Source organism: Massilia sp. 01N410, from assembly GCF_056399665.1.
In genome coordinates, this window is record NZ_JBFTRV010000004.1 from 1 (window position 1) to 54,943 (window position 54,943).

Sequence of the window (54,943 nt, forward strand, 5' to 3'; positions counted from 1 at the left end):
GGCCCAGGCCGCCCGTCCGGCGGCGGCCGCCGCCGCGGCCGCGCCTGCCCGTGCGTCCGGCGCCGCACCGGCTGCCGCCGCACCGCAGGCACCGCAGACACCGCAGCAGGCAGCTCCGGCGCAGCAGGCAGCTCCAGCGCAGCCGGCGCCCGCATCCGCCGCCGGCGCAGCCCTGAGCCCGGCCCGCGCCGCCATCAATGCCGCGCTGGAAGCGGCCCGCGCCGCCGCCCGCATGACCACCGGCGGTGGCGGACGCCGTCCGCCGCCAGCCACTGAAGCCCCGGCGGCGGCGGCGCAGGCACCCGCTCCCGTCCCGGCACCTGCGCCCGGACCGGCGCCGATGGCCAGCGCCGCGCCCGCGCCAGCCGCGCGTCCTTCCGCACCGGCCCCATGGGACCAGCCGGCCGCGCGCCCGCAGCCGCAAGCCGTCGCCCAGCCACAGCCGGCCATGCGCCAGGCCCAGCCTCAGCCGGCCGCTCAGGCGCCCGCACAGGCACCCCGGGGCTATGAACAGGCAGTGGCCGACGACGAGCCGCCGTCCTGGGTCACCGAATTTTCCGACGACACCGCGGTCGCCGCCGAGGCCCCGGCCGCGGTCAGCGCGCCGCCGGCCGCGCGGGTCCAGGCGCCGAGCGCGCCGCCGCATCCTTACGTGGTCACGCCGGTGCCGGAGATCGGCTGGGATGGCAACTGGCCGGCGCTGGCCGCCTCGCTGTCGCTGCGCGGCGTGGCCCAGCAGCTGGCCTTCCAGACCGAGCTGGTCAGCTGTACCTCGGACGGCTCGTCGGCCAATTTCCGCCTGCGCGTGCCGGTCGATACCCTGCGCGCCAGCGGCAACAGCGAGAAGCTGTGCGCGGCCCTGCAGGAATGCTTCCCGGCGGTGCGCGTGAACATCGATACCGAGATCGGCCCGGTCTGGTACACCGCCAGCGTCGAAGCCAGGGTCCGCCGCGAGCAGTTGCAGCGCGAGGCCGAGGAAACCGTCGGCGCCGATCCCTTCATCCAGGCCCTCGAGCAGACTTTCGACGCCTTCGTGGTGCCGGGCTCGGTACGTCCGATCGGTACTTGACCGGGTCTTCACCACTTTTTCGTTTCACCCGACTTTTTTGGAGAACACCACCATGATGAAAAACCAGCTCGCAGGCATGATGAAGCAGGTCCAGGCCATGCAGGACAATATGAAGAAGGCGCAGGACCAGCTGGCTCTGGTCGAAGTCGAAGGCCAGTCGGGCGCCGGCATGGTCAAGGTGGTCATGACCTGCAAGAACGACGTCAAGCGCGTCACGATCGATCCTTCGCTGCTGGGCGACGACCGCGACATGCTGGAAGACCTGGTCGCGGCCGCCTTCAACGACGCGATCCGCAAGGCCGAAGCGACGACCCAGGAAAAGATGAGCGGCCTGACCGCCGGCCTGCCGATCCCGCCGGGCTTCAAGATGCCGTTCTGATGTTCATCGTCTCCCTGCACTATACGGCGCCGCTGGCGCGCATCGACGAACTCCTGGCGGCGCACTGCGCCTTCCTCGACAAGCAGTATGCGCGCGGCCTGTTCCTGATGTCGGGCCGCAAGGTGCCGCGCGACGGCGGCGTGATCGTGGCCCAGGCCGCCAGCCGCGCCGAGCTCGAGGACGTGCTGCGCGAGGATCCCTTCCAGCAGGCCGGGGTGGCGCACTACGAGATCACCGAATTCGTTCCCGTCATGACGGCGGAGCCGCTGGCCGCCTACCGCGCTGCCTGAGCGCGGGCACATCCGGATCACCATCATGTCCAAATCGCTCGACTTCTTGACCGAGGCCCTGCGCCGCCTGCCGGGCGTCGGGCCGAAGTCGGCGCAGCGCATGGCCTTCCACCTGCTGCAGCACGACCGCGAAGGCGCCGCCATGCTGTCGCGCGCCCTTTACCAGGCGGTCGAGGCGGTGCACCACTGCGCCATGTGCAATACCTTTTCCGAGCTCGAGGTCTGCGAGCTGTGCGCCGACCCCGAGCGCGACCATGCGCTGCTGTGCGTGGTCGAGACCCCGGCCGACCAGCTGATGATCGAGCAGACCCTGACCTACAAGGGACTGTACTTCGTGCTGATGGGCCGGCTGTCGCCGCTGGACGGGATCGGCCCGCGCGACCTGCACCTGGAAAAGCTGGTCGGCCGCGCCACCGACGGCATCGTCAACGAAGTCGTGCTGGCCACCAATTTCACCAACGAGGGCGAGGCCACCGCCCATTACATCAGCGAAATGCTGAAAGCGCGTGGGCTGAAGGTCAGCCGCCTGGCGCGCGGGGTTCCCGTAGGAGGCGAACTCGAGTATGTGGACGCGGGCACGATTGCGCGCGCCATGCTCGACAGGCGAAGTGCATAATGAGCCTCCCACAAGGGACCGCCAGGGCCGATGCATGAGGCCGCCGGCGCCCTTGGGCTAGCGGGCCAAGGCCTCATTTGACCGGAGTTTGACCGGAATCGAGCATGCACCTCGTCGACATCACGATGTTTTACGCGGCCGAAGGAGGCGGCGTCAGCACCTACCTGAATGCCAAGGCGCGCTGGCTGGCGCGCCGCGGCCGCGTCCAGCACACCATCCTCAGTTCCAACGTCGAAACCTGCGACGATTCGCTGCCGCCGCTGGTGCGCATTCCCGCCGCCAACGTGCCGGGCTTCCACGGTTTCCGCATGCCGCTGTCGGTATCGCGCGCGGCGCGCCTGCTGGAATCGGTCAAGCCCGACCTGGTCGAGGCGGGCGATGCCGGCCACTGCGCCTGGGCCGCGCTGCGCATGCGCAAACGCCATGACGTGCCCGCGGTCGCCTTCTACCACTCGGACCTGCCGCGCCTGGTGCGTCCGCGCCTGGGCCGCTGGATCGCGCACGGCACCTGCCGCTACCTCGCCAATCTCTACCGCCAGTTCGACCTGGTGCTGGCGCCCAGCCGGGTGATGGTCGAGCATCTGGAGTCCATCGGCGTGCACGGTGCCGTCCAGCAGCCGCTGGGCATCGATTCGCGCGTCTTCCAACCGCTGCGCGAGGACGAGGCCCAGCAAGAGACCCTGCGCGAACAGCTCGGCCTGGATCCCGACACCCGCCTGCTGGTCTACGCCGGCCGCTTCACGCCGGAAAAGAAGCTGCACGTGCTGATCGAGGCGGCACGCAAACTGGGCGGGCGCTACCACCTGGTACTGGTCGGCAGCGGTGACGAGTTGCCGCGCGCGAACAACCTCACCATCATTCCTTTCCAGCGCGACCAGCGCCAGCTCGCCCGCCTGCTGGCCAGCTGCGACGTGCTGGCCCATCCGGGCGACTGCGAGACCTTCGGCCTGATCGTGCTCGAAGCCATGGCCTGCGGCCTGCCGGTCGTCGGCACCAACCGCGGCGGCGTGGCCGAGCTGGTCGACCGGGAAACAGGCATCCTGGCCAAGCCGGACAGCGTCGCCAGCCTGGCCGAAGCGATCGAAGCCATCTACTGGCGTGACATGGTCCGCATGGGGCAGGCGGCGCGCCGCAAGGCGGTCGAGCGCTACGACTGGGACCAGATCCTGCCCCAGGTGCTGGGTCGCTACGACGTGCTGCTGGGCGGCTACCAGCCCGTCCAGCGCGAACCGGAGCGTATCTGTGTTACCGACTGAAGCGCCGGACAATACCAAACCGGGCATGCTGTGCGTGTCGATCCACGACGTCGCGCCCGCCACCTGGCCCGACTGCCTGCGCCTGGTGCAGGCGATCCGCGCGGTGGCCGACATCCCGCTGACCTGGCTGGTGGTGCCGCACTATCACTTCCGCCCCGAGCGCTCGCCCGCGATGGAGGCGGCCCTGGATGCGGCGCTGGCGCGCGGCGACGAGCTGGCGCTGCACGGCTACAGCCACCTCGACACCGAAGCCAGGCGCGGCGGCCTGCGCGCGCGTTTCCTGCGCAACGTGTACACGCGGCGCGAAGGCGAATTCGCGGCGCTCGACTACGACGAGGCGCGCCGCCGGCTCGAACTCGGCCTGGACTGGTTCCGCCAGCGCGGCTGGACCCCGGCCGGCTTCGTGCCGCCGGCCTGGCTGCTGGGCGAGGGCGCCTGGCAGGCGCTGCGCGAATCGCCGTTCGCCTATACCACCACCTTCAGCCACTTCCACTGCCTGCGGAATGGCCCGGTCGTGAAATCGCCGTCGATGGTGTACGCGGCGCGCAACCGCAGCGGCCGCTGGCTGTCGCCGCGGGTGGCCGACGCCACCGCCGCGCTGCTGGCGGACGGGCCGCTGGTGCGCTTCAGCCTGCATCCGCCGGACGCGCGCTATCCCGAGCTGGTGCGGCATACCCAGCGTGCACTGGAACGCCTGCTGGCGCGGCGCAGCGCCGTCACCAAGGCCGAGTGCGCGAAGCGCCTGGCCGGCGAGCTGCCGCTTACCAGTACGGACCCCAATAGCCGCCTCCACGCCAGTAGCCGGGACCCCAGCCCGCGTAATAGCCCGGGGACGGTCCATAGCGCTGCAGATCGTCCTTCGTGCTGAGGTTCACGATGCAGTTGCGCCAGGGATCGGAATCGGGCGCATAGCCCAGCCGCGCGCAAGCGGGGCCGTAGACGGTGATCATGTTTGCGGCCTCGGCCTGTTTCTGCGCGGCCCGTTCCTGCGGCGTCGTGCAGCCTGAGGCGGCGATGGCGAGACAAAGCACGCCAGCAACTGAAAATGATGACATAGGACCTCCATGTCGACGGCGCCATGCGCCTTGCATCAGAATAGCGCAGGCTGGCGGACAGCGCCAATGCACGTCGAATGCCTGCTTCACGCGCAGCGGTAGTGGTTTTCTGGCAAGATGCTCGTTTTGCGAGGGAGACGGGGATGGCACGACGGGCATGGCTGATCTGGACGCGGCGGCTTGGGCTGCTGCTCGTGGCGCTGCTGGCACTGGCCGTGCTCGGGGGCTGGCTGTTCCTGCGCGCCAGCCTCGCCCAGCTCGACGGCAAGCGCACCTCGCCGCTCCTGTCCGGCTCGGTAACAGTGGCGCGCGACGCCAACGGCGTGCCGACCATCAGCGGCGCCAACCGCCTCGACCTGGCCTATGCGACCGGTTTCGTGCACGCCCAGGAACGCTTCTTCCAGATGGACCTGCTGCGCCGCAGCGCCGCCGGCGAACTGGCCGAGCTGTTCGGACCGAAAGCCCTGCCGCTCGACCGTTCCCACCGCCTGCACCGCTTCCGCGCCCGCGCCGCCGAGGTGCTGGCGCGCCTGGGGCCGCAGGAGCGCGCCTTCCTCGAGCGCTACGCGGCGGGCGTCAACGACGGCGTGAACGCGCTCGGCGCACGGCCCTTCGAATATGCGCTGACCGGCGCCGCGCCGCGGCCGTGGACGGCGGCCGATTCCCTGCTGGTGGTGTGGGCCATGTACTTCGACCTGCAGGGCAACCAGGAAGCGCGCGAGCTGGCGCGCGGCTGGCTGGCCCGCAATCTCGACCCGGCCCAGCGCGCCTTCCTGCTGCCCGAGGCCAGCCAGTGGGATGCGCCGCTGGATGCGCCTGCGCTATCGCTGGCGCCGGCCGCGATTCCCGCCACCGCGGCGGCCTGGTGGGGCCGCAAGGAGGCGGTGCCGCCGCGCCAGCTGGCCGGCGTCGGCTTCGTCGATTCGGTCGGCAGCAATAACTACGCGCTGGCCGGCTCGCGCAGCAGCAGCGGCGCGGCGATCGTCTCCGACGACATGCACCTCGGCCTGCAGCTGCCGAACATCTGGTACCGGCTGGCGCTGCGCTTCCCCGATGCGCAAGGAGCACAGCGGCGCGTGGTCGGCGTCAGCCTGCCGGGCGCGCCGCCGCTGGTCATCGTCGGCAGCAACGGCCACGTGGCCTGGTCCTTCACCAACAGCTATGCCGACACGCTCGACCTGGTCCGCCTCGACACCGACGGCGACCATGCCGGCCAGGTGCGCCTGCCTTCCGGCTGGGAGACGCCGGCCGAGCACGCCGAAACCATTCTCGTCAAAGGCCAGGCGCCGGAACGCCTGAGCGTGCGCGAGACCAGCCTGGGCCCGATCCGAGAAGCCGGCGGCACGCTGTACGCCGTCCACTGGGTCGCGCATTCGCCGCAGGCGCTGAACCTGGAACACCTGAAGCTGGAATCGTCGACCACGCTGGACGAAGCCCTGGCCGCCGGCGCCGCCGACGGCATCCCGGCCCAGAACATCGTCGCCGGCGATGACCACGGCAACATCGGCTGGACCGTGGCCGGCGCGCTGCCGCGCCGGGACGAGGCGGGCCGCGGGCTGGCGGTGTCGTTCCCGTTGGCAGGAGAGGGCGCCGCGCCGACCTGGCGCGAGCTGCTGGCGCCGGCCGCGCATCCGCGCGTGGTGAACCCGCCCGGCGGCCAGCTGGTGACGGCCAACAGCCGCCAGCTGTCCGGCCCGGACGCCCAGCTGCTCGGCGACGGTGGTTTCGACCTCGGCGCCCGCGCGAGCCAGTTGCGCGACGGCGTGCGCCGGCTCGGCGACAAGACCGACGTCCCGGCCGTCTTCCGCGCCGCGCTCGACGACCGCGCCCTGTACGTGGCCGGCTGGCGCGACCGCCTGCTGAGGGCACTCGACGACCGTGCCGTCGCCGGTCATGCCGGCCGTGCCGAGTTCCGCCGCCTGCTGAAGGACAGCTGGGACGGGCATGCCAGCACGGCATCCGTCGGCTACCGCCTGGCGCAGCAGTTCCGCTGGTCGCTGTATGAGCTGCTGTTCGCCGGCGCCAACGCCGAGATGGAAAAGCTCGACCCGAAGGCCAGCATGGTGGTCGCCACCTCACGCTGGCCGGCGGTGCTGGAGCGCCTGCTGGACGAGCGTCCGGCGGCCTGGCTGCCGCCGGGCTACGCCAGCTGGCAGGACCTGCAGCTGGCCGCCGTCGACCGCGCCATTCTCGAAATGACGAAGGACGGCACGCCGCTGGCGCAGGCCACCTGGGGCCAGCGCAATACGGCCGCGATCGCGCATCCGATCAGCATGGCCCTGCCTTTCCTGAAGCGCTGGCTGGCCGTGCCGCCCGACCAGCTGCCGGGCGACGCCAACATGCCGCGCGTGGCGGGACCGAAGTTCGGCCAGTCGGAGCGGCTGACGGTGTCGCCGGGACGCGAGGAAGAGGGCCTGTACGACATGCCGGGCGGGCAGAGCGGGCATCCGCTGTCGCCCTGGTTCCTGCGCGGGCATGAGGATTGGGTGAAGGGGACGCCGACGCCGCTGTTGCCGGGGCCTGCTGTGCATACCCTGCTGTTTTCGAGGTAGGGTGGACACTCCGAGCCCACGCGTGGGCAGGGAGCGCCCACCCTACGCTATTTGGCACCCACCGGCACCCAAAGCGACTGCAGCATCCCGGTAACGGTATCCGCCGGCGCCGGCCGCCCCAGGTAGAAGCCCTGCACCAGGTCGCAGCCGTATTCCTCCAGCAGCACCAGCTGCTCGCCGGTCTCGACGCCCTCGGCCACCACCACCATCTTGAGCCCGTGCGCCATCGCGATGATGGCGCGGGTGATGGCCGCGTTCTCGGAATCCTGGGGCAGGCCGCTGATGAAGCTGCGGTCGATCTTCAGCGCCCGCACGTCGAAGCGCTTCAGGTAGTTCATCGACGAATAGCCGGTGCCGAAGTCGTCGATCGACAGGTAGACGCCGATGCCGCGCAGCTGCTCCAAGGTGGCCATGGTCGCCTTGGCGTCGTCCATCAGCGTGCCCTCGGTCAGTTCGAGTTCCAGCAGGCGCGGATCGAGGCCGGTGTCGTGCAGGGCCGACAGCACGATCTGGCTCAGGTTCTCGTCCTTGAACTGCTTGGCCGACAGGTTCACCGCCATGCGCACCGAGCGCCGGGTCAGCTTCTGCCAGGCGCGCGCCTGGCTGCAGGCGGTGCGCAGCACCCATTCGCCGATCGGGACGATCAGGCCGGTCTCCTCGGCCAGCGGAATGAACTCGGTGGGCGAGACCACGCCGCGCTCGGCATGGCGCCAGCGCACCAGGGCCTCGACGCCGACGATCTCGGACGAGCGCACGTCCAGCTGCGGCTGGTAGAGCAGATACAGCTCGTCGTTCTGCAGCGCCTTGCGCAAGCCGACTTCCAGCTTCACGTGGCTCATGATCTGCATGGTCAGCGAGGACGAGTACAGCTTGGCGTTGTTCTTGCCGCAGTTCTTGGCGTGGTACATCGCGGTGTCGGCGTACTTCAGCAGCGAATTGCAGTCGTCGCCGTCCTCGGGGAAGAGCGAGATGCCGATCGAAGCGGTCACGAAGATCTCGTTGCCCTCGATGATGAAGGGGCGGCGCATCGCATCCTTCACGCGGTGGGCCACGTTCAGCGCGTGCTCGACGCGGTCGAGGTCCGGGATCAGGATCGTGAATTCGTCGCCGCCCAGGCGGGCCAGGTTGGTGCTCTGGCGCGGCTCGCCGTCGCGGGTGAGGGAATCGCCGCGCGACAGCAGGTCGCTCGGGCGGATGGTCTCGCGCAGGCGGTCCGAGACCTGCTGCAGCAGCTGGTCGCCGACATTGTGACCGAGGGTGTCGTTGATGCGCTTGAAGGCGTCCAGGTCCATGAAGAGCACGGCGAACTTCTTGTTGCCGATCTTCGAGCGCTGCAGCTCGCGCTCCAGCATTTCCAGGAAAGCCTGGCGGTTCGGGATGCCGGTCAGGCTGTCGCAATAGGCCAGGCGGCGAATCTGCTCTTCGGCGCGCTTGCGTTCGCTGATGTCGCGCACCAGTCCCAGCACCTCGTTGGGCCCGGTGGCGACCAGGCGCGCCTCGAAGTGCTGGGCCTGGCCGAAGCGGATCAGCTCATACTCGACCGAGCGCACCTGCTGGATCCGCAGCGCGACCTCGACCTGCTCCAGCATGCGTTCGGCGATCTCGCGCGGCAGCACCTCGCTGATGTGCTTTCCCACGCATTCGTCGGCCGCGACGGCCTCGCTCTCGCCTGGCCGCTCGCGGCCCGGATTCTCCCGCCGGCTGCCCGTACGCCCCGGTTCATAGTCGAGGTAGATGCCGCCGCCGTTCATGCGGAAGAAGGTGTCCGGGATCGCCGCCAGCACCGCGCGGTTCTGGGCATCGGCGATGCGCAGGCGGACGATGGCGTCGCTGGCGCGTAGCACGTACAGCACCCGGTGGCCGAGGATGGGCCAGTTGATCGGCTTGGAGACGAAGTCGGTGGCGCCGGCCTCGTAGGCGTTGGTGACGGCATCCAGGTCGTCGCCGCCGGTGACCATCACGATCGGCACGCTGGCGCCGTTTTCGAGGTCGCGGATCGCGCGGCAGGCGGCGAAGCCGTCCATGCGCGGCATCTCGACGTCCATCAGGATCAGGTCGGGCGAGCAGTCGCGCGCGACCTTCACGGCCTGGGCGCCGTCCTCGGCCTCGATGGCGTCGAGGTTGACGCCCTCCAGCATCTCGAGCATCAGGAGGCGCATCACCGGATCGTCGTCGGCGACCAGCACGACGCCGCGGCTGTTCGCGCGTTGTTTGGAGCAGGGGGCTGCCATGTCAGGTTTCCTTCTCAAGGATGGCGTTGAGCGAGTCGCGGACGGCCTGGAACTCCTGTTCCATGTTATTCAGGAGGGAATCCGCGCCTTCGGTGGTGTCGGCGCGGCCGAGATGTTCCATCTCCTTGCACAGGGCGGCGAGGGCTTCGGCGCCGACGTTCGCGCTGGCGGATTTGAGGGTGTGGGCGATGCGCCGCACGTTGCCGGTGTCCATGCCGTCGATCGCGCGGCGCAGGGTACTCAGCTGCTGCGGGGTGTCGTCGACGTAGGCGTTGATGACCTTCTGCACCAGGGCGTCGCCGCGCTCGCGCGACAGCATGCGGATCTTTTCCAGCGCCACGCGGTTGATGACGTCGCGCTGGATCACCTCGATCGAGGCGCGCGGCAGGCGCGGCGGCTCGTCGTCGTGGTGCACGGTGGCGGCCAGCGGCAGCGCCATCCAGCGGCCGATCACGGCGGCCAGTTCCTGCTGGGCGAAGGGCTTGGACAGGTAATCGTCCATGCCGGCGGCCAGGCAGGCTTCGCGGTCGCCCTGCAGCGCGTTGGCGGTGATCGCGATGATGGGCAGCACCCGTCCGCGCCCGGCTTCGCGCTCCTCGCGGCGCATCGCGGCGGTGGCGGCAAAACCGTCCATCACCGGCATCTGGCAATCCATCAGCACGCAGTCGTACTTGCCCTCGCGGAGCATGTGCAGGGCCTCCTGTCCGTTGCGCGCGCAGTCGACGTTCAGCTCCAGGCTCTCCAGCATGGCGCGCGCCACTTCGACGTTGACCGGGTTGTCCTCGGCCACCAGCACGCGGCGGGCGCGCGGCCGCTCGCTGTCCTGGCGCAGCGGCCGCGAAGGCACGAAGCGCGCCGCCGGCGCCACCTGGCCGCGCGGACGCGTCGCCAGGCAGGCGAACAGGTCGGCGGCGCGCGCCGGCTTGATCAGCTGGTAGGCCACCCCGGCCTCGCGCCGCTGGACCGGATCGGCCGCCAGCTTTTCCGGAGACAGCAGGATCACGCGCGTGGCGCGGGTCATGGGATCAAGCTTGACGCCGGCCGCCAGCAGCAGGCCGCTGGCCTGTTCGAGTTCCATGTCGAGGATGGCGGCGTCGTAGGGCTGGCCGGCGCGCGCCGCGTCGTGCAGGCGCTCGAGCGCTTCGTCGGCGCTGTCGGCGCCGTCGCATTCGACGCGCCAGGCGGCCAGGTGGCGCTCCAGGCCCACGCGGCTGCTCTCGCTCTCGTCGACCACCAGCACGCGCAGACCGTCGATGGTGTGCTGGTGGTCGCCCGGCGCATCCGGATCGACGCGGCGCTTGTCGAAGGCCACCGTGAACCAGAACACCGAGCCTTGCGGGCGCGCGTGCTCGACCCCGATCGAGCCGCCCATCAGCTCGACCAGCTGCTTCGAGATCGCCAGCCCGAGCCCGGTGCCGCCGAACTTGCGGGTGGTCGAATCGTCGGCCTGGGAGAAGGCCTCGAACAGGCGCCCGCGGGCTTCGCGCGAGATGCCGATGCCGGTGTCGTGCACCTCGAAGCGCAGCATCACGGCCTGGTTGTCCTCGCTGGCGATGCGCACCCTGGCCAGGATCAGCCCTTCATTGGTGAACTTGATCGCATTGCCCAGCAGGTTGGCCATGATCTGGCGCAGGCGGTTCGGGTCGCCGCAGATCGCCACCGGGATGTCGTTGGCGATGTCGAAGTGCATGGCGATGCCCTTGCCCTCGGCCTGCGGCGTATAGACCGTGTGGATGTCGTCCAGCAAGTCCCACAGGTTGAAGTTGATGTACTCGACGGTGAGCTTGCCGGCCTCGATCTTCGAGAAGTCGAGGATGTCGTTGATGATCACCAGCAGGTGCTCGCCCGACTGCTTGACCAGCTGGGTGTAGTTGCGCTGGGTCTCGGTCAGCTCGGTGCCGAGCAGCATTTCGGCCATCCCCAGCACGCCGTTCATCGGGGTGCGGATCTCGTGGCTCATGGTGGCCAGGAAGGCACTCTTCGCGCGGCTGGCCGCCTCGGCCGCGTTCTTGGCCTTTTCCAGCTGCTCGGTGCGCACCGAGACCTGGCGCTCGAGCTCGTCGCGGTGGTGGGTCAGGGCCTGGCCGCGGCCCTCCACCTGGGCCAGCATATTGTTGAAGCTGTCGATCAGCGTGCCCAGTTCGTCGTTGCGCTGGTGGGCGATGCGCAGCGTGTAGTTCTGGCTGGCGGCGACCTTCTGCGCCGTGCTGATCAGCTTGGCGATCGGGTCGGCGATGCTGCGCCGGATCCGCCGCGCCAGCACCCAGGCCACCAGCATGGCGCTGGCCAGCGCCGCCGCCATCACGCCCATCCCGCGCGCCATGCCCAGCCATACCGGCAGCTGGTCGGCCTCGACCATGACGGCCCCGGCCGCCTCGCCGCCGGGGCCCGCGGGTACCTGGCGGTAGACGCGCATGCTCGGCAGCCAGGGGCGGCTGGCGGCGCGCGTGGCTTCCTCCAGCGCGTCGCGGCCAAGCTCGGGCAGGCTGTCCAGCTGGGCGCCGCGGCTGCCGTCCGCACGCCAGGAGGCGAAGGGACGGCCGTTGCGGTCGTACAGCACGGCGGCCTCGAGGGCAGGCCTTTCCTGGGCCGCGGACAGGATCTGGGCCGCCAGCTTGCGGTCGTTGAACTGCAGGGCATCCTGGCTGCTGCGCGCCAGCACCTGGGCCAGGGCGCTCAGTTCCGCGGCTTCGTTGCGGCGATGCTCGGTCACCGTGGTCGTCGCGAAGGCGGCGTAGGCGACCAGCAATGCACAGCCGGCCGACAGCAGGCACATGGTCGTCAGTTTCTGGCTCAGGCTGGAACGCTCGAATGTCGGCATAGTCGGGCCTAGTCTTCAGGGAAAGAGCTTTCCCGCAAGAAGGGACTATAGGGGAGCGGGTGTGCGCCGCATTTGTCGCGTATCAAGACCGCGGGGCAGGGCAGAGGGAGAGGAATAAAAAAGGGACGCACAGTGGCGTCCCTTCCTTGGCATTACACGGGCGTCAGCAAGGACGTCAGCAACAGCCGCCGCGCTTGCCGTTGCCGTAGCGGGCCTGCTGGCGCTCGCGGAAAAACTCTTCGTAGCTCATGATGGGCTGACCGGGATGGGTCTTTTCCATGTGGGCCACATAGGTATCGTATTCCGGCAGGCCGACCATCAGGCGCATGCTTTGCCCGAGGTAGCGGCCCGCCTGTGCGAGCGTGCTGAACATGATTAAGCCTCGACCGCCGGCTCGACCGGCACAAACGGGGTTTCCTTGACCGTCGGACGCGCTTCCCTGTTCGCGCGCAGGGCGGTACGGATGCCGAACACCAGCACGGCGATCACCACGAACATGAAGAAGCCGCACAGGGTGGCGTCGACATAGTCGTTGAAGATCACGCGGCTCATCTGGTCCAGGCTCTTGGCCGGCGCCAGCACCTGGCCCTGGTCGAGGGCGGCCTGGAATTTCTTCGCATGCGAGACGAAACCGATCTTGACGTTCTCATGGAAGATCTTCTGCCAGCCGGCGGTCAGGGTGCAGATCAGCAGCCAGATGGTCGGCACGATGGTGACCCAGGCGTACTGGGCGCGCTTCATCTTGAACAGCACGACGGTGCCCAGGGTCAGCGCGATACCGGCCAGCATCTGGTTGGCGATGCCGAACAGCGGCCACAGGGTGTTGATGCCGCCCAGCGGATCGACCACGCCCTGGTACAGGAAATAGCCCCAGGCAGCCACGCACAGGCCGGTGGCGATCAGGTTGGCCGGCAGCGACTCGGTCTTCTTGAAGGCCGGGGCGAAGGCGCCCAGCAGGTCCTGCAGCATGAAGCGGCCGGCGCGCGTGCCCGCATCCACCGCGGTCAGGATGAACAGGGCCTCGAACAGGATCGCGAAGTGGTACCAGAAGGCCATCATGGCCTTGCCGCCAACCACGTTCGACAGGATGTGGGCCATGCCGACCGCCAGGGTCGGGGCGCCGCCGGCGCGCGAGATGATGGTGTTCTCGCCGACGTCCTTGGCGAGCTGGGTCAGCTGGTCGGGGGTGATCACGAAGCCCCAGTTGGACACGGCCGCGGCGGCGCTCTGCGCGGTGGTGCCGAGCACGGCGGCCGGGCTGTTCATCGCGAAGTAGACGCCCGGATCGATGGTCGATGCCGCGACGAGCGCCATGATGGCGACGAAGGATTCCATCAGCATGCCGCCATAGCCGATGAAGCGGGCATGGCTTTCGTTCTCGATCATCTTCGGCGTGGTGCCGGACGAGATCAGCGCGTGGAAGCCGGACACGGCGCCGCAGGCGATGGTGATGAACAGGAAGGGGAACAGGCTGCCCGACCAGGCCGGGCCGGTGCCGTCGATGAAGCGGGTGATCGACGGCATCTGCATGTGCGGCGCCACGAACACGATGCCCAGCGCCAGCGCGGCGATGGTACCGATCTTCAGGAAGGTCGACAGGTAGTCGCGCGGCGCCAGCAGCAGCCACACGGGGATCACGGAGGCGACGAAGCCGTAGCCGATCAGCATCCAGGTCAGCTGCACGCCGGTGAAGGTGAACATCGGGCCCCAGGTCGGCGAGTCATGCACCCACTGGCCGCCGACGATGGCGAGCATCAGCAGCACGAAGCCGATCAGCGAGACTTCGCCGATGCGGCCGACGCGGATGTATCGCGAGTAGACGCCCATGAACAGCGCGATCGGGATGGTGGCCATCACGGTGAACGAGCCCCACGGCGAGTTGGTCAGCGCCTTCACGACGATCAGCGCCAGCACGGCCAGGATGATCACCATGATCATGAAGGTGCCGAACAGCGCGATGACGCCCGGGATCTCGCCCATTTCGGACTTGATCAGGTCGCCCAGCGAGCGGCCGTCGCGGCGCATCGACAGGAACAGCACCATGAAGTCCTGCACGGCGCCGGCGAACACGACACCGGCCAGGATCCACAGCATGCCCGGCAGGTAGCCCATCTGGGCCGCCAGCACGGGACCGACGAGCGGGCCGGCGCCGGCGATCGCGGCGAAGTGGTGGCCGAACAGCACGTAGCGGTTGGTCGGCACGAAATCCAGGCCGTCGTTGTATTTGTAGGCCGGGGTCTGGCGGCGCGGGTCCAGGCTCATCACCTTGTCGGCGATGTACAGGCTGTAGAAGCGGTAGGCGATCAAGTAGACGCAGACAGCGGCGACGACGACCCAGACCGCGTTGATGGACTCGCCGCGATTCAACGCGACATAGGCGAGCGCAATGGCGCCCGCCAGCGAAAGCGCAGCCCAACCGAGCCGGCTTGTAAGACGATTCATGGTGACTCCTCCAGAGGTGATTGCTTATTCTGCGAATGCTTTTTCTGTGTGGGTACAGCAAAACCGGGCGGGGCCGGCTTACATTCGTGGCAAGCTATCAATCAGTATCTTGCACCTCTTTACAATCAACAAGCGCATGATTACGCAGTCGACTGCGTAGTGCTACGTAGTTGCTGCGCCTGCAAGACTGCGGTCGCGCCGAACCGGTTTCTGGCCTGTCCAGCTGGTCGGGCGTACAATCTCATGTTACGACGAAAACCATGCGCACGGAATGAAGTTACGGCAGAAGCTGATTTTTCTCGCGATCGCCCCGCTGATCGTGGCCTTGTGCGCGATTGCACTTTTCATCCGGCAGCAGGCGGTCACCCTGGCCCAGCAGCAGCGCGCCACCATCCAGCAGGCCTACCTGGCTACCAAGCAGGCCGAACTCGAGCACTACGTGGAACTGGCCTCGCACGCGATCGCCCACCTGACGTCCTCGGGCCGCAAGGACCCGGCCACGCTGGAAGAAGCCAAGCGCGTGCTGGCCTCGCTCAGCTTCGGCAACGACGGCTATTTCTTCGTCTACGACATGAACGGCCGCAACCTGATGCATCCGCGCCAGCCCGAGCTGGTCGGACGCGACCTGTGGAACCTGCACGACCAGTTCGGCGCGCCGACCATCCAGAACCTGATCGCCAGGGCGAAGCAGGGCGGCGGACTGATACGCTACAACTGGGCCAAGCCCTCGACCGGCGTGGCCGCGCCCAAGCTCGGCTACGTGGTCTTGATCCCCGACTGGGGCTGGATGATGGGCAGCGGCCTCTACCTGGACGACGTCGACGCCGCCCTCGAGAAGGTGGACGCCCAGCAGAAGCGCAATATCGAGACCACGATGTGGTGGATCGCCGGCCTGGCGATCCTGTCGGCGCTGGTGGTCGCCAGCTCCGGGCTGGTGCTGAACGTCAGCGAATCGCGGGTCGCCGACGCCAAGCTGAAGGTGCTGGCCCAGCGCGTGGTCGACTCGCAGGAGACGGAGCGGGCGCGCCTGTCGCGCGACCTGCACGACGGCATCAGCCAGTGGCTGGTGTCGATCAAGCTGCAGATCGAGGCCGGCGTGATCCGCCTAGCGGGCGGCCCGGAACAGCAGCAGCAGGCGCGCGCCAGTTTCGAGCGCACCGCCGAGGAACTCAACAAGGTGCTGGGCGAGGTGAGGCGCATCTCGCACGACCTGCGTCCGACCCTGCTGGACGACATGGGCCTGGCCGCCGCCCTCGAACATCTGGCCGAGGAATTCAGCCAGCACAGCGGCATGCCGGTCGCGTTCACGTCCCAGGGCCAGGTCGAGCGCCTGCCGCAGGTGGTGGGCACGGTCCTGTTCCGCATCGCCCAGGAAGCGCTGACGAATATCGAGCGGCATGCCGGCGCCCGCAGCATCGGGCTGGCACTGGCCCGCCGCCGCGGCCAGTTGACCCTCGCCATCGAGGACGACGGCGCCGGCTTCGACACCGAGGACGTGGCCGTGCACCCGCAGCGCGGCATCGGCCTGCGCAACATGATGGAGCGGCTGGACGCGATCGGCGGCACGCTCCAGATCACATCATCGAAGGCGGGCACCGTGGTGCGCGCGATCGTCGACCTGAGCCACTGGAACCATGACGACTGAACCTACCGAAAAGCCCGTCCACATCATGCTGGTGGACGACCATCCGCTGGTGCGCGACGGCCTGCGCGCGCGCCTGGAATCGGTGCCGCATTTCCGCGTCGTCGCCGAGGCCGGATCCGGCGCCGAGGCCCTGGCCAAGGCCGGCGCCGCCCAGGTCGACCTGGTGCTGATGGACATCACCATGCGCGACGGCAGCGGCATCGAGGCCACCGCCCAGCTGAGCCGCAGCCATCCCGGCATCGCCGTGCTGATCCTGTCGATGCACGACAAGTTCGAATACGTCAGCCAGGCGATGCAGGCCGGCGCGCGCGGCTATGTGCTGAAGGATTCGCCCGGCAAGGAGATCGTGCTGGCGATCGACGCCGTGATGGCCGGCGGCGTGTATTACAGCGCCCCGGTGGCCCGCCAGCTGGCGCGGCCCTCGATGCCGGACAACCAGCTGACCTCGCGCGAACAGGAAGTGCTGCGCCATATCGCCAACGGCGAATCGAACAAGCAGATCGCCCGTGAACTCGATTTATCGGTGCGCACCGTGGAGACCCATCGCCTGAATATCAAGCGCAAACTGGGCATCGAAGGGCAGGCGGAACTGATCAGATTCGCCGTCCAGCATGCCAGCTGAATCGTATTGACGACAGCTTCGATCAGGATGTATCCGCAGGGAAACATTCCAGTTGCTTTCCGATAATGGCTGCACTACTATTAGCGACACACTAATCATGCATAATCACTAATGTCTGCAGCCTCGTTCCCGTTGGTTGACATACGCTCGGTAGCCAACGCGCAGAACGAGTGGGTTGCGCTGCTGCTGCGCGCGGCCGAGGGCGGACTCGACGACCCGACGCTGCAGGCCATGTTCGGCCCGCCGAACCTGCTGGCCGCGGTGGCGCCCCTGGATTGCATCGTGCTGCTGGATTCCCCGGCGCTGCTGACACCCCCGATCCTGAAACTGCTGCCGCCGAACCGCGTCGTGCTGGCGGTCGACGCACGTTCGATGGCGGGCGAGGGTGCGGCCAAACGCCTGGCCGAGCTGCAGATGGACGGCTACCGCGTGCTGCTGGACGGCGACCTGCCGGAAGGGATGAGCCGCCCGGCGGCGCTGCGCAGCGTCTCGCGCGACGTGTCAAGCGATGCCGAGCCGCTGCCGCCAGGCTCGCTGCCGGCCCTGTTCGGCCCCCACCTGGCGCGCGGCGTCGACACCCTGGATGCCATGCGCGACTGCGAGAACGCCGGCTTCGCCTGGTTTTCCGGCCGCTACGCGCTCGACGATGCCGGCGCCCAGGACGCGGCCCGCCAGGACGACGGCACCACGCGCCGACGCTTGCTGACCATGCTGGCGCTGCTGGCCCGGGACGCCGATTCGCGCGAGCTCGAAGCCCAGCTGAAACAGGATCCGGGCCTGTCTTTCCACCTGCTCAAGCTGGTGAATTCGGCCGCCTTCTCGGTGGGCGCCCAGATCACCAGCTTCGGCCAGGCCATCAGCCGCATCGGCCGGCGCCAGCTGCAGCGCTGGCTGCAACTGCTGCTGTACGCGCGCCAGCATCCGGACGGCCCGCCAAATCTGCTGCTGCCGATCGCCGCACGGCGCGGCGCGGTGCTGGAAGAACTCTGCAAGCGCGACGGCGGCGACCGCGACGAACAGGATATGGCCTTCATGGCCGGCGTGTTCTCCCTGCTCGACCGCCTGTTCCACATGCCGATGGCCGAGCTGCTGCTCGACCTGAACCTGCCGGAGGATGTCGAAGCAGCCCTGCTGGTGCGCGAAGGCCGGCTGGGCCAGCGCCTGCGCCTGTGCGAACTGCCGGGCCCTGGCCGCGCGGTGCTGGAAGCCGCCGGCATCGACGGCCTGGGCTGGTGGCAGGCCCAACTCCACGCCTATCACTGGGCAATCCAGGTAGCACGCAATGTCTGAGCTGCCAGCCGCTGCGCCACAGGATCTCATCGGCAGCAGCGCTGCCCTCTGCCAGGCCGTACTCAAGCTGCGCGGCGACGCCCTCCACAAGGAGCTGGGACGCATCGCCGCCGGCCTGCTGGCCTGCCCGCAGGCCGACTTCATCGCCGGCGCTGCACCGGCCGATATACCCGCCGAGGCGCCGGGCGGCGCGCTGGCCGCGCCGGTGACCTTGAACGGCGATTGCCTGGGCCGCTACGAAATCCAGGGCCGGCCCTTCCTTGAGGACGACCGCCGCCAGCTCGACGCCCTCGCCACCTTGACCGCGACCCTGATGCAGATGCACGGCCTGGCCCAGCGCACCACCCACGCCTACGCCCAGGTCGAGGCCCAGCTGGCGCACCAGTCGCAGATCCTGGACCAGATCCACGAATCGGTGCTGACGATGGACCGCATGGGCTACATCACCAGCTGGAACCGCGGCGCCGAGCAGCTGTTCGGCTACACCTCGGTGGAAGCGGTGGGACGGCACATCCTGTTCCTGTACGTCGACGAGATGGAGGACGAAGGCGCCGACTTCCCGGACGCCTTCGCCGAACAGGGCGGCCGCATGATGGAGGTAAGGCGCCGAAAAAAGTCCGGCGAGGTGTTCTGGGCCAGCCTGTCGCTGTCGCCGCTGCGCGACCTCGAAGACAATCCGATCGGCCTGATCGCCTACCTGACCGACATCACCGAGCGCAAGCTGGCCGAGGAACGCCTGCACCACCTGGCTTACTACCAGGAGCTGAGCGGCCTGCCGAACCGCACGCTGTTCGCGCGCCTGGTCGACCAGGGCCTGATGTCCGCCCAGCGCAACGAAGGCACGGCCTGCGTGCTGTACGTGGACCTGAACCGCTTCAAGCTGATTAACGGCACCCTGGGCCGCACCGTCGGCGACGAGCTGCTGCGCCAGGTCGCCCAGCGTTTCCGCGGCGCCCTGCGCGACGAGGACGTCGTCGCCCACCTGGCCGCCGACGAATTCGCGATCGGCCTGTTCGACGTACGCCAGCACTTCGAAGCCACCACGGTGGCGCAGAAGCTGCAGGCGGTGCTCGAAGCCCCGTTCCCGATCGGCGGCCACGACCTGCGCGTCGGCGCCAGCGTCGGCATCAGCGTCTACCCCCAGGACGGCACCGACGCCGAGACCCTGCTGCGCATGGCCGACATCGCGATGCAGCGAGCCAAGGAGCGCGTCGAGAACCCCGACCAGAGCGTGGCCTTCTACCGCCTCGACATGAACGAGGGCATGCAGCAGCGCATGCACATCGAGTCCGGACTGCGCCACGCCCTCGGCAACGGCGAACTGCTGCTGCACTACCAGCCGAAATTCGAGATCGGCAGCGGACGTTTGGTGGGCGCCGAAGCCCTGGTGCGCTGGATGCATCCGCAGCGCGGCATGGTGGCGCCGGGCGAATTCATCCCACTGGCCGAAACCACGGGCCTGATCGTGCAGGTGGGCGAATGGGTGCTGGAACAGGCCTGCGCCCAGGCCGCGGTCTGGCAGCGCGCCGGCCTGCCGCCGTTCCGCCTGGCGGTGAACGTCTCGGCGCGCGAGTTCACGTCCTCGCTGCCAGGCAGGGTGGAGGGAACGCTGAACCGCTACCGCATCGACGCCTCCTGGCTCGAGTTGGAGATTACCGAGAGCACGCTGATGCACGACGTCGACTACGTCATCGGCATCATGGACCGCATCAGCGCACTGGGCGTGGCCCTGTCGCTGGACGATTTCGGCACCGGCTATTCGAGCCTGTCCTACCTGAAGCGCTTCCCGATCCATACCTTGAAGATCGACCGCTCGTTCACGACCGGCATCCCGGCCGACGTGAGCGACTGCGCGATCGCCAGCACCATCATCAGCATGGGCCGCAAGCTGGGGCACCGCGTGATCGCCGAAGGTGTCGAGACGGTGGAGCAGACCGAGTTTCTGCGCCAGGCGGGGTGCGATGAGGTGCAGGGGTATTTGTATGGGAAGCCGCTGCCGGCGTATGAGTTCGAGAAGGCGCTGCGGGAGAATTGGTTGCTGGTGGCCTGAGGCTGCACGAGTTGGGCGGGGAATACGCACCGTCGTCCCCGCGAAGGCGGGGATCCAAGTTTGCCTGCACTACGTTAGCTCACACTTGGCCGTCGAAGCCCGCCTGTCAGGCAACGATTTATGTATAATGCCGGTTCCCAAAGGAAGCGTGGCCGAGTGGTTGAAGGCAGCAGTCTTGAAAACTGCCGACGGGTTAAACCGTTCGTGAGTTCGAATCTCACCGCTTCCGCCAAGCATCCCGAACAAAAGCCCCATTAACAGGGGCTTTTGTACATTAGCGCAAAGGAGCAATCAGGACTTGGCCGCGCAAGCCTTCCCATGCTCCCCATGAAAGCCCTTGGCCTTGGCATCCGCCTCGCTCATGTATTCGCCTTTCTTGGTCTTGCCATAGTACTTGTCACCCTCGCAGTGATACACCTTGCTGGACGTATTCACCCAAACCTTCCCGTTACCGCCACCCGGCGCCTGTTCCATCGGCGCGGCCTTGGCCTTGGTGGTTTTTTCAGCAGCCTTGGTGGCCTTCTCGTGGGTCTCGTGCATCTTGGCCGGCGCCGCCTGGCTGGTCGTGCTCGACGGTGCAACCGGATTCGGTACGGTGGTCTGGGCAAATGCGGAAGTCGCCGCAAACATGACCAGGCCGGCCAGCAGTGAGAGTTTTTTCATGATTCTTTCCTTCGAGCGGACACGAATATACGTGCGTGTTCAAATAACGTAGCCCGGCTGCGACGGTTGACCGCAGCATGCATGAAAATGTGTCCAAATGTTTTCGAGTCTTGGCAATACAATATAGTATCGAAACGATAACTGGAGCGACCAAATGCCAAAGCAGCCCAAGCAGCAGCCTCGCCAGGTCCAATGGCTCGAAGACGCGATCGACGAAGACTATGGCGCAGCAGCGCACTACCTGTCGCTGCTCGAGGTCCAGAAAAACGTGGATAAAGCCGTCGCAGAAATGCGATCCGTAGCGATCACGGGGTTCAAGGCGACGGATCTGCTCCGCGCCGCTCAGCTCACGGTGCCGAAAGCGGACGACCGCCCGACTCGCGAGCAGATCAAGAAGATCAAGAATGGCGAAGCGATTTCGCCGGTGCTGCTGATGCGCGCGAGTTCGCTGAAGAAGGTGATCATTGCGGACGGATTTCACCGCGTGTGTGCGGCCTACCGGATCGATCCGGACGTCGTCCTGCATTGCAAACTCGTCGGATCCTGAGTGCCAAGCCAGGGAGACGATCGAAGAGCGCCTCCCTGCGCAAGAAGACAGCTTAATGAACCCGGCGCCGCCGAGCCATCACCCCCAGCAATCCCAATCCACCCAGCATCAAGGCGTACGCCCCAGGCTCCGGCACTGCCGAAATATTCACCAGCACACTGGACGTCGAGGTCAAAGTCTGGCCCGCCTCATTCACATAGATGGTATCGGGACCGAAGCTCACCACCGGGACATAGGTACTCGATGGATCGACCGTCGCACCAGTGATCGTGGGCGCATCCGCAAACGAGAACGCGAAGCCGTTGAATCCGCCCGGCGCCACCGGCCCGCCCGCCGTATAGCTGATCCGGATCGTCGAGGCGCCGACGTCGACGGTGACGGGCAGTACGTCGAAGCCCACCGCGGTGGACATGAAGCTCCCTTCCGGGAACTCCACGGTCGGGCCGACGGTCGCGGTGAGCGTATTCGTCACCAGGTCGGATGGGGTGACAGCCGTGCAGCAGTAGCCGGCGACGGTAACTTGCGAACCGGTCAGGCTCTGCGCCTGCGCCGCCGGACTGAGCGCGATTGCGGCTACAGCGGCGGCAAATAAAGCAGATAAGGCTCTGGTTGCCATGATCTCTCCTTTGTCCGAGTCATTCGGGTAGTGGAAAGACCTAATCTCGATGATTGACCGAGTGAGCGTTTGATACTGATCAATTGGAACTCATCGATTTTGAGTTAGCGCACTCAGCCTCGCGCCAGTGACGGCAGGCGGTCGAACCAGGGCTGCGCCTGTTCGAGCTGGCGGGCCAGCTGCAGCAGCCGGTCTTCGCTGCCGAAGGGGCCGACGAACTGGACGCCCAGCGGCAGGCCCTCGTCGGTCCAGTGCAGCGGCACGCTCATCGACGGCGTGCCGGTCAGGTTCGAGAGCTGGGTGAAGGGCACATAGCGCAGGTTGTCGGTCGCGATTTTCCGGATCGTGCCGTCGAGCAGGCCGAGGCGGGCAAGCACGCCGAGCACGCCAGTGCCGTGCAGGAAGCCCAGCAGCGCCTTTTCCGCGCCCGACTGGTCGCCGGTGCCGTGCTTGACGGGCGGCGCGGCCAGGGTCGGCGTCAGCAGCAGGTCATAGCGCTGGTGGAAGGCGGCGAGGGCGCGCGCGTACTCGTTCCAGCGGTTCAGCTGCGCGGTGAGCGACGTGGCCGAGATGCTGTTCCCGAGCGTGACCAGCAGGCGGTTGGTGAGCTCCAGGTCGCTCGCCTTCGCGCCCTGCTTTTTCGCGTGCGTGACGGCGGCCGGGATCTGGCCGAAGTAGATGTGCAGGTAGCTCTGGGCCAATGCGGCGCCGTCGATGTCTGGGGCCGCTTCTTCGACGTGGTGCCCCAGGCTTTCCAGCAGCCGGGCGGCATGCTCGACCGCCTTCACCGCTTCCGGATGCACCTCGGTGCCGATCGGCGAGGCCGTCGTGAAGCCGATGCGCAGCCGTCCCGGCTCGCGCAGCATCGCCTGGGCGTAGGGTTCGGTAGGCGGCGCGATCACGAAGGGATCGCCCGGTTCGGCGCCCTGCAGGACGTCCAGCGCCAGCGCCGAATCGCGCACGCTGCGCGAGATCACGCCTTCGCTGGAGGCGCCGAACCAGCCTTCGGCGGCGCCGGGGCCGGACGAGACCCGTCCGCGCGAGGGCCGCAGGCCGAACAGGCCGCAGCAGGCGGCGGGAATGCGGATCGAGCCGCCGCCGTCGTTCCCGGCCGCCATCGGCACGATGCCGGCGGCCACCGCCGCCGCCGCGCCGCCGCTGGAGCCGCCCGGGGTTCGCGTCAGGTCCCAGGGATTGCTGGTGCGGCCGTACAGCTCGGGGTCGGTGACGGCGCGGATCGCGAATTCCGGCAGGTTGGTCTTGCCGAAGATGACCAGGCCGGACTTCAGGAAGCGCTCGACCACGTGGGAGTGGCGGGCGGGGACGATGTTCTGCATGGCGCGGCTGCCGTAGCTGGTGGGCAGGCCGGCGTAATCCTGCCGGCCGTCCTTGATCAGGAAGGGCACGCCGGCGAAGGGGCCGCCCAGCGGGCCGCCGAGCTGGCCGCGCGCCTGGTCTTCCATCAGCCGCACGACGGCGTTCACGCTGCCGTGCACGCGCCGGTGCTGGGCCAGGGCCAGGTCCAGCAGTTCTCCGGGACGGACGTCGCCGCGCGCTACCTGCTGGGCGAGGGACGTGGCGTCGTTGGCAAGATAATCAGCAAGCTGCATTGGCATCCCCTATATTGTTATGGTGTAATCTGACAGCACATATTGTCATAGAAGAAATCTCGCCGCAATGTCCGAAGTTTCCCAACTCATCACGACCATCAAACGCCAGCTCAAGCTGCAGGGCAAGACCTACCGCGACGTCGCCAGCGCGCTGAGACTGTCGGAAGCCAGCGTCAAGCGCCTGCTGACCTCGGATAACCTGGGCGTCGACCGCGTGGTCGAGATCAGCAATATGCTCGGCTTCACCCTGGCCGAACTGGCCCAGGAAGCGGCGGTGACGGAAAGCCGCGTGCGCACCCTCACGCCGGCCCAGGAAAAGGAGCTGGTGTCGGATACGCGGCTGCTGCTGGTGGCCGTGTGCGCGCTGAACCACTGGACCCTGCAGGACATCCTGGCCGTCTACAAGCTGAGCGAGCCGGAGTGCCTGCAGAAGCTGCTGTACCTGGACCGCCTGCACCTGATCGCCCTGATGCCCGGCAACCGGATACGCCTGAACGTGGCGCGCGATTTCGACTGGATGCCGGACGGGCCGATCCGCCGGTACTTCCGCACCGAAGGCCTGAACGACTTCCTCGACAGCGGCTTCGACAAGCCCGAGCAGTCGCTCGCCTTCACGCATGGCATGCTGACCGAGAGCGCGCTCGCACGCATGCAGGCCGAGCTGCGCCAGCTGCGCGCCCGCTTCGCCGAGCTGCACGAGGAGAGCCTGGCCTCGCCGCTGCCCAAGCGCCGCGGCAGCGGGCTGCTGCTGGCCTTGCGCGAGTGGGAGCCGGCGGCGTTCACGGCGCTCCGCCGTTAAGTCGGCTTAGAGGTTCTGCTCCCATTGGAGCCGCCAAGTGGTGCGGGCGTGGTAGACGTAGCTGGTCGCCAGGTCGTCCTCGCCGCCGTAGACGCTGCGGCCGAAGGAGTTACTATGCAGCAGGTCGGACACCGACAGCCGCAGCTTGCTTTTCCGGTCGCGCTTCCACACCGCGTAGAGGTCGAGCTGGCGCTTGGGGCTGCCATAGTCGGCCAGCAGGGGACTCTGGCGCGAGGCGACACGCCCCCGGTAGCTCATCGTCCCGCCCAGATCGAGCGGCAGTGTCGACGCGCCGACATCGAGTCCCAGGTTGCCGCTCCATGCCGGCTGGCCGGCGATGCGATTGTCCGGCCCCGCCACCGCTTCCAGCCGCGACCAGTTGCGCGCGACATTCACCCGTGCCGCCAGCGCGCCGCGACGGGTCCTGGCTTCGAATTCCAGTCCCCGCACGGTGGCGCTGCCGGCATTGTCCGGGGTGACGATCCAGACGCCGTTCTGCAGGATCACGCGGTCCAGCGTGATGTCGCGGATGCGCTTGGCGAAGGCGCTGATGCTGAGCATGTCGTCCTTGCCCACATAGTGTTCCCAGGCCAGGTCGGCGCCGAGCGAGAGTTCTGGACGCAGGTTCGGATTGCCCTGCTGGTCGGGGTTGGTGGCGCTGTTGTTGTTGTCCACCGTGTAGCGGCGCGGCATGAGCTGGACGATCTGCGGCGCCTTGTAGGTGCGGCTGAGGGCGAAGCGCAACTGGTCGCCCTTGTTGTCCTGGCCGCCGGGCTTGAACAGGGTCTGGAAGATCGGACTCCAGACGCTTGAATCGACGTCCACCGGCGCGTGCGCGCTGCCTTCGCCGGTGGTGCGCAGGTCTTCGCGGCGCAGGCCCAGGTAGGCCGACCAGGCCTCGGTGATGTCCCACTCGTCCTGGATCCAGACAGCGCTGCGGCTTACCTTTGCCCGGTAGTCCTCGTCGCTGCCCAGCAGCGGGCGGCCGGCGGCATCGAACTGTTGCTCGCGCCGGAATTCCTGGCGCCGCGTGCGGCCCGCTTCCCAGCCCAGGGCCAGCGCGTGGGTCTTCAGGAGCGGCCGGCGGTAGCTGCCGTTGAACGTCAGCCCGCGCTCGGACTGGCCGGAGTCCACGTGGTGGGTTTCGAGCAGGGTATCGGCGAGGTCCATGCCGCGGTAGACGAAGCCGGCGCCGATCGACTTCGCATAGCCGGACAGCTTGGCCGAGAGGCGCGCGCCCTGGTCCAGCTTGCGGGTCCACGACAGGTCCGCATAGGCTTGCGGCTGCGAGTGGGCGCGGTAGCTGCTGGCGCCGTGCGGGAAACTGCTCGGCGATCCGATCTGCGTGCTCTCGAGCTCGGACTTGGCGTTGTCGATGCGCTTCCAGCGCACCCAGCTTTGCGAAGACAGGGTGTCGTTCGCCGTCGGCTGCCAGTCCAGGCGCGGCGCCAGTTCCAGCTGGTCGTTAATCTGCCGGTCTTCCCAGGCCGTATGCCGCAGTAGCGGATGCGCGCGGCGCTCGTCGGTCGTCACGCCGGTATAGGTCTCGTCGCGGCGCTTGAGGGTGGCTGCGAGCGTGTAGGCCAGTGCGTTCACACGGCCGGCATGCTGGACGCTGAGGCTGGGCGCCGGGTGGCCATCGGTAATCGAAGCGCCGGCCTTCAGCTCGGTCTGCGGCGCGGCAAGCTTGCCGGCCTTGCGCAGGACGATGTTGATGGCGCCGGCCACCGCCTGGCCGCTGGTCTCGGCGGTGGGCGCGCGCAGGATCTCGATGCGCTCGACCAGCTCGGGATCGATCTCTTCCAGCGAAAAGCCGCCGGGCGCGGGCGTGCCGTTGAGGAGGATGGCCACATAGCCGCTGCCGAGTCCGCGCATGCGGATCGCCGGCTTGCCCGGGGCGCCGTCGATGGTGATGCCGGGCTGGCGCTTCAGCACTTCGATGAGGCTGGCGTCGCCCTGGCGCACGATCTCGTCGCGGGTGACGACGAGGGCGGTGGTGGTCGATTGCGCGCGCTGCTGGAGGGCGCTGGCGCTGACCATCACCTGCTGCACCGCCGCTTGGGACTGAGATGGAGCCTGGGCCTGCGCGCTGGCGCAGGCGTGGACGGCGAGCAGGAGCGCCGGAGTACCGGTTCGGAGTGTCTTCATCGGATCGCATGGTTTCTGGATGAAAAAAGTATGCGATCCGCTTGCGGTGGCCGGCAAGCGCGGTGGGACGAATGCCCGCTTGCCGGTGACGGCATGATTTCGCTTGACTTGTTTTCACGTGTAAGGAATTATTGACACGTGAAAGACGAAACTAAAAAGATCGATGGCGACCGCCTGCTGCTGATGCTGGCGGCGCTCGCGAATCCGCACCGGCTGCGCATCGTCGCGGCGCTCGCGACGGGCGGACGCAACTATGTCAGCCAGCTGGCGCGGGACATCGGCCTGAGCCGGCCGCTGCTGCACCTGCACCTGCAGAAGCTGGCGGAGGCGGGCCTGGTCACCAGCCGGATGGAGTTGTCGGCGGACGGCAAGGCGCTGAATTATTTCGAGGTGGCGGCGTTCGCGGTGCCGCTGGCGCCCGGCCTCATTGCCGAAGCCGTGAAGACCCTGAACAACAAGGAAGAGTAGAGGTTGCCATGTCCACTAGCGTTTATCTGCTGACTCTCTGCCTGCCGCTCGTCACGGTGCTGCTGGTCTTCGGCATGAAGTATTTTGCGTCCGTGCAGCAGGCGAGAAGCCGGCTGGCCCACGACGAGGCCTGGCGCCAGCTGGCGGCCCAGGTGGCCCAATCGCAGGCCGACACGGCCGCCCAGCTTGCCGCCATGAGCGCCACGCTGGCGCGGCTGGAGTCGCGTACTGCCAGCGTCGAGCAGATCCTCAAGCAAGTTGAATAAGAGCGCTCTAAGTCCGAACGTCATCCAATGGAGGCTGTCATGGTCGAGGTATCCCTGTTCCGGCTGTACCTGTTGCGCGCAATGTACCTGTTCATCGTGGTCGGTTTCGGGACCTTCATCTTGCCCGGCATCCTGCACCACCAGGGCCCGTGGGCGCTGACCCAGGGCGTGGTCAACTGCATGCTGGTCGCCTTCTGGATGTTGGCCATTCTCGGGGTGCGCTATCCGCTGCAGATGCTGCCCGTGCTGTTGTGGGAATTCGTGTGGAAGATGGTGTGGCTGCTGGCGGTCGCGCTGCCGGCCTGGCGCAGCGGAACGATGGACGAGGCGACGCAGGCGAATGTCTTCGACTGCGCCCTGGCACTGATCATTCCCTTCGTGCTGCCCTGGCGCTACCTTGTCGCCCACTATGTGAACAAAGCGGGCGACCCGTGGCGTTCTCAGCGCGCCGAGCCCGGCGCCTCGATGCGGTAATCCCAGGCCGCCAGCGACTGCTGCTTGCCGCCGGGCAGGGTGTACTTCTGCGCCGCGTTCGACAGGTTGACAATGACCTTCACGATATTGCCGTCGCGCTTGCGCTGGAAGGCGAAGACCTTGTCGTTGCCGGTCTCCAGCACCTCGGTGCCGCCGCCGTACTGGCCGTTCCACAGTGCCGGATTATCGTGCTTGAGCTTGAGCAGGCTGGCGTAGAAGGGGGCGTACCGGTAGGTCTTCCAGTCGATGGGGTCCTTCTCGAAGAACTCGATGCGCTTGTCGAGGCCGGCTTCCTGGCCGCCGTAGATGAGCGGCATGCCGGGCAGGGTGGCGGCCAGCACGGCCATTGCCTTGAAGGCCGGGCCGTAGAGTTCGACGTCGCTGCCGGCCCAGGAGTTCTCGTCGTGGTTCGAGGTGAAGCGCATGCGGTAGGCGCCCGGCGGATAGGCCCTGGGTGGATGTTCCAGGAAGTCCTTCAGCGCACGCGCATCCTTCTTGCCCTTGGCGATGTCCTTGAACAGGTCCTTGGTATCCCAGCCATAGGTCATGTCGAAGGCGTGTTCGTGCAGCTCGGGCTTGTCCGCCTCGGCCAGCATGAAGACGGGCTTGATGCGGTCGAGGGCATCGCGCGCCTGGTTCCAGAACGGGGTCGGCACCTTGCCGGCGACGTCGCAGCGGAAGCCGTCGATGTCGGTTTCGCGCACCCAGTACGCCATCGCCTCGGTCATGCCTTTCCACAGGGCTGGCTTGCTGTAGTCGAGGCCGGTGACGTCGGTCCAGTATTCCGGTTCGGCGCCGTCGGTGTAGGTGACCGGGAAGATTTCGCCCTTGTCGTTCAGCAGGTACCAGTCCTTGTGCTCGACCGTCCACGGATTGTCGAAGGCCGTGTGGTTGGCGACCCAGTCGATCAGCACCTTCATGCCCAGCCCGTGTGCCTGCTTCACGAGGGCCTTGAAATCGGCCAGGGTGCCGAATTCCGGATTCACGGCCGTGTAGTCGCGCACCGCGTAATAGCTGCCCAGCGTGCCCTTGCGGTTCTTTTCGCCGATCGGCTGGACCGGCATTAGCCAAAGGATGTCGACGCCCATCTTCTTGAGGCGCGGAAGGTGGGCGGCGAAGGCCTTGAAGGTCCCTTCCTTCGTGTATTGGCGAATATTGACTTCGTAGATGTTGGCATTCTTCGACCAGGCCACGTGGGCCATCGGCGCTGCGCTTGCGGGGGCAGGCTCGGCGGCAAGGCTGGGGAAGGCGGCGAACACACCGCTCAGGGCGAAGGTGGCTGTAGCAAGGGTACGGGTAAGCTGTCTCATTATCGTCGCTTTCATGTAGTTTAATTACAGCGGTCGACAGATTCTAAACTGGAAACCCGGTAGTGACCAGCGCAATGCAAGAGCCCGATTGCTACGTCGGAATACACCGACAAAAACACGAGCCAAGTTGTGGTGCATATTGTGCGATTCTGGACAGAGCGAAGCAGTAGAGTGGGAATACTGTAGGCGTACTGAGGATTTCGCCATGAAGACGCCGCCCATCATCGCCATCGTATTTTGCGGAGCCGCCCGCCTTGCGTTCGCGCAGGACGCCGGCGCCGGAACCGCACCCGCGGCACCCGCCGGCACCGCGCAGGGCGCGACGGGCGCCCACGACATCGCGGTATTCACCGGCGTTCCCACCCGTACCCGCGGCGGGGACTGGGCGACGCCGCCACGGCGCGGTTATGGCCAGTTCGGCCGCTCGGCCTTCGGCGACATCGAAGGCTTCACCCTCGGCCGCCAGTACAACCTGGAATACCTGTCGCTGGCCGATGTCGGCGATCCCTTCCACACCGGCACCGCCGGCCGGGCCAGCAACCTGGTCGGGCGCAACGGCATGCGGTCGAACGAGAATGTGCGCTACTACGGCAGCAGCATGAACGGCTTGAGCACCGGCGGCTCCTGGACCGTCGACACTCTCGGCGGCGACCCGCTGGCCGACCGCGCCTGGGGCATGACGGTAGGCGTCGACATGGGCAGCTTCTCGTTGCGCGCCGCCCACCAGAACCGCCACGTGGCCCAGATCCGCCTGTTCGACCTGGTCGGCAGCAGCATGGATGCAAAGAACTCGCTGATCGCCGCCAACCTGCGCATGCGCTGGGGCACGGCCTACGCGGCTTATGCGGCCAACCGCGGCTGGGGCAGCTCACCCCTGTACAACCCGGACAATCCCTACGGCGCCGGGGTGGCCAGCACCTCGTCGACCGACAGCCGCGACACTATGGCGGGCGTGGCGGTGCCGGTGACGCGCAACACGACTTTCCTGGCCTCCTATATCCACAAGAACGACCGCGACCTCGCCAACCGCGACGCCAACCAGTTCGCGGTGGGCGCCAGCTATGTCGTGTCGCGCAAGACGGATTTCTACGCGGCCATCTCCCACACGGTCACCACCAAGGGCAACGGGGTACTGATCGGCGGCGCGGCGCATCCCGGTAGTTCCGCAGTGAACGTCGGCATGCGCCATGCGTTTTGAATTTGGGGTAGCCTGACTTTATGACTTATTGCATTGAATCGGAGGACACATGACTGGCTCGAGCACACTTGATCCGGATAACTTTCCCGGAGCACCAGACCGTAGCCTTGGCAAAGGCCACGGCATCGATGCCCTTGGCCCGAGCGACGTGACCGACAGCGGCAGCGACGTCGTCGGCGGCCCGGGCTTCGCGGCCAATCTGGACGACGACCAGGTGCTGGACCTGGACACCGGCACCACCTCGGACAACGAGGAAAGCTATGCCCACGATACCGCCGGGGCCGACATGGGCGACCCCAACCTGGAGAGCGACAGCGATTTCGGCGGCACCGGCGAACGTGCGGCCGCCGGCCGCGACCTGCGCGTCAGGGACGGCAACGACATCGACACCGACCACATCGAATCGATCCCGGACCTGCCGCTGACGGACGAGGACGTGGACTTCCTCGGCAGCCAGCCGCCGAAGGGGCCGGCGCCGGGCAAATGATCGAAGTTTTTACGGATGGTAAAAAACCGGGCGGTGCCCGGTTTTTTCGTAGTGTGGCCGCGGCCGGCGCAGGCACCCTTGCCCATCGCCGATCACGCCTGGTCGAGCGCCTCGCCGTTGCGGGCGGTAGTCAGCCCGATGCCGCTGGTGGCGCCGGTGATCACCATCACCTGCTCGTCGATCTTGCGTAGTTGCACTGACATGAATGACTCCCGTGGCTAGCTTGTGAACACGACACTCGTGACCATGCACGGGATTTCAGGTCATTTTTACAAAAACGGTGGAGCAGTTTCCGCTCCCCAAAACGTCGTCCCTGCGCCTCCAAAACCTCGTCCCCGCGAAGGCGGGGACCCAAGTTCTGCAAGCGTCTCGTTAGCGCAAGCAAACTTGGATCCCCGCCTGCGCGGGGACGACGGAGCTGCTATTTCTATCTTTACTTCTTACCCGGCTGATAAATCTGATCGAAAATCCCCCCGTCCGCAAAGTGCGCCTTCTGCGCCTTGGTCCAGCCGCCGGCGATCTCGTCGATGGTGAACAGCTTGACGGCCGGGAATTGTGCCGCGTATTGCTTGGCGTAGGGCTCGACCACCGGGCGGTAATAGTGCTTGGCGGCGATCTGCTGGCCTTCGGCGCTGTACAGGTATTGCAGGTAGGCTTCGGCCACCGCGCGGGTGCCGCGCTTGTCGACGACCTTGTCGACCACCGACACCGGCGGCTGGGCCAGGATGCTCACCGACGGGGCCACGACTTCGAACTTGTCCGGGCCCAGTTCCTTCACCGCCAGCAGGGCTTCGTTTTCCCAGGCCAGCAGGACGTCGCCGATGCCGCGTTCGACGAAAGTGGTGGTGGCGCCGCGGGCGCCGGAGTCCAGCACCGGCACGTTCTTGTACAGCTTGGCCAGGTAGTCGCGGGCGCTGGCGTCGGTGCCGCCCGGCAGGCGCAGGGCGTAGCCGTAGGCGGCCAGGTGGTTCCAGCGCGCGCCGCCCGAGGTCTTCGGGTTCGGCGTGATCACGGAGACGCCCGGCTTGATCAGGTCGGCCCAATCCTTGATGTGCTTCGGATTGCCCTTGCGGACCAGGAACACGATGGTCGAGGCGTAGGGCGTGCTGTTGTGGGCCAGGCGCTGTTGCCAGTTGTGCGCGATAAGGCCGCGTTCGCTGATAGCATCGATGTCATAGGCCAGCGCCAGGGTGACGACGTCGGCCTGCAGGCCGTCGATCACCGAACGCGCCTGCTTGCCGGAGCCGCCATGCGATTGCTTGACGGTGACGTTGTCGCCGGTCTTGGCTTTCCACTGGCGGGCGAAAGCCTGGTTGAAATCCTGGTAGAGCTCACGGGTCGGGTCGTACGACACGTTCAGCAGGGTGATGTCCGCGGCGAAGGCGGCGGACTGGCCCAAGACGGAGCTGAAAAGCGCTACGAGGGCCAGCGTGGCGGCGATTTTTTTATGAAACATCGTTTTCTTTCGGGCAGGTGAGGAAGCCTCAGCTTAGGTGCCTGCTCAGCGAAAGAAAACGAATTTAAACGATGAACCTTATGCGCTTTTTAATGCGACGCTTTATAACGCGCCGACTTTCACTTGGCCTTCGACAGGATCAGCAGCCAGCGGCGGAACAGCAGCACTTCGAGGTGGCCCGGCACGACCCCGGTATCGAATTCGATGACCGGATTGACTGCGTAGAAGCGCTTGCGAAAATCGCGGGTAACGAGAATCTCGCGGCGGCCGAGGCGGACCAGGAACGGAGTCGGTGCGTATTCAAGGCCAAAAGAGCTGTTCAGAGTAGTCATGACGATCCCTTTGTCGAGTGTTGTTGGTCAACGTGTTGTTCAAGTGCATTCAGAATATCACAACTACTGTATAAATCCACAGTTACTGTACAAAAATCCAGTTCTATTTCGCAACTGTGGTTTTTTCACCAACTGGCCCCAACTGGAGCCGCATGCTGACATCCGTCCACCGCTCAGTTCATCGATTCCTCGCCCGGCGCTTCTCTCCGAAGGAGGAGATGGGCCTGCATCTCACCATCGGCGTGATCCTGATCCTGTGCGCCGCCTGGGCCTTCGGCGAGATCGCCGAGGACGTGATCGAGGGCGACACCATCACCCTGATCGACGTCCGGCTTGCACACTGGTTCCGCGCCCACGCTGACGCCGGCTTCACCGATGCCATGCTCTTCATCACGCACTGGAACGGCATCCTCGGCTCCAGCATCATGGGCTTGCTGCTGGCGCTCTGGTTCTGGTACCGCAAGGCGCATTACTGGCTGGTCGTGGTATTGGTGTCGGTGCCGGGCGGGATGCTGCTCAACGTCGCCCTCAAACACATTTTCCGCCGCGCCCGGCCCAGCCTGGAGGACCCCTTGCTGACCCTGTCGACCTATAGCTTCCCCAGCGGCCACACCGCGGCCGCGACCGTGTTCTACGGCCTGCTGGCCTGCTACCTGGTGCGCCGCGTGCATGCCTGGCCGGCGCGCGCCGCGATCGTCGCCGCCTGCGTGCTGATGGTGGTGCTGGTGGCGCTGTCGCGCATGTACCTGGGCGTGCACTACCTGTCCGACGTGCTGGCGGCCAGCGCGGAAGGCGCGGCCTGGCTGGCGATCTGCATCACGGCGGTGTCGACCCTGCACCGCCGCCGCAGGGCGGGTGCGCAGGGCAGGGAGGTGGCGCCATGAAGCCGGTGACCGTGATCGTCAACGGCGGCGCCGGCCACGGCCACGACGACCAGGCCTGCGCGGAACTGCGCGCCAAGCTGAGCGAGGCCGGCCTGGACGCCGAACTGGTACTGGCCAAGGACGGCCAGGCGATGATCGCCACCGCCAGGCGCGCGCTCGAGCAGGGCGCGGAACTGGTCGCGGCCGGCGGCGGCGACGGCACCATCAACGCGGTCGCCTCCGTGATGGTGGGCAGCGGCGTGCGCTTCGGCGTGCTGCCGCTGGGGACCCTGAACCATTTCGCGAAAGACCTCGGTGTTCCGATCGAGCTCGACGAAGCCGTGCACAACCTGGCGAGCGGCGTGCCGCGCCAGGTCGACGTCGGCGAAGTCAACGGCCGCATCTTCCTCAACAACTCCAGCCTCGGGATCTACCCGGACATCGTGCGCGACCGCGAGAAGCAGCAGCGCCGCCTGGGGCGCGGCAAATGGCCGGCGGCCCTGTGGGCGACGCTGGCGGCGCTGCGCCGCTATCCTTTCCTGTCGATGCGCCTGATGGTGAATGGCGAAACGCTGGCGCGCCGCACGCCCTTCGTCTTCATCGGCAACAACCGCTACACCATGCAGGGCCTGGCGATCGGCGAGCGCGAGCGCCTCGACGACGGCGTGCTGAGCCTGTACGTGGCCCAGCATCCGACCCGCCTGGGCCTGCTGCGCTTCGCCATCGATGCCCTGCTCGGCAGGCTGGGCAGCGAGCGCGACTTCGACATCCTGGAGGCGGCGGAATTCGAGATCGCCACCCACCACGCGCACCTGCACGTCGCCACCGACGGCGAAGTCACGCAGATGCATGCGCCGCTGCGCTACCGGGTGAGGCCTGGCGCACTGACGGTGCTGGTTCCCGCGGCGACAATGGAAGGAACCAACATCACAACGCTAACAGCGACACCAGGAAAGGAAGCGGAAGATCATGCGCACACTCGTTCACCTCTCTGACCTGCATTTCGGCCGCGTCGATCCGGAACTGCTCGACCCGCTGCGCGACCTCGTCCACCGCATCGCCCCGAGCGTGGTGGTGGTGTCGGGCGACCTGACGCAGCGGGCGAAAAGCGAGCAGTTCGAGGAGGCGCGCGCCTGGCTCGATACCTTGCCCGGTCCGCAGATCGTCGTCCCCGGCAACCACGACATCTCGCTGTACAACGTGTTCCGCCGCTTCGCGCTGCCGCTCGAACGCTACAAGCGCTACATCGCCGACGACCTGGACCCGGTCTTCATCGACGACGAGGTCGCGGTGCTGGGCGTGAACACGGCACGCTCCCTCACCTGGAAGGACGGCCGCGTCAACAAGGAGCAGGTCGACAAGATCCGCGCCACCCTGGCCAGCATGCCGAAGGATATCGTGAGGGTGGTGGTGACCCACCATCCCTTCGACCTGCCCGAAGGCTCCACCGACGAGGACGACCTGGTCGACCGCGCCCACATGGCGATGGATGCCTTCGCCGACGTCGGCGTCGACCTGCTGCTGGCCGGCCACCTGCACAAGAGCCACGCCGGCAACACCCAGGCGCGCTACAAGATCAGCGAGTACGCGGCCCTGGTGGTGCAGGCCGGCACGGCAACGTCCACGCGCGGCCGCGGCGAGGTGAACTCCTTCAACGTGATCCGCACCGAGCCGCGGAAGATCGAGGTCGATCGTTATGGCTGGGATTCCGTGCACAAGCAGTTCCAGTTGCTGGCGACCGAGAAGTTCATGCGCAGCGGGAATGTGTGGGCGGAGGTGAACGAGGGCTTGCTGGCGGCGGGGATTTAAGCCGCCGCCGTTTGAACCGTCATCCCCGCGGAAGCGGGGACGACTGTGGGAAGCGCGGGAACGGCGGTTTAGCGCAGCCGGCTCAAATCCAGTACTCCCCCAGGCGCGCCACCCACTCCCGCAGCCGATCCTTCCACGGCCGATGCCGCCACCGCTCCAGGGTCACTTCCTTCGAATCGCGCAAGTCCTCGTTGAAGGCGCTCTCCATGTCGCCTCCGAAGGCCGGGTCCATCACCACCACGTTCAGCTCGTAGTTGTGCAGGAAGCTGCGGCGGTCGATGTTGGCCGAGCCGATGGTCGACCAGCCGCCGTCGATCACCGCCGTCTTCGCGTGCAGCACGGCGATCTGCAGTTCGTAGATCTTGACGCCGGCCTTTAGCAGCTGGTCGTAGAAGGCCTGGCCGGCGTAGCGGATCAGGCTGTGGTCGGACACGCCCGGCAGCACCAGCTTGACGTCGACGCCGCGCTTCGCCGCATTGGCGAGGGCGTCGACGATCTGCTGGTCGGGGACGAAGTAGGCGGACGTGATGTGAATGCTCTGCCTGGCTTCCGAGATCGCCACCACCAGCGCCTTGTAGATGTCGGAATCGCCTTCCGGATTACCGGCCAGGACGCGGATCAGCTTGTCACCCTCGCGGGACAGGCGGGGGAAGTACTCGGCCTTGGGCAGCTCGCCGCCTTCCTGCTGGATCCACAGTTTGACGAAGGAGTACTGCAGGGCGGTCACCGCCGGGCCCTCGATCTTGACGTGGGTGTCGCGCCAGCCGACTTTCGATTCGTCGACGTTGTCCGGCTTGCTCCGCGAGCGGAACAGCGAGCTGTTGGCATAGGTCGAGCTGATGTTGATGCCGCCGGTGAAGGCGATGCGGCCGTCGACCACCATCAGCTTGCGGTGGTTGCGATTGTTCAGGTCCCAGTGGCGCTTGGCCTTGGCCGGGTTGACCGGGTTGAAGATCAGGACCCGGATGCCGGCCGCGCGCATGCGGTCGAAGAAGGCGGCCGGGGTGGCGATGGCGCCGACGGCGTCGACCATGATGTTCACCGCCACGCCCTGGCGCTGCTTGTCGATCAGCACGTCCGCGAACTCGTTGCCGATCTCGTCCTGGTCGAAGATATAGGTTTCCATATTGATCGAGCTGGTGGCGGCGCGCGCCGCGGCCATCATCTCGCGCATGGTGGCGGGGCCGTCGAACAGCAGGCCCACCCGGTTGCCGGCGATGAGCGGCACGCCGGTCACCTGTTCCTCCAGCAGCGCCAGCGAGGTCAGGTCGGTCGAGGCATTCGCCCAGCGCTTCTGCACCAGCGACGACGCCACCTTCGGCGGCAGCGCTCCCTTCGTGCCCGCGACCGTGGGCGTGCCCTTGGCGGGGGCGCCGGGATCGACCTCGGGCAGGGCCTTGCAGGAGGCCAGGGCCAGGCCGAGGCACAGGGCCAGGAGCCAGGAGGGCAGGCTTGGGGATCTCATTCGATACCTCTCAGTGGTTGGCCCAGGGGGTCGGCCTTGGGCCCGATGAAGAAGTCCAGCGGCGCGGCGCGCAGGCGCCGGCCCAGCGCGCGCAACAGGCGGAATCCGTGGTAGAAGCGGATCTTGCGGGCGCGCAGCGCCACCCACAGCGCGAGCCCGAAGCTCACCAGCAGGTTGACCACGGCGATCAGGGCGATCCCCAGCAGGGTGATGCCGGCCGTCTCCCAGTCGAGCTGGTAGTCGAGGCCGACGAAGCCGATCGCCAGGTTGGCCGAGGAGAAGGTCACGTGGCGGACGTCGAGCGGCAGGCCGAACAGGAAGCCGACCAGGGCGGTGGTGCCCATCAGGATGCCGAACACGGCGTTGCCCATCAGGCCGCCGAGGTTGTCCTCGACGTAGCGGCCGAAGCGTTCCAGGCGCTCGCGCCCCAGCAGGCGCCGCAGGCCGTGCAGCTGCTGCACGCGCTGGCCCATGCGGGTGTAGAGCGCCTTGTTGTCGTAGTAGCCGGATACCAGCCCCGAGACGAACAGCCAGACCCCGGCGATGGCCGCATGCAGCAGGGCCAGGGAATGCCAGGGATGGCTGTCCTCGATCAGGTGGCGCGCCTTGAACACGTTCACCAGGTGGTGGCCGGTCAGGTATTGGTAGCCGAGCGCGAGCAGGAAGGAGATCGGGATCACCGTCGCCAGGTTGCCGAGTACGGCCACCACCTGGGTCCGGAACACCTTGTTGACCAGGGCCGCCATGCTGTCGACGTCGGCCTGGCGGTAACCTTTGCCCTTCTGGTCGCTTTCGTGGAGGGCGGCGGCGATGCGCGCGGCCGTCATCGCGGGCTGCTTGGTGGCGACCGTGAAGTGCAGCACGTGGATGAGCATGAAGCCGAACGAATAGTTCATGCAGTACAGCGCGGCCTCGATCAGCGGCGCCTGGTGCAGATAGGACATCAGGATCTTGATGATCGCCATCACGCTGATGATGAAACCGGCGCCGGCGGCCTGGTTGAACATCTGGCGCATGGCGCCACGGTCCTCGGCGACATAATGCTCGCCGGTGCGGCTGGCGTTCTCCGTCACGTTACGCGCCAGCAGGTCGACGTTGTCGCGCACCAGGCCGCGCACCTGGTATTTGGTGTTGTGGGCTTCCGCCAGTTCCTGGGCCAGGGACAGCGCGGCCGCGCGGCGCAGCGAGGTCGGCGGCTCGGACGGCGGCGTGGCCTCGTTGGCCAGCGCATGCAGGTCGATGGTCGGCGCGCCCGGCAGCTCGCCGCTGACGTCGACCAGGAACAGGAGCTTGCGCAGGCGGTCGATGCTCTGGGTGACCGCCACCAGCAGATAGGTCAGCGAGACGCTGGTGCCGGCCCCCAGCGCGCGGCGCCGGACCTTCAACACCACTTCTTCGCACTGGTCGAGCATCACGAGCAGGTGGCGCGCGTCTTCCATCTGCTCGATCTCGCCGGCCAGCAGGCGGCCGTACTGGTCGAGGTAGTTGTTGGCCTCGATGTTCTGCATCAGGAAGGGCGAATCGACTTCCTCGATCTCCATGTGGGCGTGGATCAGGCGCGGCTCCAGTCCCAGCGCGCAGACGCGGCAGGAGAGGGTGCGGATCGCGTCGAGCAGGCCGAGCACCGTCACCTGGCGGGCGCGGTCCGGGACAGCGTCCGCGGGCGGAGGGGCGTTGGCGATGGTGTCGAAGAGCTCGAGCCAGTCGGCGTTCGGGATCGCGCGGATCCACAGGTAATCGTCCTCGCGGCACAGCAGGCGTTCGAGGGTATCGGACAGGTAGTGGTCGTCGAGGGCGGGCGGCAGGATGCGGTAGGCGATGCGGCGCTTCAGTTCGGTAAAGAAGCCGTCGTTCGAGAGAATACCGACATCCGAATACAGGCTCGTGTGGCGGCGGGTTTCCAGCAGGGTGGCGAGGTAGCGGCGCAGCGCCCAGGCCTGGCCGGGATGGCCTTTGAGGAGCTGGCACAGCGTGCGCACCTGGGCGCGCGCGTAGTCGTAATCGGACGCGCGGCGTGGACGCAGTTTGTCGACCAGGTCGATCAGCAGGTCGATGCGATCGCTGTCCGGGTCGATACGTTCTAGGATGTCGAGCATGAAGTACTTGTAGTGCTGGGCGAAAGGACTGCCCGGAACGCGTAGTGTACTCGTGGATATGTGAAAGCTGTGTACGGCAACGAACTGAGCGGCCGCGGGGCTTGCCGTACCGGATGCCGGCGCCTGGGTTAAACTTGATGCGTTACGACATCGCTTTTTACTAGGGAAAACCAATGTACCTGACTTACTACAACGGCGAATGGGCCGAAGGAAACACGCCGCTGTTCGGCGCCATGGACCATAGCGTCTGGCTGGGTTCCTCCGTGTTCGACGGCGCGCGCGCCCTGCATGGCCGTCTGCCGGACCTGCGTCCGCACCTGCAGCGCGTGATCGACTCGGCCGAGAAGCTGGGCCTGCGCTGCCCGCTGTCGGTGGACCAGATGGAAGCGCTGGTGCGCGAAGGCGTGGCCAGGTTCCCGGCCGATGCCGAGCTCTACATTCGTCCGCTGGTGTTCGCTTCCGAAGGCTTCCTGATCCCGGTGCCGGAAAAGGCCGGCTTCGCGCTGACCCTGTTCGACGCGCCGCTGCCGCCGTTTACCGGTTTTTCGGCCTGCCTGTCGGAACTGCAGCGCCCGCAGCCGACCATGGCGCCGACCGACGCCAAGGCCTCGGCCCTGTACGCCAACACCGCCCGCGCCCTGCGTGAAGCTAGGACCCGCGGCTTCGACAACGCCATCATGCTGGACGCCGCCGGCGACGTGGCCGAGTTCGCATCCTCCAACCTGTTCCTGGTCACCGCCGACGGCGCCGTCGTCACCCCGGCCCTGAACGGCACCTTCCTGGCCGGCATCACCCGCGCCCGCGTCATCGCGCTGCTGAAGGACGCCGGCGTGACGGTCGAGGAACGCACGGTCAAGCCGGAAGAACTCGACACCGCCCGCGAAATCTTCAGCACCGGCAACTACGGCAAAGTCACCCCCTGCATCCGCTACGAAACCCGCGACCTCCCGGCCGGCCCGGTAGCCAAACAGGCGCGCGACCTCTACCTCGCCTTCACCGAAACCACCTGAGCCAATAATCGGGGTCAGAGCAATAATTCGTAATTCGGGGTCAGAGCACATTTCGCCTTCAATTCGGGGTCAGAGCACTTTTTCGATCAATGGCCATGCGGCTAAGACATCGGGCGGGGCAGGGCGCCAGCCGGGCCAGTCGAACATCGGGGCATCATTTTTTGCGGCTGAGATATTGCCCAAAAAAGTGCTCTGACCCCGAATTAGCGGAATAATGTGCTCTGACCCCGAATTTGGGGAGTAAAAAAGGCCAGGCTGGCGAACCAGTCCTGGCCAAATCCCGTGGGGGTCGTTGCTGCTATTGCGCTTGCGGGATGCTGATTGGTCGGAGATTGCCGCAGTCGGCGCCCAGCCATTTGCCGGCGACGTCCATGTCCACTGTCTGTTGCCTGCCGCCGTCGTTGCCTTTGACGTGCATCTGCGCGCGGTAGCTGGTGTCGCTGTCGAAGCTCATTTCGCCTTCGCCGCTGGCCGGCGGCTTGCTGCAGCTGAAGGCGACCTTCATCCTGTTGCCGGAGACCGGCGTCAGTTTCTGCTTGCAGTCGCCTTCCTGAACTGGAAATTCCTTCCGCTGGATCATTTCCTTGGTCATGCACATGCGCGAGGTGAGGGCGCCGCCGGCGCCGACGTTCATCTGCACGCCGTTGCGTTCCATCATTTGCTGCATGGCCTTGCGCTGTTCCGGCGACATATTGGCGAGCTGCTTCTGCATCTCGGCCATGGCCGACTGCATCTGGCCGTCGGAGGAGCTGACCTTGTTGCTCAGCTCCCAGAGCCCGGGTTTCATATTGAGGTTCTGGGCGCCGGCCGGCAGCGCCAGTGCGGCCGCGCAAGCCGAAAGGATCAGGGCAAGGGTCTTCATGGGGGATGTTCTCCTGTAACTGGAATGCATTGTGGCGGGCGCGCCGGTTTCCCGGCAGCACCACCAATGGGGGGAAACGGATCAGGAGGCTTCGTGCTGGCCGAGCACGCGGCGCTCCAGGTGCAGCAGGAGCAGCACGGTCTTGGCGTCGACGATGCCCCCGGTGTCGATCAGCGCCAGCGCATCGTCGAAGTCCATCTCGATCACCTCGATGTCTTCGCCTTCCTCGGCCTTGCCGCCGCCATCGCCGCTGCGGCGCGCCGGATCGTACTCGGCGACGAACAGGTGGATCTTCTCGGTCAGCGAGCCGGGACTCGGAAACAGCTGCATCACGGCGTCAAGGCGCTCGATCTCGTAGCCGGTTTCTTCGCGGGCCTCGATCCTGGCGCGCTCTTCGGGCGGCGCATCGTCGTCCAGCACCCCGGCGGCGGCCTCCAGCAAGAAGCCGTCGTGGCCGCCGATGGGCGCACTGAGGCGGGCGCCGAGCCGGAACTGGCGCGTCAGCACCACGGTGCGGCGTTCGCGGTTGTACAGCAGCACGGCGGCGCCGCTGGCGGCGTCGTAGACTTCGCGCTGCTGCTCCTGCCAGCTGCCGTCGCGGCGCAGCTGTTCGTAGGTGACCTTCTTGAGTGGATAGAAATCGTCGGAGAGGATCTCCTCGCCGGCGATGCGGATGCGTGGTTCTGCCATGGCGTCTCCTGGTGATATGCCGGCCGAGCATACACCGCGGCCATGAAAAAAGCCGCCCGGCTTGCGCGGGGCGGCTTTCGATCGTACTAGACGTTCAGGCGTTCAGCAGATTACTTGAACTTGTACGAAGCGGTCAGGCGGAAGTAACGGCCCATGCCATTGTGCAGCTGGGTGTTGAAGCCTTCGTTCGGGTAACGCGGATCGTACGGAGCCTTGGTATCGAACAGGTTCTTGATGTTGGCCGACAGGGTCCAGTTCTTGAAGCCGGTGTACGAGTAGGCGGCGCCGAAGGTCAGCCACTCGTCGACGTTGCAGTCCGGGTTCGAGTACAGGTAGTTCGGCAGGCCGCCGGTCGACACGCCCTTCGGCACCGGCACGGTGTTGGTGCCGTAGTAGCAGAACGGGACCGGGTAGGTCGTGGTGTTGTCGGTACGGCGCATCAGCGACACCGACGACACGTAGTCGGCCGACAGGGTTGCGCTGTGGTCGCCGCTGGTCCAGGTCGACGCGATGTTGAAGCGGTGACGCGGGATGTCGCCCACCGAGGTCGCCCAGTCGGACAGGCCGCCGTTGGTGCCGACGACGTTGGTCGAGACTTCGCCCGGACGCTCCGAACGCTTGTAGGTCAGCGCGTAGGTGTAGTTCAGGCGGGTCGAAATACGGCCCATCTCACCCAGGTTCAGGCGGTGCGCCACTTCGACGTCGATACCCGAGGTGTCGGTCGAACCCTGGTTCACGAAGGTGCGGTTGATCGCCAGCAGCTGGCCCGAGTTCGGGATGACGTGACCCGAAGCGTCGACCAGGTTGTTGTTGTCGCGGATCGCCAGGCCCGGGTACAGGTCCGGGTGCTCGGCCACGAAGGTTGCCGACAGCAGGGCAGTCTCGTTTTCCTTACGAATACGGTAGTAGTCGATCAGGATGTCGAGGTTCTTGGTGGCGTTGATGATCGAACCGAAGGAGTAGCTCTTCGAGGTTTCGTTCTTCAGGTTGGGGTTCGGGGTCGACATTGCCGAGATGCTGCGCGAGCAATCCAGCTTGTCTGCACCCGGCAGCGGGTTCACGCCGTCCGGGCAACGGACCGGATCGACGAAGCCGTTGTTGAACGACTGCACGCCGCCCGGCGACACCTGCGACAGCGCCGGCGCGCGGAAGCCCTTGGCGAACGAGCCGCGGAAGGTGACCTGGTCGGTCGCTTCCCACTTGGCGCCGACCTTCGGCACGAAGCTCCTGGCGTTCGGGTACTTGTCGACGCGGCCGGCGAAGTCCATCTCGAAGGTCTTGGTGAACGGGGTGCGCAGTTCGACGAAGCCCGACTTGACGACGCGGCGGCCGTCCATGACGGAGTTCGCCAGGCCGATGATGTTACCCGCAGCCAGTTCCGGATCCGAGTTCAGGCCGATCTTTTCCTGGCGGATTTCGCCGCCGAAGGCGAAGCCGATGTCGCCGCCGGCCAGCTTGCCGAGGGTGGTCGAGGCTTTGGCGTCGAGCTGGGTGACTTGCGAGAAGCCCAGGTTGTCGACGTCGCGCACTGCGTTCGGGTCGGCGATGGTCGCGGCAATGGTGCGGTTCTCGGTCACGATGCGGTCGATGACCGGACGGTACAGGTAGCCATGGCCCAGGTCGTCACGCTCGGTGCGGTTGTACAGCAGGCCGGTTTCCCAGTCGAAGGCGCCGGCGGTGCCCTTCAGGCCGGTCAGGAAGCGGTAAGCCTTGTTGACGTTCTCGCCGCTGGCGTCGGTGCCGACGAAACGGAACACGGCCGCTGCGCGGTAGCCGGTGAACGGATTGTCCGGGTGGCCGGACGGCAGCAGCAGCTGGTAGCTGGTCGGCAGGCCGTTGACGCGGAACACGGTGGTCGGTGCGGTCGACGAGATGGTCTTCGGCAGGCCGACGTACTCACGCTGGACGCGCGAGAAGCCGATTTCAGTGAACGAGGTGACGTTGTCGCTGATCTTGAAGGTGACCTTCGACAGCAGGTTGACGTCGGTACCCTTGGACTGGGCTTCGTAATTGTCGTAGATGTCGTAGTTGCAGAACTGGCGGCCGTACAGCATCGAGCTCGAAGCGATGTTGTACTGCGGGCCGCCGGTAATGACGTTGCCCTGGCAGCCAGCGGTGCTGTTGACGACGTATTTGCCGTTGGCGGCGCTGGTCGAGAAGTTGCCGGCGCCGGCGGTCAGTTCACGGAAGATGAACGGGTTGCCCGAGGCGTAGCTGCCATAGCCGTTCAGGCGGCTATTGATCTTGGACAGCTCGTCCTTTTCGATGTCGTTGACATCCTTGATGCCGGTGTGGCCGCGCTTGGCGACGTCGAAGCTGATGAAGGCATTGTAGCGGTCCTTCTCCAGGTCGCCGAAGCCGACCACGCCGTTGATGTTGTTGCGGTTGAACTGGCCGTTATCGTTGGCCGAGGTCGAGGCCGAGATCTGCGCACCCTGGTAGTCGTCCTTGGTGATGAAGTTGATCACGCCGGCGATCGCGTCCGAGCCGTACACGGCCGAGGCGCCATCCTTGAACACTTCGACGCGGGCGATGGCCGACACCGGAATGTTGTTCAGGTCGTAGACGGTCGATTTGCCGTTGTTCGGGTCTGCATAGGCCGAGGCGGCGATGCGGCGGCCGTTCAGCAGGATCAGGGTCGAGGACGAGCCCAGGCCGCGCAGCGAGGCGGTCGAGACGCCTTTCGAGAAGCCGCCGTCGGTGATGTCGTTCGAGGTACCCGAACCGAAGGCCGGGATGTTGTGCAGCAGTTCGGCGACGGTGTTGGCACCGGTTGCGGTGATTTCCTTGGCGGTCATCACGGTGATCGGCGAGGAGTCTTCCTTGTCGGCACGCTTGATGTTCGAACCGGTCACGTACACCTTCTGCACGGACGACTGTTCGGCTTGCGCGAACACGAAGCCTGGCGCTGCCAGGGTGAGGGCGACAGCGAGGACGCTGTGCTTAACTGCGATTTGCTTAGTCAAAATCTCTCCAATACTTAATCTCGAAGCCAGGGGCTTCTCTTATCGACCTCGGCGGGTAAAGACCAGCCAAGGGGGACGATAAGAACATTTCTCATGTGAAAAAGTCAAATCGGAGGACGTATTTTGTGTGCATCTTGCAACAGGTATAAAGACGGGTAATGACGCCATGCACAGATGTAAATATTTCCGTATATGCATAAGAAAAACTTATGCATATATGTCAAGCTGCCCGGAGAGGCCTGCCGCAGCCTGGTTGTTTGCTTGTGTGCGGAGGCGGAACGACGAGGGGGAATGGATCTTGCGCTGCGCCGCAAAATGTGAACTTATGCGTTTGGGGTACATCGGGCGCCGCCCTGGCGGCACGGCGCCCGGCAGGGTTCAGCCGGCGCGGTTCGGCTCGTTCACGAAGATCTCGACGCGGCGGTTGCGCGCGCGGCCGGCCGGATCGTCGTTGGAAGCGACCGGCTCGCGGGCGGCGCGGCCCTCGACCGTGATGCGGTTCGGATCGATGCCGCGCGCGGTGAGGTAGTCGCGCGTATGGGCGGCGCGGTCGAGCGAGAGCGGCTGGTTGATCTGGTCGCCGCCGGTATTGTCGGTGTGGCCGATGATGGTCACGTAGGTGCCCGGATTCTCGTTCAGGGTGGTGGCGAAGCGCTCGAGGATGGGCCGGAAATTCGGCTTGATGTCGGCGCGGTTGGTGTCGAACGAGATGTCGCTCGGGATCTCGAGCTTGAGCCGGTTGTCGGCGGTCTGCGAGACCTGCACGCCGGTGCCGCGGGTCGCCTGTTCCATCGCCTGGCGCTGCTGCTCCATGTGCTTGGACCAGACGTTGCCGGCCACCGCGCCGGCCAGGCCGCCCAGCACTGCGCCACGGGTGGCGCGGCCGCTGCCGCCCCCGCCCGTGCTGGCGCCGAGGATGGCACCGAGGCCCGCGCCGACGCCGGCGCCGGTGGCGGTGCCGCGCTGGGTGGCGTTCATGTCCGCGCAGCCGCTGGCGGCGACGGCAAATACGGTCGCGCACAATGTCGACCGGATGAAAGCAGTGTGCATGGTGTTCTCCTTACAAAGAAATATCCGTTTCGAGGTCGCGCCCGTCAACAGGGCACGACCGCGAAACGGACCGGGCGGTCTTGCAGAATGTTGCGTGACGGGTCTTATATTCCGCGTCCACTGATCAGGCGCACCAGGATCATGATGACGGCAACGACCAGCAGGATGTGGATGAAGCCGCCGACGGTGTAGGAAGTGACCAGACCAAGCAGCCACAGAATAATGAGAATGACAGCGATAGTGTAGAGCATGATAGTGTCCTCTTCGAATGAACCGGCGATGTCTTTGCCGTGAGTTCAGTATCCCGGGATCCATCCATATACTCCGTTCGCTGACGTACATTAAGCTGCGCTTTTTTGTTCTTTTCGCAATCCCGGAACCCAGCCCATGAAGCCCATCAGGCCGATGAAACCGATCAGGCAAGTCAGCATGCCGCCGGTGATCACGAAGAACACGTCGTGGGCGGCGATGTCGGCGCTGCCGGGCTGGGGCGCCGGACCGGCGCTGACGAGGCCGAAACAGGTGAGAAGCAGACCCCAGAGGATGATCCCGATCCATGCGATGCTGTTCATTGGACTCCCTTTCGTGTGAATGTTCTCCGCCGTCCTGCCGGCGTGAATCGATTCTTGACCGCCGTACGGCCGAGTTCCGTGCGCTAGCGCACATTGCGAAAAAGAAAACAAAAACGGGGCCGCAGCCCCGTTTTCCATGACCCGGCCTGCATGGCCGGGCACTGTTCTGGTGCGTTATCCGGTTCGACTATGCGGCGCGCAGCGCCCCCTTGACGATGCGGACGCGGTCGCCGGTACGCCATTGGGGCAGGTTCTGCTGGTGGAAGGTGCGCAGGGTGCCGTCGTCCAGGCGGACCCGGATCTCGTAGCTGTGACTGGCCTTCATATTGCCTTCGACCTGGTTGCCCATCACGGCGCCGCCGACCGCGCCGGCCACCGTCGCCAGCTGGCGTCCATGGCCGCTGCCGACCTGGTTGCCCAGCAGGCCGCCGAGGATGGCGCCGCCGGCCGCGCCCACGCCGCTGCCCTGGGCGCGGGTCATGATCTGGCGGATCGATTCGACGTTGCCGCAGTTGCCGCACCAGTTGCCCGCGGATTCCGCCTGGGCCACGCGGGCCGGGGTCCTGGCTTTCGGATAGCTCTCGCGCACCGGCGCCGGTTCGTCGTAGCCGGCGGCGGTGCTGCCCGCGGCGCTGGTGCCGTAGGCGCCGGTGGCCGGCGCCGCATAGCCCGGCGGGTAGGCGCTGGCGGTGGTCGGTGCGATCGAGCTGGCCGGGGCGGCCGGCAGCGGGGCGGTGGTGCTGGGCGTTGCCGGCACATAGCTGCCGACCGCGGCCTGGGCCGGGTAGGCCGGCGGCAGCGTGCCCGGCGCCGCGTAGCCCGGCTGGCCGGGTTGCTGCAGGCTGGCGTTGAGGGCGGCGCGGTCGGCGTCGCTCAATTCGCTCCTGGCGGGTGCCATCCCGCGCGCGGTGCCGCCTTTCGACGACGGCAGCCAGCCCATGATGGCCGCGGTGCCGACCGCGCAGAACAGGATCACGGCGAGCGCCGCCAGGATCAGGAGAGGGTGCTGTCCGACGCGTGTCGGGGGTGTCTGGTGTGTGTTCATGGCTGGTCCTTTTTTTCTTCAGTCCGGTTTGACCATTGTCCCTGTCAACAACACCAGGTTCCGTGCGTCACCGTACATACTTCCCCCGGCCGCGCCGGTACGCTGACCAAAAGTTGTTAGCAAATGATACCGCGACGTCAGCCGCAGAATTGCCCTGGCGTCCAACCGCGAGGGTCCGATGAATTCTCCTGCTGCACCCATGGTCGCCGAGCATAACGCCAACCAGTTGCTGGCCGCGCTTCCTCCGGAAGACCTGGCCCGCATGCTCCCGGCGCTCGACCAGGTCCAGGTGGAGGTCGGGGCCGTGCTGTGCGAGCCCGGCGACGCCATCCGCCACATCTACTTTCCGCATGACTGCCTGATCTCGATGATGGCGGTGGCCGAAGTACGCATGACCCTGGAGGTCGGCCTGGTCGGCCGCGAAGGCATGCTGGGCGCCACCGTCGCCCTCGGCCACGACACCACCCAGGTGCGCGCCGTGGTCCAGCGCGCCGGCAGCGCCAGCCGCATCGACGCCAGCCTGTTCCGTGCCGCCTTCGCGCGCAGCCCGGCCCTGCAGCGCGTGCTGTACCGCTACACGGACACCCTGCTGGCCCAGGCCATCCAGATTGCCGTCTGCAGCCGCTACCACGTGCTGGAGGCGCGCCTGGCGCGCTCGCTGCTGGTCACCCGCGACCGCCTGCAGTCCGACCGCTTCCACCTGACCCACGAATTCCTCGCCCACGCGCTGGGCGTGCGCCGGGTCGGCGTCACCAAGGCCGCCAGCGCCCTGCAGCAGCAGGGACTGATCAACTACAGCCGCGGCAATATCGAGATCCTCGACCCGGAAGGGCTGGCCCAGGCGGCCTGCACCTGCTACGAGATCGTGCGCGAAGCCGGCGCCGGCATACCCGCGCCGCTGTTCGTATAAACCGTATAAACCGTTTTTGTCTTTCTTTGCGAGGTCGGCTTCCAAAAGACAAACGCCCCGTCGAAACGGGGCGTTTGTCTTTGCGTGAACCGGACCGCGGATCGGCTTAGTGGGTCTTGCTGGTCTGGTTGCCGATCACGCCGCCGACGGCTGCGCCGCCCACGGTGCCGACGGCGCTCCCGCCGGTCAGGACCGAGCCTGCCACGGCGCCGACGCCGGCGCCGACGGCGGTGTTACGGTCCTGGTTGGACATGCCGGCGCAGCCGGTCAGGCCCAGTGCGACGGTTGCCAGCGAAGCGGTCACGACGAGTTGTTTGATGGTTTTCATGATGATCTCCTTACGGTGGGTTTTTTATCTCAAGCGCAGGTCATTTCTGACCGACTTCACGCCCTTTACTGTGCGGGCAGCCGCTGCTGCTGCCGCCACATCGTCCGCCGAGCTGACGAATCCTCTCAGCTGGACGACTCCCTGTCCGGTTTCCACTTCGAGCTCGGAAACCTTCAGGTTCGGATCCCCGTTGATGGCTGCCTTGACTCCGGTCGTGATGGTGGCGTCGTCGATGGCCTGGCCGGCATGTTCCCCGGTCGAGGCGCATCCCGAGACGGTCACCGGGCCCAGCACCAAGGCGGCCAGCAGCGTCGCGGTACATCCGAATTGCTTCATCTTCCTTCCTGGTCTTGTTGCGTGATGCAGTGATGACAGATTACTTCCGCACACATCCATGGTCTGTACGACATCTCACACTACCGTGCTCAACGTTTCTGCTTGCCCGGCGGCGGCGCCTGCGGCTTGGCGCCGGCCTCGGCCAGCAGTGCAGCGCAGGGGCTGTCCTTGCCCGGACCGGTGTTGATCAGCGGGAGCAGGGCGGCGGCTGGCGCGGCCACGATGGCCAGCGCGGCCGCGGCGCCGCCTTTCAGCGCCAGCACCTTCTTGTCGAGCTGCAGGTCCGGATGCTTGAAGGTGCCGCGCACGTAGAAGGGCGTGCGCAGGGTGAAGATGCGCAGCGCCTTGGTCTCCGGCTTGACGCGCAGGTCCATCTGCTCGCTGCTCAGGTTGACCGTGCCATTGATGTCGACGATCGCATCCTCGGTGTCGAGCACGAAGGTATTGGTCTTGGCCACGCCGTTGGTGACGTCGAGGTCGGAGGCCAGGCAGTTCAGCTTCACCTGCTTGTCGCCGAACAGCTTGGTGATGATGACGTTGGCAACGTTCAGGCCGGCTTCCTCGAGCAGCAGCTTGCTGACCACGCCCTGGCTGACCAGGCCCTTCACTTCGCCGTTCGACTTCGCCAGCATCTCGCCCACCGAATCGCCGGTGGCGGTCAGCTTGGCCTGGGCATACACGTCGCCGGCGGTGGCCTGCTGGATCTTCTGGATCTGCGGGAACAGCTGCTTGACCTCGATCTCGCGCGCGGTGGCCTCGAGCGTGGCCTTGATCGCATCCTTGCCGCCGCCGCCGCCGCCGCTGCCGTCCAGCGTGACGGTCGAGGTGACGCTGCCGCCGGCCATGCCGAAGTCCAGCGGCTTCAGGCGCAGCACGCCGTTGTCGAGGGTCAGGTGGGTCTTCAGTTTGCTGAGCGGCAGTTGCGCGGTCTTCACGATGCGGTCGGCCGAGAAGTGCACGTCGGCGTCCAGCACCTTCCACTTTTCGGTATGGAATTTCTCGACCGGCAAGGCCTTGTTTGCCGGCTGCACCGGCGCCACGCCGCGCTTGCGCTTGCTGGCATTCGAGTCGGCGCCGATCAGCGGGCCGAGGTCGGCAAAGCGCAGCTGGTTCGAGTGCACGGTACCGCTCAACTTGTTGCGCGGCTTCTGGCTCTGGAAAGTGAGGCTGCCGGCGATGTCGGACTCGCCGACCCGGCCCTTGAATTTCTCGTAGCTCCAGCGCCCACCCTTGCGGTCCGAGGCCCCGCCCAGCGAGCCGATCAGGTGGCCCTCGGTCGAGAACGGCGGGGTTTCCGGCAGTACCACGCCGGTGAAGGCGTACAGCCGCGCCATGCTGGGACCGGCCAGCTTCAGGCGCAGGTCGAGCCCGGCCAGCTTGGCCGGCCGCGTGACCGTGCCTTCGACCGCCAGCGCGTAGGGGCCGGAATGCACGTCGGCTTGGACCGGGAAGGGCACGTCCTGGTCCCTCAGGGTCAGCACGCCCCCTAGCTTGCCGCCGCCCGTGACCGGGGCCTTGTTGTAGCTGCCGTGGACCTTGAAGCCGATCCCGTAGGTGGGGTCGTTGGCGATGGTGTCGACGTCGGCCGTGATGTCGGCATCGGTGACCGCGTCCTTGATGTGGACCACGCCCTTCGACAGCACCAGGCGCTCGAGGTCCAGCTTCCACGTCGATTTCTTTTCCTCGTGTTTATAGGCCCAGTTGTAGTGCGTGGCATCGGTACGCAGCAGCTCGACCTGCGGGCCGTCGAAGCGCAGCACCGGAATATTGATCGTGTGGCTGAGCAGGGCAAATGGATTCAGCGAGAACGAAAACTGGCGTACGCTGGCGGTGTCGCCCTTCGGCATGTTTTCAGGATTGCCGACGTGCACGTCGTTCGCGTACAGGTGGGGCCAGGGAATGTGGTCGCGCCAGGTGCGTTGGCCCGGAACGATGCTTTCCGACGGCCGTTCCCAGTGCACCGACAGGTCGCCGACGATGGCGAAGGGGCGGTCGATGGCGTTGCTGACCTTGGCGTTCAGCCAGGGCTTGGCGCGGTTCCAGTCGAAGGTCAGGAGGATGATGATGGCGATCACCGGGATCGCGATGAGGATGCCGAGGATCCACAGCACGGTCTTCATCGTGCGCGACATGGCGCGCCCGCCGTGGTGCTTGCCGGCTGCCTTGCCGTGGCTGTCCTGGTCCGCCGGCTTGTTCTCCTCATGCTGTCGGGTTGTCATGGGCAATCCTTCGGGTGGGATGTGTTGAGATCAGATTAACGTAAAGGTTCGCCGATCTATGTGCGATGCCGCACCCTACTGGCATGGGTCTTGCCCCGACACCGCCCAATGTGCGGCAGCGAACCGAACACTTTACGCATGAGGCTTATAACGTTACCAACACAATCTTTCTTCAAGGGAGAACCACGATGGACATGAAATCGATGAATGTGCTGCTGCGGGCAGGCGCGGTCGCCGCGGTCCTGGGCCTGGCCGCTTGCGCCAGCCCGGAAAAGACCCCGGCCACGGCTGCCGTCGCGGTGTCGCACAACGCCGTCGATAACGCAGTGAGCGCCGGCGCGCCCGAACTGGCGCCCGAGGAAATCAGCGCGGCGCGCGCCAAGATGATGCGCGCCAACCAGGCGCTGGCCGCCAAGGACTACAAGCTGGCGCGCGAACTTGCCGTGCAGGCCCAGGCCGATGCCAAGCTGGCCCAGGCCAAGGCCAGTTCGGCCAAGGCGACCGCGGCCTCGAACCAGCTCAACGAAGACCTGCGCGTGCTGCGCCAGGAAGTCGACCGCGCCAATTCGGACCAGCAGCAGTAAGCCGAGCTTCATGACAACCGCGCCCGCCAGGCGCACATAAGAAGAAAGGACATACGATGAAATCGCATTTTCTGACATCGGCGATCTTCGCCGGCGCCGTGCTGCTGGCCGGCTGCAGCACCGTGCCGACCACCACCCCGACCCTTGACGAGGCGCGCGCCGACTACGTCGCGGCCAGCAACAATCCGCAGGTGTCGGCCAATGCCCCGCTGGAATTCCGCCAGGCCAGCGAAGCCCTCGACCGCGCCAACCAGGCCGCCGCCAAGCGCGAGAGCCTGGACACCATCGACCGCCTGGCCTATGTGGCCAAGCAGCGCATCGCCACCGCCCAGGAAGTGGCGAAGGCCAAGAGCGCGGAAGCCGACATCGCCAACGCCGGCCGCGAGCGCGACCGCGTGCAGCTGGAAGCCCGTACCGCCGAGGCCGAACGTGCCAAGCGCGAAGCCGCCGCCGCCAATGCCCAGGCCGCCGCCGCCCAGCAGCAGGCCCAGGATGCCCAGGCCCAGGCCGCCGCGGCCCAGCAGCAGAACGCCCAGCTGGCCGAGCGCGCCGCGCGCCTGGAAGCCATTCTGGTCGAGCTGCATGCGCAGAAGACCGAGCGCGGCATGGTGGTCACGATCGGCGACGTGCTGTTCGCCACCGACCGCGCCGAACTGAACGCGAACGGCATGGCGACCGTGCGTAAACTGGCCGAGGTCATGATGCAGAACCCCGACCGCACTGTGCTGGTCGAAGGATTTACCGACAGCACCGGCAGCCACGCCCACAACCAGGACCTGTCGGAGCGCCGTGCGCAATCCGTGGCCCAGGCCCTGACCAGCCTCGGCGTGGAGCGCCAGCGCGTCGCGACGCGCGGCTACGGCGAAGCCTATCCGGTGGCGTCCAACGACAGCGCCTCCAACCGCCAGCTGAACCGCCGCGTCGAGATCGTGCTGTCGAACGAGAACGCGCCGATTCCGCCGCGAGCGGCGGTGCGTTGATTTTTGCTTGAGCTTTATTGATAAAGGGGTAGATTGACCATGAACGAGACGAATTCCAAGCTGGCCCACGGCTTCGACATCGCGGAGATCCGCCGTGCGGCCGCCAACCTCGAGGACGGCGCCGTCACCGAAGGCTACGCCGCCGACCGCGAGGCGGTGATCGCGATGCTGAATGCCGCCCTGGCCACCGAGCTGCTGTGCGTGCTGCGCTACAAGCGCCACTATTACACGGTCAGCGGTCCGAACACCGGCCACATCAAGGCCGAGTTCCTCGAGCATGCCCAGCAGGAACAGGACCATGCCGACCGCATCGCCGAGCGCATCGTCCAGCTGAACGGCTCGCCGAATTTCAATCCGGCCACGCTGACCCAGCGCAGCCACGCCGAGTACGACGACTCCGAAGACGTGCAGGCGATGATCCGCGCCGACCTGATCGCCGAGCGCGTGGCGATCGAGTCCTACCGCCAGATGATCCAGGCGATCGGCGACAAGGACCCGACCACCAGGAACATGCTGGTCGAGATCCTCGCCACCGAAGAGGAACACGCCGACGACATGCGCGACCTGCTGGCCTGACACGAACGCTTTCCATAACCCACCAAGAACAAGGAGTACAACATGCTCGATTCCATCCGCGCCAACGCCAATTCCGTACGCGCCAAAGCCAACGCCGCCGACATCGACGACAAGCTGGACGATGCCGGCACCGACATGAAAACCCTGGTCAAGGATGCCCAGTCGCTGCTGACCGCGGCCGCTTCCCTGACCGGCACCAAGGCCGACGAGCTGCGCGCACGTGGCATGCGCATGCTGGATGCGGCGCTGGGCAAGGGCAGCGAGTACAAGGATCAAGCCATGGTCAAGGGCAAGGAACTGGCGAAGAATGCCGATGTCTACGTGAAGGACAATCCGTGGCGCACCGTTGCCGCGGCGGCCGGTGTCGGCCTGCTGATCGGTGTCCTGCTGGGCCGCAAATAATCCGAGCCGGGGGCAGCCATGGAAAATAACGAAACCGTCGTGCAGAGCCCCGGCCTCATGGGTGGGATCACGGGCCTGGCGAAAAACCTGTTCGGCCTGGTGGTGTCGCGTGTGGAGCTTGCCGCCCTCGAACTGACGGAGGTGCGCAACCACCTGATCGAACTCGTCGCCATCTTCGCGATGGCCGTGCTCGCCACCTGGTTCGCCCTCGCCTACGGAACGGCGACCATCGTCGCGCTGGCATGGGACGAAATGGGCTGGAAGATCCTGCTGGTCATGTTCGTCGTCTTCCTCGTCATCACCGGCATCCTGGTGGCCAGGGGCCTGTCCATGCTGAAGCAGGGCAAGCTTGCGTTCCCGGAGACGATGAAGGAACTGCGCAACGACCGCGACATGCTGATGTAAGCATGCCAGCCAAAAGGGGGAAAACATGCAGAAAAACGACCATCGCAGTCACGAGGAAAAGAAGCGCGCATTGCTGCGCGACGCCGAGTTCTTTCGCGCGGGCGTGGCCCATTCGCGCGCCCAGATCAGGCACGCGGCGCGGCCCGAGGTGATGTTCCACACGGTCATCGATCACGCGACCTGGGCCCTGCGCGCGCGCGCCGACATGCTGCTGAAACCTTCCGGCACAAGTGTATCGGTGCTGGCGCCTTACGCCTTAACCGTGCTAGGCTTCATTCGTAGGCGGCGTCTCGGTAAACCGGCGCTGGGCATCGCAGCCCTGGTGGGTGTTGCCGCTTGGTATATACAGCGCAAACGCGCGCAACACATGGCATACTGAAGGCGAATCGCGGCCGGCCTTCGAATATGAAGGGCCGGTCCGGTGACAGGATATGGTGGGGCTTGAGCGGCGTCGCAATCCTCGGATTGGACGCCGTCTTTTTGCAGACCTGCTCAGCGCCTTCTCAGCGCCTTCTCAATGCGAGTTCGGCATGGGAGCCGGCGTCGGTGCCGGTGCTGGCGCCGGGCCCTGGACGGTCTGGACCGTGGTCTCGACCGATCCTTTCGGCGCATTGTCGAGCTGCGCCGGGGCATTCTTCATATCCCGCTCGTAGCCGGCGCGCGCTTCCTTCAGGCAGGCGCTGCGCCCCGACGCCGCGCTCTCGCGGCAGGCATTCTTCGCTTCCTCGTAGGCCGCGCCGATCTCCTTCTGCAGGATGCGCAGGCGCGCCTGGCGGCTCGTGTCTTCGCTGTGCCAGCGCGCCGGGTCGCCTTTCCGAATTTCGCTGGCCTGCTTGACGGCAACGTTCTTGTCGACCGTGCTGTCGTTGAAGGGCTGGCCCTGGGTCTGCGCCTGGGCGCCGGCCGCACACAGGGCGGCGAGTGTGGCGGCCAGCGCGATCGCTTGTGCTTGTCTCATGGGACCTCCATTCTCTGGACGAACGAAAGCCGGCGCACACGCGCCGGCACTCTCATTACGCTTAATAACGATACACGCGGCCGTCGACGATGCGCACGCGGTTGCCCACGCGCAGGTCGTAGACA

At 66.4% G+C, this 54,943-nt stretch carries 53 protein-coding genes, 1 tRNA gene and 1 pseudogene (1 of these 55 cut by a window edge); 30 read left to right on the top strand and 25 right to left on the bottom strand.

The features are described from left to right. From AC1DOP_RS06635 to AC1DOP_RS06665, 7 genes and pseudogenes are all read left to right on the top strand, one after another. Positions 1-1,069 (top strand): annotated as a pseudogene (locus AC1DOP_RS06635) (DNA polymerase III subunit gamma/tau); the annotation flags it as partial. A gap of 52 nt (positions 1,070-1,121) precedes the next feature. Further along, positions 1,122-1,448 carry a YbaB/EbfC family nucleoid-associated protein gene (locus tag AC1DOP_RS06640; protein WP_442124706.1) on the top strand — a complete coding sequence of 109 codons (327 nt, stop codon included), beginning with the start codon at positions 1,122-1,124 and terminating at the stop codon, positions 1,446-1,448. Continuing rightward, a complete protein-coding gene (locus AC1DOP_RS06645; protein ID WP_442124705.1) occupies positions 1,448-1,738 on the top strand; it encodes a YciI family protein in 291 nt (96 codons plus the stop codon). Before AC1DOP_RS06640 ends, AC1DOP_RS06645 begins: the two co-directional genes overlap by 1 nt. A 25-nt stretch (positions 1,739-1,763) precedes the next feature. Further along, complete coding sequence (gene recR / locus AC1DOP_RS06650; protein WP_442124704.1) at positions 1,764-2,354, top strand: recombination mediator RecR; 591 nt, start codon at positions 1,764-1,766, stop codon at positions 2,352-2,354. A gap of 104 nt (positions 2,355-2,458) precedes the next feature. Beyond that, positions 2,459-3,610, top strand: coding sequence for a glycosyltransferase (locus AC1DOP_RS06655; protein ID WP_442124703.1), 1,152 nt, complete (start codon positions 2,459-2,461; stop codon positions 3,608-3,610). After that, a complete protein-coding gene (locus AC1DOP_RS06660; RefSeq protein ID WP_477250568.1) occupies positions 3,597-4,478 on the top strand; it encodes a DUF2334 domain-containing protein in 882 nt (293 codons plus the stop codon). Before AC1DOP_RS06655 ends, AC1DOP_RS06660 begins: the two co-directional genes overlap by 14 nt. Before the next feature lie 330 nt (positions 4,479-4,808). Further along, the gene (locus AC1DOP_RS06665) at positions 4,809-7,217 is read left to right on the top strand and encodes a penicillin acylase family protein (RefSeq protein ID WP_477250570.1); all 2,409 of its coding nucleotides are present in this window, start codon (positions 4,809-4,811) and stop codon (positions 7,215-7,217) included. 47 nt (positions 7,218-7,264) lie between these two features. On the opposite strand, the gene AC1DOP_RS06670 is transcribed toward AC1DOP_RS06665, so the two are convergent. The 4 genes from AC1DOP_RS06670 to AC1DOP_RS06685 form a co-directional block, all read right to left on the bottom strand. Further along, positions 7,265-9,448: a putative bifunctional diguanylate cyclase/phosphodiesterase gene (locus AC1DOP_RS06670; protein WP_442124700.1), complete on the bottom strand. Its 2,184-nt coding sequence runs from the start codon at positions 9,446-9,448 to the stop codon at positions 7,265-7,267. A gap of 1 nt (position 9,449) precedes the next feature. Beyond that, on the bottom strand, positions 9,450-12,269 hold the full coding sequence (locus AC1DOP_RS06675; RefSeq protein ID WP_477250572.1) for a hybrid sensor histidine kinase/response regulator: 2,820 nt from the start codon (positions 12,267-12,269) through the stop codon (positions 9,450-9,452). 175 nt (positions 12,270-12,444) lie between these two features. After that, positions 12,445-12,642 (bottom strand): YbdD/YjiX family protein, encoded by a 198-nt coding sequence (locus AC1DOP_RS06680; protein ID WP_435574093.1) that lies wholly within the window; start codon positions 12,640-12,642, stop codon positions 12,445-12,447. A gap of 2 nt (positions 12,643-12,644) precedes the next feature. Beyond that, a complete protein-coding gene (locus AC1DOP_RS06685; RefSeq protein WP_442124698.1) occupies positions 12,645-14,711 on the bottom strand; it encodes a carbon starvation CstA family protein in 2,067 nt (688 codons plus the stop codon). A gap of 271 nt (positions 14,712-14,982) precedes the next feature. Between AC1DOP_RS06685 and AC1DOP_RS06690 the strand changes: the two genes are divergently transcribed. The 5 genes from AC1DOP_RS06690 (at position 14,983) to AC1DOP_RS06710 (ending at position 20,550) form a co-directional block, all read left to right on the top strand. Next, positions 14,983-16,356 carry a cache domain-containing protein gene (locus AC1DOP_RS06690; RefSeq protein WP_442124697.1) on the top strand — a complete coding sequence of 458 codons (1,374 nt, stop codon included), beginning with the start codon at positions 14,983-14,985 and terminating at the stop codon, positions 16,354-16,356. Beyond that, complete coding sequence (locus tag AC1DOP_RS06695) at positions 16,346-16,978, top strand: response regulator transcription factor (protein ID WP_442124696.1); 633 nt, start codon at positions 16,346-16,348, stop codon at positions 16,976-16,978. The genes AC1DOP_RS06690 and AC1DOP_RS06695 overlap by 11 nt, the downstream gene beginning before the upstream one ends. Before the next feature lie 132 nt (positions 16,979-17,110). Further along, positions 17,111-18,268 (top strand): HDOD domain-containing protein, encoded by a 1,158-nt coding sequence (locus tag AC1DOP_RS06700; RefSeq protein ID WP_442124695.1) that lies wholly within the window; start codon positions 17,111-17,113, stop codon positions 18,266-18,268. Next, complete coding sequence (locus AC1DOP_RS06705; RefSeq protein ID WP_442124694.1) at positions 18,261-20,318, top strand: putative bifunctional diguanylate cyclase/phosphodiesterase; 2,058 nt, start codon at positions 18,261-18,263, stop codon at positions 20,316-20,318. The genes AC1DOP_RS06700 and AC1DOP_RS06705 overlap by 8 nt, the downstream gene beginning before the upstream one ends. Before the next feature lie 142 nt (positions 20,319-20,460). Further along, positions 20,461-20,550, top strand: a tRNA-Ser gene (locus tag AC1DOP_RS06710). A 59-nt stretch (positions 20,551-20,609) separates the two neighbouring features. Here the strand turns inward: AC1DOP_RS06710 and AC1DOP_RS06715 are convergent. Continuing rightward, the gene (locus AC1DOP_RS06715; RefSeq protein WP_442124066.1) at positions 20,610-20,981 is read right to left on the bottom strand and encodes a hypothetical protein; all 372 of its coding nucleotides are present in this window, start codon (positions 20,979-20,981) and stop codon (positions 20,610-20,612) included. Positions 20,982-21,135: 154 nt separating this feature from the next. Here AC1DOP_RS06715 and AC1DOP_RS06720 point away from each other — a divergent pair, with 154 nt between their 5' ends. Next, entirely contained in the window at positions 21,136-21,528 is a 393-nt protein-coding gene (locus AC1DOP_RS06720) for a hypothetical protein (protein ID WP_442124067.1), read from the top strand. Between the two features lie 52 nt (positions 21,529-21,580). On the opposite strand, the gene AC1DOP_RS06725 is transcribed toward AC1DOP_RS06720, so the two are convergent. Continuing rightward, the gene (locus AC1DOP_RS06725) at positions 21,581-22,144 is read right to left on the bottom strand and encodes a PEP-CTERM sorting domain-containing protein (protein ID WP_442124068.1); all 564 of its coding nucleotides are present in this window, start codon (positions 22,142-22,144) and stop codon (positions 21,581-21,583) included. A 113-nt stretch (positions 22,145-22,257) separates the two neighbouring features. Then, a complete protein-coding gene (locus tag AC1DOP_RS06730) occupies positions 22,258-23,754 on the bottom strand; it encodes an amidase (RefSeq protein WP_442124069.1) in 1,497 nt (498 codons plus the stop codon). 67 nt (positions 23,755-23,821) lie between these two features. Between AC1DOP_RS06730 and AC1DOP_RS06735 the strand changes: the two genes are divergently transcribed. After that, positions 23,822-24,553 carry a transcriptional regulator gene (locus tag AC1DOP_RS06735; RefSeq protein WP_442124070.1) on the top strand — a complete coding sequence of 244 codons (732 nt, stop codon included), beginning with the start codon at positions 23,822-23,824 and terminating at the stop codon, positions 24,551-24,553. 6 nt (positions 24,554-24,559) lie between these two features. Here the strand turns inward: AC1DOP_RS06735 and AC1DOP_RS06740 are convergent, their stop codons facing one another. Next, positions 24,560-26,701 carry a TonB-dependent receptor plug domain-containing protein gene (locus AC1DOP_RS06740; protein WP_442124071.1) on the bottom strand — a complete coding sequence of 714 codons (2,142 nt, stop codon included), beginning with the start codon at positions 26,699-26,701 and terminating at the stop codon, positions 24,560-24,562. Between the two features lie 138 nt (positions 26,702-26,839). Between AC1DOP_RS06740 and AC1DOP_RS06745 the strand changes: the two genes are divergently transcribed. The 3 genes from AC1DOP_RS06745 to AC1DOP_RS06755 are packed head-to-tail and all read left to right on the top strand — an operon-like array spanning position 26,840 to position 27,909. Continuing rightward, positions 26,840-27,169 (top strand): ArsR/SmtB family transcription factor, encoded by a 330-nt coding sequence (locus AC1DOP_RS06745; RefSeq protein ID WP_442124072.1) that lies wholly within the window; start codon positions 26,840-26,842, stop codon positions 27,167-27,169. A gap of 8 nt (positions 27,170-27,177) precedes the next feature. Further along, a complete protein-coding gene (locus AC1DOP_RS06750; protein ID WP_442124073.1) occupies positions 27,178-27,435 on the top strand; it encodes a hypothetical protein in 258 nt (85 codons plus the stop codon). A gap of 39 nt (positions 27,436-27,474) precedes the next feature. Continuing rightward, complete coding sequence (locus AC1DOP_RS06755) at positions 27,475-27,909, top strand: hypothetical protein (protein ID WP_442124074.1); 435 nt, start codon at positions 27,475-27,477, stop codon at positions 27,907-27,909. On the opposite strand, the gene AC1DOP_RS06760 is transcribed toward AC1DOP_RS06755, so the two are convergent. Then, positions 27,876-29,219 (bottom strand): alpha-amylase family glycosyl hydrolase, encoded by a 1,344-nt coding sequence (locus tag AC1DOP_RS06760; protein WP_442124075.1) that lies wholly within the window; start codon positions 29,217-29,219, stop codon positions 27,876-27,878. The genes AC1DOP_RS06755 and AC1DOP_RS06760 overlap by 34 nt on opposite strands. Before the next feature lie 205 nt (positions 29,220-29,424). On the opposite strand from AC1DOP_RS06760, the gene AC1DOP_RS06765 reads away from it, so the two are divergent. Next, positions 29,425-30,417, top strand: a complete 993-nt coding sequence (locus tag AC1DOP_RS06765; RefSeq protein WP_442124076.1) for a porin — start codon at positions 29,425-29,427, stop codon at positions 30,415-30,417. A 49-nt stretch (positions 30,418-30,466) separates the two neighbouring features. Continuing rightward, positions 30,467-30,904 carry a hypothetical protein gene (locus tag AC1DOP_RS06770; RefSeq protein WP_442124077.1) on the top strand — a complete coding sequence of 146 codons (438 nt, stop codon included), beginning with the start codon at positions 30,467-30,469 and terminating at the stop codon, positions 30,902-30,904. 433 nt (positions 30,905-31,337) lie between these two features. Here AC1DOP_RS06770 and AC1DOP_RS06775 read toward each other — a convergent pair whose 3' ends face one another. Further along, positions 31,338-32,360: a sulfate ABC transporter substrate-binding protein gene (locus tag AC1DOP_RS06775; protein ID WP_442124078.1), complete on the bottom strand. Its 1,023-nt coding sequence runs from the start codon at positions 32,358-32,360 to the stop codon at positions 31,338-31,340. Between the two features lie 119 nt (positions 32,361-32,479). Continuing rightward, positions 32,480-32,692 carry a hypothetical protein gene (locus AC1DOP_RS06780; RefSeq protein ID WP_258845858.1) on the bottom strand — a complete coding sequence of 71 codons (213 nt, stop codon included), beginning with the start codon at positions 32,690-32,692 and terminating at the stop codon, positions 32,480-32,482. Between the two features lie 218 nt (positions 32,693-32,910). Here AC1DOP_RS06780 and AC1DOP_RS06785 point away from each other — a divergent pair, with 218 nt between their 5' ends. The 3 genes from AC1DOP_RS06785 to AC1DOP_RS06795 are packed head-to-tail and all read left to right on the top strand — an operon-like array spanning position 32,911 to position 35,364. Continuing rightward, complete coding sequence (locus tag AC1DOP_RS06785) at positions 32,911-33,576, top strand: phosphatase PAP2 family protein (RefSeq protein WP_477250582.1); 666 nt, start codon at positions 32,911-32,913, stop codon at positions 33,574-33,576. After that, on the top strand, positions 33,573-34,550 hold the full coding sequence (locus AC1DOP_RS06790) for a diacylglycerol/lipid kinase family protein (protein ID WP_477250584.1): 978 nt from the start codon (positions 33,573-33,575) through the stop codon (positions 34,548-34,550). Before AC1DOP_RS06785 ends, AC1DOP_RS06790 begins: the two co-directional genes overlap by 4 nt. Continuing rightward, positions 34,525-35,364: a metallophosphoesterase family protein gene (locus AC1DOP_RS06795; protein WP_477250586.1), complete on the top strand. Its 840-nt coding sequence runs from the start codon at positions 34,525-34,527 to the stop codon at positions 35,362-35,364. Before AC1DOP_RS06790 ends, AC1DOP_RS06795 begins: the two co-directional genes overlap by 26 nt. 82 nt (positions 35,365-35,446) lie before the next feature. On the opposite strand, the gene cls is transcribed toward AC1DOP_RS06795, so the two are convergent. Beyond that, complete coding sequence (cls, locus tag AC1DOP_RS06800; RefSeq protein WP_442124082.1) at positions 35,447-36,829, bottom strand: cardiolipin synthase; 1,383 nt, start codon at positions 36,827-36,829, stop codon at positions 35,447-35,449. Then, positions 36,826-38,925, bottom strand: a complete 2,100-nt coding sequence (locus AC1DOP_RS06805) for a site-specific recombinase (protein ID WP_477250588.1) — start codon at positions 38,923-38,925, stop codon at positions 36,826-36,828. The genes cls and AC1DOP_RS06805 overlap by 4 nt, the downstream gene beginning before the upstream one ends. Before the next feature lie 173 nt (positions 38,926-39,098). Here AC1DOP_RS06805 and AC1DOP_RS06810 point away from each other — a divergent pair, with 173 nt between their 5' ends. Beyond that, positions 39,099-39,935: a branched-chain amino acid aminotransferase gene (locus tag AC1DOP_RS06810; protein ID WP_477250590.1), complete on the top strand. Its 837-nt coding sequence runs from the start codon at positions 39,099-39,101 to the stop codon at positions 39,933-39,935. 298 nt (positions 39,936-40,233) lie between these two features. Here the strand turns inward: AC1DOP_RS06810 and AC1DOP_RS06815 are convergent, their stop codons facing one another. From AC1DOP_RS06815 to AC1DOP_RS06845, 7 genes are all read right to left on the bottom strand, one after another. Next, complete coding sequence (locus AC1DOP_RS06815; protein WP_442124085.1) at positions 40,234-40,797, bottom strand: DUF3617 domain-containing protein; 564 nt, start codon at positions 40,795-40,797, stop codon at positions 40,234-40,236. A gap of 81 nt (positions 40,798-40,878) precedes the next feature. Beyond that, positions 40,879-41,487, bottom strand: a complete 609-nt coding sequence (locus tag AC1DOP_RS06820; protein WP_477250593.1) for an NUDIX domain-containing protein — start codon at positions 41,485-41,487, stop codon at positions 40,879-40,881. Between the two features lie 110 nt (positions 41,488-41,597). Next, positions 41,598-44,453 (bottom strand): TonB-dependent receptor domain-containing protein, encoded by a 2,856-nt coding sequence (locus tag AC1DOP_RS06825; protein ID WP_442124087.1) that lies wholly within the window; start codon positions 44,451-44,453, stop codon positions 41,598-41,600. A 378-nt stretch (positions 44,454-44,831) separates the two neighbouring features. Then, complete coding sequence (locus AC1DOP_RS06830; RefSeq protein WP_442124088.1) at positions 44,832-45,503, bottom strand: YiaD family glycine zipper/OmpA-like lipoprotein; 672 nt, start codon at positions 45,501-45,503, stop codon at positions 44,832-44,834. A 104-nt stretch (positions 45,504-45,607) separates the two neighbouring features. Beyond that, a complete protein-coding gene (locus AC1DOP_RS06835; RefSeq protein WP_105378160.1) occupies positions 45,608-45,754 on the bottom strand; it encodes a lmo0937 family membrane protein in 147 nt (48 codons plus the stop codon). 90 nt (positions 45,755-45,844) lie between these two features. Next, on the bottom strand, positions 45,845-46,075 hold the full coding sequence (locus AC1DOP_RS06840) for a hypothetical protein (protein ID WP_442124089.1): 231 nt from the start codon (positions 46,073-46,075) through the stop codon (positions 45,845-45,847). Positions 46,076-46,262: 187 nt separating this feature from the next. After that, positions 46,263-47,120, bottom strand: a complete 858-nt coding sequence (locus AC1DOP_RS06845; protein ID WP_477250594.1) for an outer membrane lipoprotein — start codon at positions 47,118-47,120, stop codon at positions 46,263-46,265. 178 nt (positions 47,121-47,298) lie between these two features. Between AC1DOP_RS06845 and AC1DOP_RS06850 the strand changes: the two genes are divergently transcribed. Continuing rightward, entirely contained in the window at positions 47,299-48,030 is a 732-nt protein-coding gene (locus AC1DOP_RS06850) for a Crp/Fnr family transcriptional regulator (RefSeq protein ID WP_477250595.1), read from the top strand. 106 nt (positions 48,031-48,136) lie between these two features. Here the strand turns inward: AC1DOP_RS06850 and AC1DOP_RS06855 are convergent, their stop codons facing one another. The 3 genes from AC1DOP_RS06855 to AC1DOP_RS06865 form a co-directional block, all read right to left on the bottom strand. Further along, on the bottom strand, positions 48,137-48,358 hold the full coding sequence (locus AC1DOP_RS06855) for a glycine zipper 2TM domain-containing protein (protein ID WP_442124092.1): 222 nt from the start codon (positions 48,356-48,358) through the stop codon (positions 48,137-48,139). Positions 48,359-48,382: 24 nt separating this feature from the next. After that, entirely contained in the window at positions 48,383-48,694 is a 312-nt protein-coding gene (locus tag AC1DOP_RS06860) for a BON domain-containing protein (protein ID WP_442124093.1), read from the bottom strand. Between the two features lie 89 nt (positions 48,695-48,783). After that, positions 48,784-50,913 carry an AsmA family protein gene (locus AC1DOP_RS06865; RefSeq protein WP_477250596.1) on the bottom strand — a complete coding sequence of 710 codons (2,130 nt, stop codon included), beginning with the start codon at positions 50,911-50,913 and terminating at the stop codon, positions 48,784-48,786. A 203-nt stretch (positions 50,914-51,116) separates the two neighbouring features. Here AC1DOP_RS06865 and AC1DOP_RS06870 point away from each other — a divergent pair, with 203 nt between their 5' ends. From AC1DOP_RS06870 to AC1DOP_RS06895, 6 genes are all read left to right on the top strand, one after another. Then, on the top strand, positions 51,117-51,497 hold the full coding sequence (locus AC1DOP_RS06870; RefSeq protein WP_442124133.1) for a DUF4398 domain-containing protein: 381 nt from the start codon (positions 51,117-51,119) through the stop codon (positions 51,495-51,497). 56 nt (positions 51,498-51,553) lie between these two features. Continuing rightward, the gene (locus AC1DOP_RS06875) at positions 51,554-52,477 is read left to right on the top strand and encodes an OmpA family protein (RefSeq protein ID WP_442124095.1); all 924 of its coding nucleotides are present in this window, start codon (positions 51,554-51,556) and stop codon (positions 52,475-52,477) included. A gap of 39 nt (positions 52,478-52,516) precedes the next feature. Continuing rightward, positions 52,517-53,053 (top strand): ferritin-like domain-containing protein, encoded by a 537-nt coding sequence (locus tag AC1DOP_RS06880; RefSeq protein ID WP_442124096.1) that lies wholly within the window; start codon positions 52,517-52,519, stop codon positions 53,051-53,053. Positions 53,054-53,188: 135 nt separating this feature from the next. Beyond that, positions 53,189-53,455 (top strand): ElaB/YgaM/YqjD family protein, encoded by a 267-nt coding sequence (locus tag AC1DOP_RS06885; protein ID WP_442124134.1) that lies wholly within the window; start codon positions 53,189-53,191, stop codon positions 53,453-53,455. A gap of 18 nt (positions 53,456-53,473) precedes the next feature. Continuing rightward, positions 53,474-53,860, top strand: a complete 387-nt coding sequence (locus tag AC1DOP_RS06890; RefSeq protein WP_442124097.1) for a phage holin family protein — start codon at positions 53,474-53,476, stop codon at positions 53,858-53,860. Positions 53,861-53,885: 25 nt separating this feature from the next. Beyond that, positions 53,886-54,239: a hypothetical protein gene (locus AC1DOP_RS06895; RefSeq protein ID WP_477250597.1), complete on the top strand. Its 354-nt coding sequence runs from the start codon at positions 53,886-53,888 to the stop codon at positions 54,237-54,239. A 135-nt stretch (positions 54,240-54,374) separates the two neighbouring features. Here AC1DOP_RS06895 and AC1DOP_RS06900 read toward each other — a convergent pair whose 3' ends face one another. Both AC1DOP_RS06900 and AC1DOP_RS06905 read right to left on the bottom strand, forming a co-directional pair. Then, positions 54,375-54,818: a hypothetical protein gene (locus AC1DOP_RS06900; RefSeq protein ID WP_477250598.1), complete on the bottom strand. Its 444-nt coding sequence runs from the start codon at positions 54,816-54,818 to the stop codon at positions 54,375-54,377. Positions 54,819-54,879: 61 nt separating this feature from the next. Then, on the bottom strand, positions 54,880-54,943 hold the 3' portion of the coding sequence (locus AC1DOP_RS06905) for an outer membrane lipoprotein (RefSeq protein WP_442124100.1). Its footprint extends 443 nt past the window's final position; 64 of the gene's 507 nt are visible here — the last part of the coding sequence; its start codon lies beyond the right edge, outside the window — the gene reads right to left on this strand; its stop codon occupies positions 54,880-54,882.

Bases quoted from the DNA above. Each gene is read 5' to 3' on its own strand.
- AC1DOP_RS06640 (WP_442124706.1), top strand. From the start codon at position 1,122: ATGATGAAAAACCAGCTCGCAGGCATGATGAAGCAGGTCCAGGCCATG.
- AC1DOP_RS06645 (WP_442124705.1), top strand. From the start codon at position 1,448: ATGTTCATCGTCTCCCTGCACTATACGGCGCCGCTGGCGCGCATCGAC.
- recR (WP_442124704.1), top strand. From the start codon at position 1,764: ATGTCCAAATCGCTCGACTTCTTGACCGAGGCCCTGCGCCGCCTGCCG.
- AC1DOP_RS06655 (WP_442124703.1), top strand. From the start codon at position 2,459: ATGCACCTCGTCGACATCACGATGTTTTACGCGGCCGAAGGAGGCGGC.
- AC1DOP_RS06665 (WP_477250570.1), top strand. From the start codon at position 4,809: ATGGCACGACGGGCATGGCTGATCTGGACGCGGCGGCTTGGGCTGCTG.
- AC1DOP_RS06670 (WP_442124700.1), bottom strand. From the start codon at position 9,448: ATGGCAGCCCCCTGCTCCAAACAACGCGCGAACAGCCGCGGCGTCGTG.
- AC1DOP_RS06675 (WP_477250572.1), bottom strand. From the start codon at position 12,269: ATGCCGACATTCGAGCGTTCCAGCCTGAGCCAGAAACTGACGACCATG.
- AC1DOP_RS06680 (WP_435574093.1), bottom strand. From the start codon at position 12,642: ATGTTCAGCACGCTCGCACAGGCGGGCCGCTACCTCGGGCAAAGCATG.
- AC1DOP_RS06685 (WP_442124698.1), bottom strand. From the start codon at position 14,711: ATGAATCGTCTTACAAGCCGGCTCGGTTGGGCTGCGCTTTCGCTGGCG.
- AC1DOP_RS06690 (WP_442124697.1), top strand. From the start codon at position 14,983: ATGAAGTTACGGCAGAAGCTGATTTTTCTCGCGATCGCCCCGCTGATC.
- AC1DOP_RS06695 (WP_442124696.1), top strand. From the start codon at position 16,346: ATGACGACTGAACCTACCGAAAAGCCCGTCCACATCATGCTGGTGGAC.
- AC1DOP_RS06705 (WP_442124694.1), top strand. From the start codon at position 18,261: ATGTCTGAGCTGCCAGCCGCTGCGCCACAGGATCTCATCGGCAGCAGC.
- AC1DOP_RS06715 (WP_442124066.1), bottom strand. From the start codon at position 20,981: ATGAAAAAACTCTCACTGCTGGCCGGCCTGGTCATGTTTGCGGCGACT.
- AC1DOP_RS06720 (WP_442124067.1), top strand. From the start codon at position 21,136: ATGCCAAAGCAGCCCAAGCAGCAGCCTCGCCAGGTCCAATGGCTCGAA.
- AC1DOP_RS06725 (WP_442124068.1), bottom strand. From the start codon at position 22,144: ATGGCAACCAGAGCCTTATCTGCTTTATTTGCCGCCGCTGTAGCCGCA.
- AC1DOP_RS06730 (WP_442124069.1), bottom strand. From the start codon at position 23,754: ATGCAGCTTGCTGATTATCTTGCCAACGACGCCACGTCCCTCGCCCAG.
- AC1DOP_RS06735 (WP_442124070.1), top strand. From the start codon at position 23,822: ATGTCCGAAGTTTCCCAACTCATCACGACCATCAAACGCCAGCTCAAG.
- AC1DOP_RS06740 (WP_442124071.1), bottom strand. From the start codon at position 26,701: ATGAAGACACTCCGAACCGGTACTCCGGCGCTCCTGCTCGCCGTCCAC.
- AC1DOP_RS06750 (WP_442124073.1), top strand. From the start codon at position 27,178: ATGTCCACTAGCGTTTATCTGCTGACTCTCTGCCTGCCGCTCGTCACG.
- AC1DOP_RS06755 (WP_442124074.1), top strand. From the start codon at position 27,475: ATGGTCGAGGTATCCCTGTTCCGGCTGTACCTGTTGCGCGCAATGTAC.
- AC1DOP_RS06760 (WP_442124075.1), bottom strand. From the start codon at position 29,219: ATGAGACAGCTTACCCGTACCCTTGCTACAGCCACCTTCGCCCTGAGC.
- AC1DOP_RS06765 (WP_442124076.1), top strand. From the start codon at position 29,425: ATGAAGACGCCGCCCATCATCGCCATCGTATTTTGCGGAGCCGCCCGC.
- AC1DOP_RS06770 (WP_442124077.1), top strand. From the start codon at position 30,467: ATGACTGGCTCGAGCACACTTGATCCGGATAACTTTCCCGGAGCACCA.
- AC1DOP_RS06775 (WP_442124078.1), bottom strand. From the start codon at position 32,360: ATGTTTCATAAAAAAATCGCCGCCACGCTGGCCCTCGTAGCGCTTTTC.
- AC1DOP_RS06780 (WP_258845858.1), bottom strand. From the start codon at position 32,692: ATGACTACTCTGAACAGCTCTTTTGGCCTTGAATACGCACCGACTCCG.
- AC1DOP_RS06785 (WP_477250582.1), top strand. From the start codon at position 32,911: ATGGGCCTGCATCTCACCATCGGCGTGATCCTGATCCTGTGCGCCGCC.
- AC1DOP_RS06790 (WP_477250584.1), top strand. From the start codon at position 33,573: ATGAAGCCGGTGACCGTGATCGTCAACGGCGGCGCCGGCCACGGCCAC.
- AC1DOP_RS06795 (WP_477250586.1), top strand. From the start codon at position 34,525: ATGCGCACACTCGTTCACCTCTCTGACCTGCATTTCGGCCGCGTCGAT.
- cls (WP_442124082.1), bottom strand. From the start codon at position 36,829: ATGAGATCCCCAAGCCTGCCCTCCTGGCTCCTGGCCCTGTGCCTCGGC.
- AC1DOP_RS06805 (WP_477250588.1), bottom strand. From the start codon at position 38,925: ATGCTCGACATCCTAGAACGTATCGACCCGGACAGCGATCGCATCGAC.
- AC1DOP_RS06810 (WP_477250590.1), top strand. From the start codon at position 39,099: ATGTACCTGACTTACTACAACGGCGAATGGGCCGAAGGAAACACGCCG.
- AC1DOP_RS06815 (WP_442124085.1), bottom strand. From the start codon at position 40,797: ATGAAGACCCTTGCCCTGATCCTTTCGGCTTGCGCGGCCGCACTGGCG.
- AC1DOP_RS06820 (WP_477250593.1), bottom strand. From the start codon at position 41,487: ATGGCAGAACCACGCATCCGCATCGCCGGCGAGGAGATCCTCTCCGAC.
- AC1DOP_RS06830 (WP_442124088.1), bottom strand. From the start codon at position 45,503: ATGCACACTGCTTTCATCCGGTCGACATTGTGCGCGACCGTATTTGCC.
- AC1DOP_RS06835 (WP_105378160.1), bottom strand. From the start codon at position 45,754: ATGCTCTACACTATCGCTGTCATTCTCATTATTCTGTGGCTGCTTGGT.
- AC1DOP_RS06840 (WP_442124089.1), bottom strand. From the start codon at position 46,075: ATGAACAGCATCGCATGGATCGGGATCATCCTCTGGGGTCTGCTTCTC.
- AC1DOP_RS06845 (WP_477250594.1), bottom strand. From the start codon at position 47,120: ATGAACACACACCAGACACCCCCGACACGCGTCGGACAGCACCCTCTC.
- AC1DOP_RS06850 (WP_477250595.1), top strand. From the start codon at position 47,299: ATGAATTCTCCTGCTGCACCCATGGTCGCCGAGCATAACGCCAACCAG.
- AC1DOP_RS06855 (WP_442124092.1), bottom strand. From the start codon at position 48,358: ATGAAAACCATCAAACAACTCGTCGTGACCGCTTCGCTGGCAACCGTC.
- AC1DOP_RS06860 (WP_442124093.1), bottom strand. From the start codon at position 48,694: ATGAAGCAATTCGGATGTACCGCGACGCTGCTGGCCGCCTTGGTGCTG.
- AC1DOP_RS06865 (WP_477250596.1), bottom strand. From the start codon at position 50,913: ATGACAACCCGACAGCATGAGGAGAACAAGCCGGCGGACCAGGACAGC.
- AC1DOP_RS06870 (WP_442124133.1), top strand. From the start codon at position 51,117: ATGAATGTGCTGCTGCGGGCAGGCGCGGTCGCCGCGGTCCTGGGCCTG.
- AC1DOP_RS06875 (WP_442124095.1), top strand. From the start codon at position 51,554: ATGAAATCGCATTTTCTGACATCGGCGATCTTCGCCGGCGCCGTGCTG.
- AC1DOP_RS06880 (WP_442124096.1), top strand. From the start codon at position 52,517: ATGAACGAGACGAATTCCAAGCTGGCCCACGGCTTCGACATCGCGGAG.
- AC1DOP_RS06885 (WP_442124134.1), top strand. From the start codon at position 53,189: ATGAAAACCCTGGTCAAGGATGCCCAGTCGCTGCTGACCGCGGCCGCT.
- AC1DOP_RS06890 (WP_442124097.1), top strand. From the start codon at position 53,474: ATGGAAAATAACGAAACCGTCGTGCAGAGCCCCGGCCTCATGGGTGGG.
- AC1DOP_RS06895 (WP_477250597.1), top strand. From the start codon at position 53,886: ATGCAGAAAAACGACCATCGCAGTCACGAGGAAAAGAAGCGCGCATTG.
- AC1DOP_RS06900 (WP_477250598.1), bottom strand. From the start codon at position 54,818: ATGAGACAAGCACAAGCGATCGCGCTGGCCGCCACACTCGCCGCCCTG.